Raw genomic sequence first — 57,671 nt, 5'->3', positions numbered from 1 at the left:
ATCGAAGATCAGACCCATGGGGGCCAGCACCCGCACCACCGTGTCCGCCATTCCGTCCGTCAGATCACAGACGAGGATTTCCTTGCGCGGCGTGAGGTAGATGTCGCGCTCGATGGCAGCAAGGAACTCGGCGATGCGCGCAGACAAGCGACCGTAAGGCACCACCGAACCCAACGAGATGAGGTCGTCGTCCTGCGCGAGCCACCCCACCAGCGGCTCCGACGGCGGGGCGGGAGGCGTATGCGGTCGAGTTCGGGGAAGACCTTCGAGCAATCCTGTGATCGTCGGCGACGCATCAAGGTCCTGTACTCGCCACTCGTCCGCACGGTCGGTGAGGAACGCGTGAGCCACATCGAGCATGGTCACGGCCGCGCGATCTGTTGTGACCTGCCGGCCGGTGGGGCTTCCGGCGACCACGAGGTCGAAATGCCCGCTGTCGACCGCCACGACGCCGACGTCGGGTGCCTCGGCCAGCACGTCGCCGCGCCCGTCGTCGACGCCGAAGAGGAAACGAGCCGGCAGTGCAGCCAACAGGTTGTCTCCGCGAAGGGCGACGTCGAGTCGGTCGAGGACCGGTCGGCCGTCGAGCAGCCCGCCGCGGCGACCACTCAACGCCGACAGTTGCAGATTGCGCACCCGTTCGTGACTCGGCGTCGGGATGAGATCCGCATCGACGATTAGGTCGCCCGCGCCCGCCACGTCCGCTATTCCGCGTAGCTGCAGGTTCCCGCGCGAGGTGAGTTCCATGTGCCCGTCCCCGAACTCGTCCGCCACCACGACCAGAGCCTGCAATTGGGCTGGGGTTATCAGGCCTCCGGGAAGACGAATACGCGCCAGATGACCGTCGGCTGCGGGATGCGCCGAGAACACTCCCGGACAACGATCGGCGGTACGGGACATGGGGACCACGGTACTGGCCGTGTGTGGGGTGATGCCGGATCGGCAGGTCACCGGCGGCCGGCCCATCGACGACCAGACGTGGTCACTTGACTACGGGCTTCTATAGGCTGAGCCCGACCCGCAACGGGGAAGCCGGTGGAAATCCGGCGCGGTCGCGCCACTGTGTCGGGGAGACCCGGAGTCAGACCCTCGTTGCCGTACCGCCACACCAACCCGCTGGGCGCGAGATCCCGGCAAGGAGGAACCCCCGTGATCCTGCTGCTGTCCACCTCGGACACCGATCTGCTGACGGCGAAGGCCAGTGGCGCGGACTTCCGTTTGGCCAACCCATCGCGACTACTGGTCAGCGAGGATCTGCCGGTCCTGCTCGACGGCGCCGATCTCGTCGTGGTCCGGATCCTCGGTGGCCGACGGATGTGGGAGGAAGGCCTCGACGCCGTTCTCGCCGCGGGGCTGCCCACCGTGGTGCTCTCGGGCGAGCAACTACCTGATCCTGACCTGATGTCGTTGTCGACGGTCGCCCCCGGTGTTGCCGCCGACGCGCACAACTACCTCGCCCAAGGCGGGCCGGACAACCTCGCCAACCTCCACGCGTTCCTGTCCGACACCGTCCTGTTGACCGGCCACGGCTTCCAGGGGCCCGTCGCGACCGCGCAATGGGGACTGCTCGAGCGTTCGGTGCCATCCGACACCGACGGCCGGCCGACCATCGCGGTGCTGTACTACCGGGCTCAGCACCTTGCGGGGAACACGGCGTACATCCATGCCCTGTGTGATGCCATCGAGGACAAGGGCGGCCGTGCCCTGCCCATCTTCTGCGCGTCGCTACGCACTGCTCCCGACGATCTGCTGGCACAACTGGCGGTTGCTGATGCGCTGGTGGTCACCGTCCTTGCGGCGGGAGGAGCCACACCGGCAACGGCGTCCGCAGGTGGCGACGACGACAATTGGAACATCGAGCAGCTCGCACGTCTCGACGTGCCGATCCTGCAGGGCCTGTGCCTGACCTCGTCTCGTGAAAGCTGGGCCGCCAACGACGACGGGATGTCACCGCTAGACGTGGCGACGCAGGTGGCCGTCCCGGAATTCGACGGTCGGATCATCACGGTCCCGTTCTCCTTCAAGGAGATCGGCGACGACGGACTGCCCTGGTACCGACCCGACGCCGAGCGTTGTGCGCGAGTTGCAGGAATCGCAGTGCGGCACGGACGGTTACGGCATATTCCTACCGCGCAACGACGTATCGCAGTGATGCTCTCGGCCTATCCCACCAAGCATGCCCGCATCGGCAATGCGGTCGGCCTGGACACGCCCCAGAGTCTGCTGCGGCTTCTCGAGGCCATGCGTGCCGCCGGGTACGACATCGGACCGGAAGTCGGCGACAGCGCCGTACCAGGTCTGGCAGAGAATGATTCGGACAAGCTGATCCACACGCTGATCGCGGCGGGGGGACAAGATCCCGATTGGCTCACCGAGGAAGCATTGGCGGCCAATCCCATTCGTCTGTCGGCGAGGGACTACCGCGAGTGGTTCGCGACGTTGCCCGCCGACCTGCAAGAATCGATGATCGAACACTGGGGGCCTGCTCCGGGCGAGTTGTTCGTCGACCGATCGGCCAATCCCGAAGGCGATATCGTCATCGCGGCAATGCAATTCGGAAACATCGTCCTGATGGTCCAACCGCCCCGCGGATTCGGCGAGAACCCAGTTGCCATCTATCACGACCCCGATCTGCCGCCGAGCCACCACTACCTGGCCTGCTATCGGTGGGTTGCCGCAGAGAACGGGTTCGGCGCCGACGCAGTGGTGCACGTCGGCAAACACGGCAACCTCGAGTGGCTGCCCGGCAAGACGCTCGGGATGTCAGCGTCATGTGGAACCGACGCGGCACTGGGCGACCTCCCGATGATCTACCCGTTCCTCGTGAACGACCCCGGCGAGGGCACCCAGGCCAAGCGTCGTGCCCATGCGACGCTGGTCGACCACCTGATCCCGCCGATGGCCCGAGCCGAGAGCTACGGAGACATCGCACGTCTGGAGCAGTTGCTGGACGAGCACGCCAACATCTCCGCGCTCGACCCTGGCAAGTTGCCTGCAATTCGACAGCAGATCTGGACGCTGCTGCAGGCGGCGAAGATGGATCACGACCTGGGGCTGTCCGAACGACCGGAGGAAGACGTCTTCGATGACATGCTGCTGCATGTCGATGGCTGGTTGTGCGAGATCAAGGACGTACAGATCCGCGATGGCCTCCACATACTCGGCCAGCCGCCGGCCGATGACGTCGAAGTGGATCTGGTGCTGGCGATGCTGCGCGCACGTCAGCTCTGGGGCGGGAAACAGAGCCTGCCCGGGCTACGGGAGGCACTCGGTCTTGTCGAGGACGGCACCGCAGGCCGCGGTGCCACCGACGACATCGAAGCCCAGGCACGCGAACTCGTGGCCGCATGCGCGAAGAGCAACTGGGACATGACAACCGTCGCGGAGGTGGCTGCCGGGCACCCCAGCGAGGTGGCCCAGATCCTCGAGTTCGCCGGAACGGAGATCGTTCCAAGGCTGCGCCAGACCGACCAGGAGATACCGCGGATACTGCACGCTCTCGACGGCGGTTTCATCCCCGCCGGGCCCAGTGGATCGCCGTTGCGCGGCTTGATCAACGTACTTCCCACCGGGCGCAACTTCTATTCCGTCGACCCCAAGGCTGTCCCGTCCAAGCTCGCGTGGGAGACGGGCCGCGCCATGGCCGACTCACTGCTCGAGCGCTACCTCAAAGACCATGGCGAGTACCCGAAGTCGGTCGGATTGTCGGTGTGGGGGACCAGCGCCATGCGCACATCGGGCGACGACATCGCCGAGGTACTCGCCCTTCTCGGGGTGATGCCGATCTGGGACGAGGCCTCGAGACGGGTCACCGCCCTCGACCTCATCGAGCCCGCCGAACTCGGCCGACCGCGTATCGACGTCACCGTGCGCATCTCCGGATTCTTCCGCGACGCCTTCCCCCATGTGGTGACCATTCTCGACGACGCGGTCCGGATGGTGGCCGCTCTTGATGAACCTGACGATGTGAACTTCGTTGCCGCACACGCCCGGGCCGACATCGCAGAACACGGTGACGTCGACCGGGCCACGACCCGGATCTTCGGCTCCAAGCCCGGTACCTATGGCGCGGGATTGCTGCAATTGATCGATTCCAAGGATTGGCGCACCGACCAGGACCTGGCGCAGGTGTACACGGCGTGGGGAGGCTACGCGTACGGGCGAGGTCGTGACGGTGTCGCCGCCGTCGAGGACATGCGGTCGGCGTATCGGCGAATTGCGGTGGCCGCCAAGAACACCGACACCCGCGAGCACGACATCGCCGATTCGGACGACTACTTCCAGTATCACGGCGGGATGGTCGCAACCGTTCGCGCTCTGACCGGTCGGGACCCGGAGGCGTACATCGGGGACAGCACCACGCCCGACAATGTGCGCACGCGCACTCTGTCCGAGGAGACGACACGAGTTTTTCGTGCAAGAGTCGTCAACCCACGGTGGATCGGTGCGATGCAGCGGCACGGGTACAAGGGCGCCTTCGAGATGGCCGCCACCGTGGACTATCTCTTCGGTTACGACGCCACCACCAACGTGATGGCCGACTGGATGTACGAGCAGCTCACGGAGTCCTATGTCCTCGACGAGGCCAACAAGGACTTCATGACCAAGTCCAACCCCTGGGCGCTGCACGGCATCGCCGAGCGACTGCTGGAAGCGGCCCAACGTCAGATGTGGTCTGCACCGCCGCCAGAGATGCTCGACGAGCTGCGCCGGGTGTACCTCGAAACCGAGGGTGACATCGAGGGCGCCTGATCTCAACGGCGCCGATTTTCGCTGGTGGGCACCGTTGAGATCGCTGATCCCACGGGTCGGGAGAAAATCGGGCATCTCGTTCGTTGTCCCCGTGTACGCACATGCCGATAGTCGGGACGGTTGACATCATGAAGTTCGCACTCTTCTTGCTCTATGTGGCGATCGAGATCGCCGCGTTCGTCGGACTCTGTTACGCCATCGGTTTCGGCTGGACACTGCTGCTGGTGGTCGCAACGGTCATCGGCGGGTTCTGGTTGCTGCGTCGTCAGGGCGCCAAGACCCTCGCCAATCTGCGCGACGCCGGACGCAATGCGGCAGGTGGCAGTCCCGTCGATCCGGCCGACTCAGCAGCACCCGTTGCCGACACCGCACTGCTGGCCGCGGCGACAATCCTCATGATCATCCCCGGCCTGGTGTCGAGTGCGGTCGGTATCCTCCTGCTCCTCAAGCCCATTCGCGTTCTGTCGCGGCCCATGGTCATCGCCGTCGGCACACGCAAGGTGGTCAGCGCCATGGAGAAGAACTACGCACGGTATGGACGCGGCATGGCAGGAGTCACCGTCGTGGACGGCCAGGTCATCGACACCTCCGGTGCGAATACCACGGGTACCAACGGCTTCGACCCGGCACGGCCCGAACTCCGCAAGCCTTACACCGAGCTCTGATCGGCTTGCCCATCGGAACGGATCCGGCCGCGGCGGCAGCTTGTTCACGGACCTGCAGCGACTGACGATCGGTTCGACAGGCAGACTGGACGCTCGTGGAGAGTCAATTGCTGATCGGTGGCCATATCTACACCCCGAGTGCCCCCGACGCGACAGCCATGGCAGTTGCGAACGGCACCATCGTCTGGGTGGGTTCAGATCACGTCGGCCGTACCCTGCACCCCCACGCGCAGGTGATCGATCTCGACGGCGCACTGGTGCGCCCGCCTTCGTCGACTCGCACGTGCACCTGACGTCGGCCGGTCTGGCTCTACGTGGCCTGGACCTCAGTGACGCCGTGAGCCGGGACGACTGTCTCGAACAGATCCGTCGATACGCTGCCGAACACACCGACACAGACCTGATCTGGGGCCTGGGTTGGGATGAATCGACGTGGCCGGATCTGACCTGCCCTTCAACTGCCGAAGTGGATGCCGTGGTCGGCAATCGACCGGTGTATCTGGCACGCATCGACGAACACTCGGCCGTGGTGTCCACTGCGCTGCGGGCTCGGGCCGACGGTCTGGTGGGAAGTCACGGCTACGACGAGCAGGGACCCCTGACCGCCGACGCCCACCACCGGGTCCGTGCCGCGGCACGGATGTTGTTGAGCGCCGATGGGCGACATCGTGCCCAGCGTGCTGCTCTCGACGATGCCGCCGCACACGGCATCGTGGCGGTCCACGAGAACGGCGGCCCGGACATCAGCGGCCGCGACGACTTCCTGTCACTGGCCCACCTCGACCACCCCGTCGAGATCCGTCGATACTGGGGCGAAGCCGTCACCGACTCCGAGCACGCCCGCGCTCTGCAGGCCGAGACGGCCGCGCACGGCCTCGGTGGCGACCTCTTCATCGACGGGGCCATCGGGTCGCACACCGCGCTGCTACGAGAGCCCTACAACGACGCCGACACCCACGGCGTCTGCTACCTCGACGAAGACACCGTCACCACTCATCTACGCGCCTGCACCGCTGCCGGTATCCAGTCGGGCTTCCATGTGATCGGCGACGGCGCGATGGACGTCGTGGTGAATGCGTTCCGCGAAGTGGCGGGGGAGTTCGGCGGTCCGGCGATGGCCCGATTGGGACACCGCATCGAGCACGCGGAGATGATCACCGGTGACCAGGCCACCACTCTTGCTGCCTGCGGTGTCATCGCCAGTATGCAGCCGTTGTTCGACGCCCTCTGGGGTGGCCCGGGCCAGTTGTACGAGCAGCGGCTCGGTCCCGACCGTGGCCGCTCACTCAACAACTTCGCCCAGTTGGCCAAGGCCGGCGTCGGCCTGGCCTTCAGCTCGGATGCACCGGTGACCTCGATGCGTCCGTGGGAGGCAATCGCTGCGGCCGCGCATCACAACAACCCGGCCAGCGCCATCTCCGTTCGAGCAGCTTTCGCAGCGGTCACGCGGGGGGCGTGGCGGGCCGGTGGTCACCGCGACGGTGTGGCCGGAACCCTCGTTCCCGGCGCGCCCGCCGACTACGCCGTCTGGGATGTGGACAACCTGGTTGTTGCCGGATCGGCTGATCCGGCAGTGGCCCGCTGGTCCACCGACCCGCGGTCGCGCGTATCTGCACTACCCGACCTCAGTGCAGGCAGCCGACTCCCGGAGTGCATTCGTACCGTGAGGGCAGGCGTGACGATCTACGACCGGGCGGGGCTGTGACTACGGCAATCGCGCCAGGGGAGTCCGAGGGCGGAACGATCGCCCGGCTCCGAGACGCGACGCAGCGGCCATGGGTGATTCGCACCGCGGTCAGTGCGCTCGGAGGCGTGCTCATGTGGGCCGCATTCCCGCCGCGCGATCTCTGGTTCCTGGGCATCCTGTCGCTGGCGTTGCTGGCAGCCGCGCTCAGAGACGTTGTTCGATTCCGCGAGGGATTCTGGTACGGATTCGTCTTCGGCCTCGGGTTCTTTCTCCCGCTGCTGCCGTGGATCGGGGTGTATGTGGGGCCGCTCCCGTGGGTTGCGCTGGCAGTGGTGATGTCGTTGTACACCGGGTTGTTCGGCGTGATCGCCTGCCGTACCACCACCTGGCCTGCGGCACTGTTGTGGTTCGCGATCATGTGGGTCACCGTCGAGTGGGCACGTTCATCATTCCCGTTCGGCGGGTTTCCCTGGGGTCGTACAGCTTTCGGCCAAGTCGGTGGGCCGATGCTGTCGCTCGCCTCGATCGGGGGCGCACCTCTGGTGTCGTTCTCGGTGGCCTTGACGGGGGCAGCGCTGACCGCAGTGATCGGGGCGGTGATCCGGCGGCCGGTCAGATGGCAGACCGTGGTGCCGGCCCTGGTGCTCGCGCTCATCACACCGATTGTCGCGGCCGCCCTGTGGCCCTCTGTGGACGGCAGAAACAGTTCCGACGACGAGATCACCGTTGCCGCGATCCAGGGCAACGTCCCCCGGCTGGGCCTCGACTTCAACGATCAGCGTCGGGCGGTCCTGGACAACCACGTACGCGAGACCTTACGTCTGGCTGCCGCGGTCGACGCCGGTGACACCGCCCGTCCCGACATCGTGGTGTGGCCCGAGAACGCCTCGGACATCGACCCCACCGCGAATGAGGATGCAGCCGAAGAGATCACGGCCGCCTCAGCAGCTGTCGGCGCCCCGATCCTGGTGGGCACGCTCGTCCGGAACGCTGACGGACGCCCGACGAACACCGTGCTGGTGTGGGACGGACGGCGCGATTCCGGAGACCAGATACGTGGCCGGTATGACAAGCAGATCATCCAGCCATTCGGCGAATACCTGCCGTGGCGAAGCTTCTTCACCCTCTTTTCCTCGTATGCCGACCAGGCAGGCAATTTCCGCGCGGGCACCGGCCCAGGTGTCGTCGCCGTCGAGACCACCGGTGGGCAGAACGTGACCGTGGGGGTGTCGACGTGTTGGGAGATCGCGTTCGACCGTTCGGCACGAAAGGCCGTGCAATCGGGGGCCCAGTTCCTCTCGGTACCCACGAACAACGCCACCTTCGGACGCACGCAGATGACCTACCAGCAATTGGCGATGTCACAGCTTCGGGCGGTCGAGCACGGGCGCGCCGTGGTGGTGGCAGCAACGAGCGGTGTGAGCGCGATCATCGCGCCCGACGGCCATACCAGCTCACGCAGCGGGTTCTTCGAACCCGCGACCCTGCAGGGCACGATTCCCTTGCACACAGGTGAGACCATCGCCACGAAAATCGGGCCGTGGCCCGAGCGATTGGCCGTACTCTTGGGCGTCTGCGCCTTTTTGTTCCTGCTGGCGCCAGGCATTAGGTTCAGGGGATGGTCAAAGGAGGAGCATGGTGACGGAGCCTGAGCACAACTCGCAGGCTGCGCGGCCGGTCGGGGCCGACGGGGCGGGCACCCTGGTGATCATCCCGACGTTCAACGAGATCGAGAATCTGCCGTTGATCGTCAAGCGTGTGCACGCAGCGCAGCCCGCGGTGCACATCCTGATCGTCGACGACAGCAGTCCCGACGGAACCGGCGAACTCGCCGACAAGCTGGCGGCAACCGACGGCGCCGACCGCATCCACGTGATGCACCGCACCGTGAAAGACGGTCTCGGCGCCGCATACATCGCCGGCTTCAAGTGGGGCCTGGCTCGCGACTACACCGTCTTGGTGGAGATGGATGCCGATGGCAGTCATGCTCCGGAGCAGTTGCATCGACTGCTCGACCGCCTCAACGAGGGTGCCGACCTGGTGATCGGGTCTCGGTACGTTCCGGGAGGAACAGTCGTCAATTGGCCGCGGCGGCGCGAGATCCTCTCGCGGGGTGGCAATGTCTACTCGAGGCTGGCGCTCGGGGTCAAGATCAAAGACATCACCGGAGGGTTCCGCGCGTATCGCCGCCATGTGCTGGAGACGCTCGACCTGTCGTCGATCGAATCGCACGGCTACTGCTTCCAGGTGGACCTCGGATGGCGGACGGTCCAGGCCGGGTTCGATGTGGCCGAAGTACCCATCACGTTCACCGAGCGCGAGCTGGGGGAGTCGAAGATGAGCGGGAGCATCGTCCGCGAGGCGGCCTTCAAGGTCCCTCGCTGGGGAGTGGCCCACCGGATGGCCAAGCTCCGCCGGAAATGACAAAACGCCGCGGCACCGTGAGGTGCCGCGGCGATGTCGTGAACTGACCGGATCTAGCTGGCGCCCCGGCGACGAGCTTTGAGCAGGTCCAGGCGCTCGGCGAGCAACACCTCGAGCTCCTCTTCGCTTCGACGTTCGAGCAGCATGTCCCAGTGGGTACGCGGCGGCTTGACCTTCTTCTCTTCCGGCTCGGCACCTTCCAGAATGGTGCCTTCCATACCGTTCTTGCACGGCCACGTCGACGGGATCTCGGCGTCATCCGCGAACGGGACGTCGAAGATCTCACCATTGTCGGTGCGGTACTGGACGATGCGCCGGGGAGCAAGGTCATGATCGCGATCGGTCTCGTAGCTCACCGCTCCGAGACGGCTGCCGCGTAGGACTCGATCTGCCATAACTACTGTCCTCTCGTTGGATTACCTATCCATCTTACGCGCGTTGCGGGACCACGTGCGAAATACGTCCTCGAGTCGCCGCGGTCGTTCCGCGAGTTCGGGTCTGCCGCCCGGTACCGTCATCGTCTATGGATCATTCGTCCACCACTGCTAGACGAAGCCGGACCCGCAATTCCTGCTCATGGTGCGGCCGCGAGGTCATCGAGTCGGAGATGGGCCGTCGTCGTAAGTACTGCAAGCAGTCGTGCCGCCAACGCGCATACGAGCAACGCAGTCTGGTCGCCGGTTCTTCCATCCCGGCCGATGCAGTGGTTCTGAGCGCGGGCGAAGCCGATGAACTGATCGAACGGTTGTTCCGGTTGAGGTGCGCCGCCGAGGACATCGCTACGGCGGTGGCCGAGGAGGCCGACAGATCCGAACTCGCCGAGCTGGGTGCCGAGTTGGTGGCTCTGGCCAAGGAGGCCGAGCGGTGGCGCTGACCGGCCCGACGGCTGGGTTTCGCTACAGCTGTCGCCGTGCCCCGGGCTGCGGCGCCGGGTCGGCGAGGCGTGCGACGATCTGACGCGCTTGCGGTGATTGTGGCTCAATCTGTTCGGGCCTCACCGACCATTGCAGACCCACCCACGGGTCGTGCGCCGTGGCGTCCGCGGACATCGGGAACATCAGCGTGCGGTCGGCGATCATGCTGACCAGCGGGTCGGCGTCATGCTCATCGACCGCGCCTGACAATACAAACGACCAGCCCAGCCGGCCGCCTCTGTCGATGATGCGCAACAACCGTGCCATCGTTGCCGCATCCCATCCGAACGGCAGGTCCGCGATGACAACAACCCTGTTATAGACGTCGGCGACGTCCCCGGCTTCCAGCGCCATCTGCGCCAGTTCCAGAGACGATTCCAGCGCGCCCAGACGATCGACCATCACGTCCGCAGATGTCACTGCCGCGGAGCCGAGCAGCGGCGTGAGTAGATCCGACAGCGGGGCAAGCGAACCGGTGAGGTCGAACACATCCACCGCCACGGACCTGGCCGCGGTAGTCGAGGAGCTCGGAACGGCCCGGGCAGCGACGACCAGTCGCAACACCAAGGACGTGACCGCCGACAGAGCCGGCAGGTCGCCGTCCAGCACCCAAATCGGGCGCGCGATGGGTGTCGGCACGCAGAAGGGCAGGCGTAGCTCGCCACGTTCGGGAGCTGCGAACTCGCCGATGCGCACACCACTCGCAGGTGGCCCGTTCAATCGTGTCCAGGCCGGCGATGTCCACGACGCCATTGCAGGCGGCAATTGGGGATCGAGGGCTGCCAGTTCTGCGATCAGGACCTGTGAATCGGCATCGAATCGCTGTCGTGCAGCGGCGATCAGCTCGTCGCAGCGACGTTGCGCCCGTTCGCGCTGGTGCGAGGCTGCGGGCGAATTACGTTGTGCCGGATCGGAGATCGCGTCGCTCAGCTCCTGGTCGAGACGATCCATCGCAAATGCCTCGGCCTGTACGTATCCCGCTGCCGACCGGGCCGCATCCTCGAAGACCACCTGCGAGCGGGCAATGGCTGCGGTGTAGTCCGATCCCAAGACCACGGATGCCGGATCCAGTTCGCCACGTGAATCGGGTTGTGCTGCAGCAGCACCGGGAATCTGTACTGGCGCAATCGATTCCGCTTCCCGCGGGTCGTCGACGTCCACGCCATGACTCGTGAGCAACTGGGCGAGCCCACCACTGTAACCCTGACCCAGAGCACGAACGCGCCAGCGCCCGGCGCGTTGGTAGAGCTCGAAACAGAGCAACGCCGTCTCGCCGTGCGCAGGCCGGACATCGAAGCCGAACAGGACCTCGCCGTGCGGTAGCCCGGTCAGTTCCGCATGCACCCCCGAGCCCGGGCCCGGCTCCGCGCTGACGGCGCACAGTACGGTTGCGCCGCTCCGGATGCCGTCCAGGTCGATTGTGAGCTGCGGGCCGTCCAGCCGGACCCCGCCTGTCGCCGGCTGGTTGTAGAACACCACATCACCGGAATCGAGGACCCGGAGGTCGGAATCCACGACAAGGCCCACCAGGTCGACGTCCGCACCGGTGGCCGCCACCCGAAAGCTGATGTGCGACAACTCGATGGGCGCATTTTGGCCGGCGACCAGCTTCTTCATCTCGCCTCGATCCTCGCGGGCTATCTCATGTAGTCGTTGGAGAGGAATCGCTGCAGCTGCGGAAGCGCTTCACCGGCATGCCGGGCGGTGATGCCCTCGCCGATCGCCTGCAGCTTCCACGTGCCACCCTCGCGGAACACCTTGGCCATCACCACACCGGTGTAAGGCATCCCACCGGCCAGCGTGTACCTGGCCAACTCGGCCTTGTTGGTCTGGTCGACCAGACGACAGAAGGCGTTCTGCACCTGCTCGAAGGTCTGCCCCTGGTAAGAGGTGACGATGAAGATCAAGGCGTTCACGTGGATCGGCACCCGCGTGAGATCCACCGTGATCACCTCGTCGTCGCCTTCGCCCTCGCCTGTGAGGTTGTCACCGAGGTGGCGGATCGAGCCGTCCTTGGATGTGAGCTGACCGTAGTAGGCGACGTCGGCCACCTGGGTATCGGCGAACATGACCACCGACGCGTCCAGATCGATGTCGGCGCTGCGATTGCCGAACATCTTCTTGACGGTCACCGGGTCCCAGCCCAGCCCCATCTGGATGTTCGTCAGTGCCACGCCGCCATCTTTGTTCAGCGACACTCGCTGGCCCTTGGCGAGACTGACCGGGCGGTCTTTGCTCAGACTCACCTCTGGCCTGCCGGCGGGCGCTGCCGGCGCTGCGGGTGCGGCATACCCAGGTTGCTGGTTGTATGCAGGCTGCTGCTGGGGGGCGGCCTGCTGGGGCGGTGGGAAGTTCTGTTGCGGCGGGCTCTGCGGGGCGGAGGCCGGTTGGCGGGTATAGCTCTGGGGTGCGGTGTTCTGAACCGGCTGAGAAGGCGGGGGAGGAGGCGGCGCTGCGGCGGGCGACGGGGCATCGTCGACCGACACACCGTGATCGGTCACGAGTGCGGCGAATCCTCCCGCGTATCCCTGTCCGACCGCGCGAACCTTCCAGTCGCCGCCGCGGCGGTACACCTCGAGCGCGATGACGATGGACTCACTCGACAAGCCGTCGATGCGGTATTCGTACAGCGACTGTCCACCCGCGGAAACCCGCGCGACCGGCGGCGCGACAGCGCCGAATGTGCCGTTCTCCAGCGTGATCACCGCCCGGACCTGGCTGATGTCGGCGGGCACTGCACCCAGCGAGATCGACAACGTGCCGACCCCAGTCCCCGGCTGCAAGGTGACACCCGGTCCTGCCGGCTGGTTGAAGAAGACGAAGTCGGCGTCTGTCCGGACTTTGCCGCTGTCGGTGACGAGCAGAGCGGACAGGTCGCCGGCGGTGGCAAGGTCGACCGTGATCTCCACCGTCGGTGCGGACAGCGGACCGTTTTGTCCTTTGACCAGAGTTGTTGTCATCGCCTGAGCCCTTCGTTGGGTGTGGATTGTTTCGCGATACCGGGGGCCGGGAGCGCGCTCGCGCGGATGTCCGATTCGCCAATGCCCCCCATTGTGCCTGTCTGCTCCAGCATCCAGACCAACATCTCTTCCGACGCGGCCAGACCGCGCCCTGCGGTGACGGCAACATTGGGATGAACCCAGCCGAGTTCTTCCAGTTCGCCGTGACGTGGGCGGATCGCCGCATCCGCTGCGACGAGCATCGGTTGATCGAGCACCCCGTCGCCCGCGGCGAACGTCACGTCAGGGGGCGAGTCGAGTCTCGTTCGAACCTCGTCGATGGCCAGTTGCTTGGTCACGGGGTCGGGCATCACGTACACCTTGCGGCCCTGGCGGGACACGTTCCAACCCAGTTCGGCAGCCCAGCCCGCCCATGCCGGAACAACATGCGGCGGAAGGAGATCGAGCTCCACCACCACATAACAGAACAGACCGTCGGCGATCCGCATGGTCCGCAGCCATGGGGCGTCGGCCGCATCCTGCGCGAGGCGGGCGTACACCTCGTCCACACCCACTGCGAGCCGGCCCAGCAGTGAGGCAACCCGCCTGCTCCATTCCGGGTCGGGGTGGCCTTCGACGAGGATGTTGCCGCCGTTACTGGTGATGGCGAAGCGGGGAACGCCGATCGGCAATCGAATGCGCCGATATTGCTCGATCGTGCGGGTGGTGGTCGGCACCACGTCCGAGACGGCGTGCAGGTCGCCGAGGAGGGTCATCGACATCGTCGACATGAACGACTGCGGACGGCCCTGGTACATCTCCACACACTGCGCTGCAGACAGCGCCGCATCGGCATCTTCCCCCGCGCCGGCACCCTCGGCGATCGCATGGGCCGAGTAGATCAGGGTGCGGTCGAGATCCAGCGTCACCAGAGCACGTCGAGACGCGGTGGTCGATGGCGTGGTGCTTGTGGATGTCACCGGAGTTCTTTCACCAATCCCATGCAGCTGTACGCGAGGTCAGGCACCACTTCGACGGGTACGTCGCGTGCGTCGGCGAGAACTCGGATGTGTTCGTGTTCGGGGTCGTCCGGGGTCCGGACGAGAACACGCCACGGTACCCGGCGGAGAAGGACCCTTGTTGTCTCACCCACCCCTGGTTTGACGAAGTTGACCGACGATATTCCGTAGTGCGCGCGTACGGCCTCCACCGATTGCCAGCCCGACCAGGTCGGGGTTCGATCGGAAGCCTCGATCGCCGCCCGACGGTTTGCCGCTTCGCCGGCGGCGGCATCGAACTCGCGGGAAACCGCGTCGAGCAGCACCTCTGAGACGTCCTGATCGGCGAGTTCGGCGTAGAACTTCGCCCCGTGGAAGTCGGCGGGACCGATGAGCTCGCCGTTCAGAACGGTGCGCGAAACCAGCCCGGAGACCGTGGAATTCAGGCACGCCGAGGCGATGAGGAAGTCGTCTCGCGTCCCGAAGGTGCGCACGCAGGAGCCGGGGTCGGCGAGTACGGCCAACTCGGGGTCGAACACAGGGCCACCATCGGCGGCCAACTGCGCGAGCGCGTCATCGAGTTCGCGTGCGATCGCCCCTTTCCCTGTCCACCCGTCGACGAACACCACGGACGCAGGGTCATGGTGGGTTGCCAGATATCTCATGGCGTTCGCGTCGATCCCCCGGTCGCGCACGATCGAGACCGCGTAGTGGGGGAGCTGCAGACCAAGGCGTTGCGCCCAGCGCCGCATGAGTATTCCCACCGGGGTTCCGGCTCGGGCCAACGACACCAGCACGATGTCAGAGCCTCGTTCGGCCAGCACGAGATCGGTCACCGCACCGACCGCTACCGCCAATCGTCGCGCGCTGCCGGCCAGGACTCGATGGAACAACTCCTGGTATGCCGCGTCCGGCTGGAACTCCACCGGGAGAGACTCCGCGTAGTGAGCCACGCCCGCTTGAATCCTCTTCTCGCGGAGCGCGACGTCGCCCTCGAGCGGAACGTGCGAGAGGTCTTTGAGCAGCCACCGAACCTCGTCGGCGGCGTAACTGCCGAAATCGGGCCCGACGAGGGGCTCTTGGTACGTCACCGCGCTCTGATCTGTCATCCGTTCGTCCTCGCCGCACGCAGCAACCGGTAGTCGGTCGCGGGGACGACGACGAGAAGCAGGTCGTCGCCGCGTGCGCTCGCCACATCCACCAGACCACCGGGCCCGCTCAATGCCGTCGTGTCCGCGGGAGAATCGACGATCATCACGACTCGGGCGCCGTCGTGGTCGTGAGTTGCGTTGTACAGGTACCTGTCTCGAGCGTCATCGGGCTCCGGAGCTTGGAAGTGGTACCCCCGACGGAGGGGGTAGGTGGGGTCGTCGATGACATGGGCCGGTGAACGGGTCGTGGTCTGACTCAAGACCGGGGCTTCGCTCCACGCCGACAACTCGGCCGCGATCCGCTGGGGGAGGTACATCAGCTCCTCATGCCCGATGACCACTGTCGGCCGGGTGGCGTCGAGGCGGCCGACAATTCGCTGCGCCACCTCCGTGACCGCGTGATCGAAGTGCGGCCAGTCGGACCTCGAGAACCCGTACCGTCCGCCGTCGGGAACGTGAGCTGGCCATGCCACGTCCAGTCGCTCGACGTGGCCCCTCTCGCGCGCAGCGGCCGGTGAAGGTGCCGGGAGTTGCAACACCCGATCGGTCAGGTCGGTCGGGATCTGCGTCGCCCCTTGCGCAAGGCTGACGAAGTGGACGGATGTCCCGAGCGAGTCGGCGCGCTGCTCACATCGCACGATGTCGTCACTCGTTCGCATGTCGACCAGCGATGCGACAACATACAGCGACCGCGGATGAATTTCTTGCATCGAACGGATCGCATCCAAAGCAGTTGCACCGGTGGAGATCTCGTCGTCGACGAGCACAACAGGCAGATCGGTGCAGAGAACCGCAGGATCGGTGGGGACGATGAGATGGTCGGTCGCGTGCGAGTGTCCTTCCTCGAAACGCGCGGCCACCGGCACATCGGCAGCGTCACGTCGCGTCGATTGCAGGTACATCGTCGCGTCGATTCGCCGAGCGACTGCGTGACCGAGCCCGGTGGCCGTCTCCGCGAATCCGAAGACGAGCCCGTCGCGCTGCCCTCGACCCGCCAGTGCCCGTGCGGCCAGATCGCCGAGATCGTCTGCCGCGGCGAAGATGTTCGACGGGGCTACCGGTATGTGCTTGCCGAGGACAGTGGACACCCAGAGGTGTGCCCGCCGGGGATTGCGCCGGAGGCCAGGGCGGATCAGATCCTCGACCCGCCACGATCGGTACCCGAACCCGTGAGTGGCGGCAAGGCCGAACCTGGTTGTGGCGTAGGGGGTTGCAACCGTTGTCGAGTTGTCGCCGATTGTCGGGACGTTCATCGGTCCACCACCGAGGTGAGCAGGTCCACGACACCGACCTCCGGTTGCAGGACCCCGAAGATCTGGGCTCTGATCAGGGTCTTGACCGCCCAGTTCCGATGGGGCCGCCGCTCGTTCATCTTGTTCCGATACGCAGACGGCTCGACCCCGCCCGCGTCATCGACGCCGAGTACCGCCACCGCATCGACGTACTCTTCGTGCGGCACCGCACTCATCGAGTGGACGACGTTCACATGCGATGGATGGATCACCGTCTTTCCCTGCAATCCGTTGGCCCGATCCAACACCAGCTCACGCAGCAGCCCGTCGAGGTCTCGGCTGACGAGGTGCGTGCGGAATCGGACTGCGTCGATCTGCTCGAAAGGCGTGTGGCGCAACAGCGGCCGGAACATCCTGTCGTGAGTGTTGTAGTACTCCCAGACCGGTCCGGTGATGGTGAACCCGGTGCCATCGGCTCGCCCGAGCACGTTCACGATCGAGCCGATGACCTCGGCGACCGGATGAACGTCGTAGATGGTGAGGTCCGGGTCACGCCGGATCCCGAGCGCACCACACATGTCGGTGCCACCGATCCTCACCGCGAGTACCTTGTCACGGTGCTGGGCCAGTACCTGACGGATCGTCTCCAGTGCGTATGCACGCGACTCGAGATGCAGGACCGAGGTCGACTCGATGATCGGCATCGCGTACAGCACACGTCCGATCCGTGTGCTCGCGGCACCGATCCGGTCCAGGTGGTCACCACCATCGGTTGCGGTGAACTTGGGCAGCACAAAACCGGAGAGCACACCGACTCCTGCAGAGAGTCTGCCGACGAGTTCATCGATCTGCTCGGCGCGGCGCACCCGGACGAACAGCATCGGTACCCGTTCGTCGCGAAGGGCCAGGTCGTCCAACACCGTTGCGAGATTGCTCATCGCGAGTTCCACGTCGTGGTCGGCGATCGCGTCCTCGAGATCGATCACCATGGACGTGGATCCACTTCGTGCCTGGCGGAGGATCAGCTCGGCCAGACGCTCCCGATTCGCCGGGATGTACAGGGTTGCACCAAGGGCCACGCTGAGGAGCTCGGGGGTCGCGTCCACATCGATTCGCTCGGGTAACCGATGAAACAGGCGTTCTCGCTCATTCGGGTCGAGATCGGAGAAATGCTCGATCTGTTTGATCGGCCCGGCCAGTGCCCCGTCACCACGGCTGCCGTCTGTCCCGTCGGTGAGTGTTCTCTCGGTCATGAACGCCGCGCCTCGTCCTTCATCTTGTTCACGACTCCGGTCACGAAGTCGGAGATGGCCCGCAGGTCCACCAGATAGCCCCAGTAGTCGGGGTGCCGCCCGGTCAGTGTGGCAACGGCCCGGTCCACGCGCAAGACCTGGGCGTCGAGGACCGAGCCCCACTGTTCGACCAGTCCGAGATTCACCGCCAGGAGTTGGGCGTCTCGGATCTGGAAGCGAACCCTACCGGCCGCAGCCGGCGGATCCTTCTGGACCACACGAAGTTCATTCAATCGATCGGTGACGCCGTCCACCAGTTGCTCGGCGTTTGCCAGAGCCGAACGGGCGCGGGTGATCGCCGCCAACGCAGCTTCCGGATCGGACTTCATTTCCTCTGCGGCGGTGCCGATTTCAGCTGCTGCCGCGTCGATGTCCCGAGCGCTGCGCAGGTCGTGGCCGATCAGGTCCTTCGAACACGCCGCACTGAACTCCCGCAGCAGTGCCGAGTACGCCTCGGGCATGCGTGCGCTGCGGTTTCGTACCGCAGACAACCTCGTCCGGACCGAGGCGAGCGCAGCGGTGGCCTCGCCGACCCTCGTCGGAGCACGGTCGACCGCCTGACCCAACTTCTCGGTGGCGGCGACCAGAGCGGCAGCCCTGTTCCTCAAGCCGGCCCGGTCACCGCCCCCTCCGGACACCTCGAGTTGAGCCGCTTCCAGCTGCAATCGAGCCTGATCGTGTTGTTCGCGAGCTGTTTTGACCGACGAATACGAGAGTTGGTCGGCGGGGAGCGTGCTCAGCCGGGCGAGCAATTGATCCGACTGTGTTCGGGCACTGGCAGCTTCATCGGGGACCGCTGCGTAGGAGATCCGGGCGTGTTCGATCTGGGTGGAGTTACGTTCGTAGAACCGGTCGAGGAGCTGGATCGCTTCGACGATCCGGGTCATCGTGCGCTGCACATCGCCGAGTGTGGTGGTGGCCGCATCCTGGCCGCTGACTGTCAGATAGTCGTTGATGGTCTCGTAACAGGCCTCGCGAACCGGAGCGAACGCCCGGACCAGTTCGGCCGACATGCCGAGTGCCGCCGCGGCTTCGACCCCGTCGGTGATGATGGACAAGCGCTGATCGAGCTGGAGAAACGCACTGACCATGTCGCTGCGCGCACGGTCGATGGCGTCAGTGGGCCTGCCACCGACGCTTCGGTCCTCTCGTCGAAACCAGCCCCGGGCCACAGCCGCATCCTACTGGGACCAGGGCCCGGTACCCGGTGAGCCGAACGCAATCCCCGGACAGTTGTGCTCACCGGCGTGTCATTCGAACGGCTCCGGTGAATGGTCCTCACACTCCCGCCGATGTCCACTTTCACGTACGGTTACTCACAAGGAGCGGCTCCGGAGGGACCCGCTCATCGTGGTCTGCTTCTACGAAGTTTTGGAACAACCTCACGAAAGGGTTACTGACATGGGCGTCAGCTTGAGCAAGGGTGGAAACGTCTCGTTGACCAAGGAGGCTCCGAACCTGACCGCAGTCGCGGTCGGACTCGGCTGGGACATCCGTTCCACCACCGGCACGGACTTCGACCTCGATGCCAGCGCCATCGGCGCCGGTGGCGACAAGAAGGTCGTCTCGGACCAGCACTTCGTGTTCTTCAACAACCTGCGCTCGCCCGACGGTGCGATCGAGCACACCGGGGACAACACCACCGGTGAGGGTGAGGGTGACGACGAGGTCATCAACGTCGATCTGGCTGCGATGCCCCCGAACATCGAGTCCGTGATCTTCCCCGTCTCCATCTACGATGCCGATGCCCGCTCGCAGTCCTTCGGTCAGGTTCGCAACGCCTACATCCGCGTTGTCGACCGTGCCAACGGAAACGAACTCGCCCGCTACGACCTTTCCGAGGACGCGTCCACCGAGACGGCCATGGTCTTCGGCGAGCTGTACCGCAACGGGGCCGAGTGGAAGTTCCGGGCAATCGGCCAGGGGTACGCCTCCGGTCTGGCCGGAATCGCACGCGACTACGGTGTCAACGTCTAGTTCGACTGGTCAGAACGACGCCAGAATCTGCACGCCAGCGCTATCGCGGAACCCCACGGGTCCGCGATAGCGCTGTTCATACGTAACAAAAGAAGGAGTCCGCGTGGTCATCCGCGTATTCGGGATCTCGATCGTGGTCACGCTCGTCTCGCTTGTCGTGGCGTTCCTGTACGGCGGCTGGACGGCGCTCGCACTGTGCGCGATCCTCGGCATCCTCGAGGTGTCGCTGTCCTTCGACAACGCGGTCATCAACGCCACCGTGCTGGAACGGATGAGCGAGTTCTGGCAGAAGATCTTCCTGACCATCGGCATCCTCATCGCCGTCTTCGGTATGCGCCTGGCATTCCCGCTCGTGATCGTCTGGGTCACGGCGGGGCTCAACCCCGTCGATGCATTCGATCTGGCGATGAACGTTCCCGAGGAGGGTTCGGGACAGCAGTCCTACGAGGAGATACTCACCGCCGCGCATCCTCAGATCGCAGCATTCGGCGGCATGTTCCTCTTCATGCTCTTCCTCAACTTCATCCTCGCTGACCGCGAGATCACGTGGCTGTCCTGGCTCGAGAAGCCGCTGGCCACACTGGGCAAGCTCGACCAACTGGCAGTTGTCATCGCTGGAGGCACCCTGGTCCTCGTTGCCGAGTTCCTCGCCGACGACGAGCACCGGTCCACGATCATGGTTGCCGGCGTGCTCGGCATGATCACCTACATCGCGGTCGACGGACTGGGATCGCTGTTCCACACCGAGCAGTTCGATGAGGAACATCAAGCGGCAGCAGACGGTGGCCCGTCGCAGCTGGTGAAGGCGACCGGCAAGGCCGGCTTCTTCCTGTTCCTCTACCTCGAGGTCCTCGACGCCTCGTTCTCGTTCGACGGTGTGATCGGTGCGTTCGCCATCACGGCGGATCCGATCATCATTGCCCTGGGCCTCGGTTTCATCGGCGCGATGTTCGTCCGTTCCATCACGGTCTACCTGGTGCGAGCGGGAACACTCTCCGAATACCGTTACCTCGAACACGGCGCTCACTGGGCAATCGGCGCGCTGGCGGTCATCCTGTTCGTCAGCATCGAGTACCACATCAATGAGGTCATCACCGGTCTCGTCGGTGTCGCATTCATCGGTGCGGCCGCCATCTCCAGCATTCTCGCGAACAGGCGTGAAGGCGGCGACGGAGGAGCGTCCACGAACGCAGCCGAAAAGAACGCAGTCACCACCACGTAGTCCCGTCTACGTAGTCCCGTCCACGGCCGTTTCGGATATCTACCCGGTATCCGAAACGGCCGTTTGCACGGTGTACATGTGTACACTCGAATCACATTGCACCGTCGCGGCCAATCTCGCTCTCAGCCTCCGCCACGACACCGTGCCTGCGAACGGAGTGCATGTGGATCTGCTGAAGTGGAGTAAGCGACCGGCGGCCGAGGTCGATGCAACCAAGCCTCAGGTGAACGTTTTGCGGGGGTTGGTGGCGCGCGCCACCACACCGCTGTTGCCCGACGACTACCTGCATCTGCTCAATCCGTTGTGGTCGGCTCGGGAACTGCGTGGTCGAATCGTGGCCGTTCGCAAGGAAACCGACGACACAGCCACCGTCGACATAGAGACCGGCTGGGGTTTCAGTCACCGATACAGCCCCGGACAGTACGTCGGCATCGGATTACAGGTCGAGGGCCGTTGGCACTGGCGTTCCTACTCTCTGACCTCGATCGCCGGTGACGCCAAGGTGATCTCGGTGACCATCAAGGCCAATCCTGATGGCTTCCTTTCCAGCCATCTGGTCGATGGTGTCTCGCCTGGCACCGTGATTCGCCTGGCAGCACCCAAAGGTGACTTCTCGCTACCCAATCCGCCGCCGCAGAAGATCCTGTTCGTCACCGCCGGCTCCGGCGTCACACCCGTAATGGCGATGTTGCGGGCGCTACAGCACAGAGGGGACATGCCGGACGTCGTCCACGTTCACTCGGCACCGGACCGCGAGAGTGTCATCTTCCACGACGAACTCGTTGCGCTGCAGGAGAATTCGCCTACCTACAAACTGACGATGCAGTTCACCAGGGAGAACGGCAAGGTTGACCTCGCCGACCTCACTCCGCTGGTTCCCGACTGGCGTGACCGCGAGGTCTGGGCCTGCGGTCCCGTTGCAATGCTCGACGTTGCCGAACAGGTCTGGGAGGAAGCCGGCCGCTCAGACCATCTCCACATCGAGCGTTTTGCGATCGCCCGCACCGACAAGGGCGGCGAGGGCGGTACGGTCACCTTCGCCAAATCCGGAAAGACCGCCGAAATCGACGGCGCGACAACTCTTCTCGAAGCCGGAGAAGGCCTGGACATCCAGATGCCGTTTGGCTGCCGAATGGGCATCTGCCAGTCGTGCGTGGTCCCGCTCAGTGGCGGCTACGTTCGGGATCTGCGCTCAGGAGATGAGCGTCGAGAAGGAGACCGGATCCAGACGTGCATCAGCACGGTCTCCGGTGAATGCACGCTCGACCTCTGACCTGCACATCCAGACCAACAGGAGGTATCCCACCAGTGGCGATCACCGATATCGACCGATATGCACACCTGACAGAAGCCGACGTCGACGCGCTGGGCGCGGAGTTGGACGCCATCCGGCGAGACATCGAGGAGTCTCGCGGGGAGGCCGACGCTCGGTACATCCGTCGCGCGATCGCCATCCAGCGAGGACTGGCCGTCGGTGGGCGGGCAATGCTCTTCGCGAGCAACAAGAAGCCGGCGTGGGCCGCGGGCACCGTGATGCTCGGTTTGGCGAAGATCATCGAGAACATGGAACTCGGGCACAACGTGATGCACGGGCAGTGGGACTGGATGAACGACCCGGAAATCCACTCGTCATCGTGGGAATGGGACACCACCTGCCCGAGCAGTCAATGGAAGCACTCACACAACTTCATCCATCACAAGTACACGAACATCGTGGGGATGGATGACGACGTGGGCTACGGGATCCTGCGGGTCACCCGTGACCAACCGTGGGAGTGGTGGAACATCGGAAACCCGGTGTACAACCTCGTTCTCGGCACATTCTTCGAATACGGTGTCGCGCTACACCATGTCGAGACCGAGAAGGTTCGCAAACGCGAGAAGAGCCTGCGCGAGGTGGGTCGTGACCTCCGGGTGATCGGACGCAAGGTCGGGAAACAAGCGGCCAAGGACTATCTGATCTTCCCGGCGTTGAGCGGACCGAACTGGAAACACACGATCGCGGCCAACGTCACCGCCAACTTCATCCGCAACTACTGGACCTATGCGGTCATCTTCTGTGGTCACTTCCCTGACGGGGCCGAGAAGTTCACCGTGCAGGAGTACGAAAACGAGGACCAGGCGCGGTGGTACCTGCGTCAGATGCTCGGGTCCGCCAACTTCAGGGCGGGAACATTGATGCGATTTATGAGTGGCAATCTCAGTCACCAGATCGAGCACCACCTGTTCCCCGACCTCCCCAGCAATCGGTACGAAGAGATCGGCGTCCGGGTCCGCGAGCTCTGCGACAAATACGACCTGCCGTACACCACCGGGACCTTGGGGCACCAGTACATGCTGACCTTCCGGACCATCGCGAAACTTGCGCTGCCCAATGCTCTGCTGTCTGCCAGCGCGGACGACGCACCGGAAACGGCCTCGGAACTTCGCTTCAACATCCGCGAAGGCATGCAGTCCGGGTTCGCCTCCGATGCCCAGACGGGCTCACGGCGCGGTCTGAGAACCGCTCTGCGTGAACTGCGTGAGTCAAAGGTGAAGGTGGCCTAGGACACCGGTGCACCTAGACTTCGAGCTGTGAGTAAGGCCAACCGCGGCAGCGACCGCCCTGAAGGGCAGCGACCCTCCTTGGGGCGGGTTGCTGACTTCTTGTCTCGCGCCGACAGCAACGACAACGTCCTCCGCGTCGCCCGTGCCGCACGCCGGGCGGTACCCGGCGCCAGCCCCGACGTGGACCCTGCTCGACTCAGGCACTCGGAACGAGTTGCCAGTCTGATCGCGCAGGCGCGAGGGGAGCGGGCCAGCGCAACCCGCGAGTTGGCACTGGCCGCCGTCGAGTCGTGGCAGGCGATCGTGACCCGCCGCCGCAGCGGGAAACCACGATCCGATGGCCCGGTCACCATCCTGTTCACCGATCTTGTCGGATTCTCGACGTGGGCGCTGGGTGCGGGTGACGATGCGGTGCTCGAACTCCTGCGTCAGGTCAACGACGCCAGCGCGACAGTCATCAAGCGGCGGGGCGGCATCGTCACAAAGCACCTCGGTGACGGTCTGATGGCGGTGTTCGCCGACGGTGCCGAGGCGATCGAAGCCGCACATGAGGCGGGCCTTGCCGTCAGCGCCATCACGTTGGACGGATACCGCCCGGCGTTGCGTGCCGGTCTGCACACCGGCGAGCCACGCCACGTCGGTGACGACTACTTGGGCGTCGACGTGAACATCGCCGCCCGCGTCGCCGACGCGGCGTCCGGCGGCGAGGTGCTCGCCACAGAGGCAACACTCGCAGCAACCGACCAATCCAAGTACATCAAGCGGCGCAGACGGTTTCGGGCAAAAGGAACACCAAAAGACTTGGTGGTGTACGAAGTCCTGCCCAGGTACGACGACTCGGCCGACCTGTCGCGTTGACCGCCTGACTACGTAACCGGCGAAAACATTGCGATTGCCCGGCAGCGCCATAGACTCCGAGGGTGCTCTCACCCAAAGACGCAAGGCGTACGGTGATCGCCCCCAGTTGGTCTGACACCGCTCTGCGACAGCTCACCCTGGCGGCCAACCACGGCAAGTTGTGGATGACCATCGCGGTGGTGATGTCGCTGATCGGAAAACGACAGAGGCGCGCAGGTCTGCGCGGCCTCGGCTCACTTGCCGGCGCCAGCCTGGTGTCCAACACCGTTCTCAAGCCGCTGATCGGGCGGCGTAGGCCGACGTTGGACCCCGCCCATCCGCATCCGCTGGTTCGGATGCCGTGGACGTCCTCGTTTCCCAGCGGACACAGCGCTTCGGCCGCAGCGTTCGCCGTCGGCGCAGCACTCGAGCGCCCCCGGACCGCTGCCGTGCTGTTCCCGCTGGCAGCCGCGGTCGGGTACTCACGTGTGCATGTCGGTGTTCACTACCCGAGTGACGTGATCGCCGGGGCGGCCATCGGCGGCGGTGTCGCCCTGGCCGGTCAGCGTTTGTGGCCGGCGGTCCCCACCACAGCTGCGCAGACGGGTCCCGGGTCGGCTCCTGCGCTGCCGCGAGGTGCGGGGCTGACCGTTGTCCTCAATTCGGAGTCCGGGTCATCGGCAGGCGCTGACACTCGCATCCTCGCTCTCTTACCCGATGCGAAGATCGTGCACTGGGATCCCGATTACCCACTTGACGAACAGATCTCAGACGACTCCCGGGCGCTGGGAGTGGCCGGGGGAGACGGAACGGCCGCCACCGTGGCGCAGATCGCCATCGACAGAGATCTCCCTCTCGCGGTGTTCCCTGCCGGCACCCTGAACCATTTTGCTCGCGCGCTGAGCCTCGAGACGTACGCCGATACCGCAAGGGCAGTGGTCGCCGGCTCGGCAGGCACAGTCGATGTCGGACGAATCAATGGCTGCCTGTTCTTGAACACCGCGGGCCTGGGCGGATATCCGGAGATGGTGCGGCTTCGTGAGCGGTTGGAGCGCCGGATCGGCAAATGGCCCGCCGCCGCCGTGGCCTTGTTTCGGGCATTACGCGGCCACAAACCGCTTGATCTCGTCATCAACGGCAAGCGCCGTTCGGTCTGGGCGATCTTCATCGGCAACGGGGAATACCGCCCCCGCGGACTCACCCCGTCGAATCGATCGAGCCTTGCCGACGGCGTCCTCGACGTCCAATACCTGCGGGCCGACCGCCGTCTCGGCCGGACGACTGCCATCGCCGCATCACTGTTCGGCACTGTCGAGCGGGCTCGCGTGCTCGGCGCGATCCAAGCCGATCATCTGGTGATCGAGTCCCACACGGGACCGATCCTCACCGCCCACGACGGCGAGGTCACCGGACCGGTCGACCACATCGATCTGGACCTGGATCCGCTGGCGCTCACCGTCTACCGCTGACCGGGCTCGACGTACGGACCCGACGGTCCGATCTGCCGTTCAGATGATCGTCGGACCCGGGGAAGGATCGGGATTCGGCGGCTGCGGCGAGGGAGACGGCACCGGGTCCGGCGTCGGAAGCGGGGGTTCTGGCGACGGCACCGGAGGTGTGGGCGGCTCGGTCCCCGGTTCGGGAATCGGTCGGTCCGGGGCGGGAATCGGTTGTCCCATGGTCGGACTCCTCAGGGTTGTTCGATCAGGTCGGACGAACACAACGTTGCTTCGCCCGTTTGTCTCACCCTTCCATCAATACCAGCCCGTCCATCGCCATCGGGGTATGCACCATTCGGGGAACCGGTACGGTCCGGTAGACATATCCCATGGAGGTACTCAGCGGTCGAGTCATCGTGCAGCCGTCCGACCCCGAAGCGGCTGTCCGATTCTACCGGGATCAGCTGGGTCTGGCGATCGCACGGGAGTACCCCGGCGGCGTTGTCTTCCACGCGGGTACCGCCCTCATCGAAGTCGCGGCACACATGGGCGGAGGCGACAAACCGCCACCGGGCTGCGTCCTGTGGTTGCAGGTCCGCGACATCGCCGGCACGAGGTCGGAGTTGGAAGGTCGGGGCGTCGCGATCCTCCGCGAAGCGCGCACCGAGCCGTGGGGACTGGTGGAGATGCACATCGCCGACCCGGACGGACTGAAGATCATCATCGTCGAGGTACCCGCAGACCACCCGTTGAGACGGGATACGCGCACCGACAAATGAGGTGGCCGGCGCCATTCGAGAACTGTTTATGCCCAGTTGCGCGTGGGTAGACCATCCCAATGGACGACCAGCCTCATCGTGCCATCATTCCTCCGACAACTCGCTCGAAACGATAACCCTGAACGTCAACGGCCGCGATCTTGACGTGCAATGCGATTCGCGCTCAACGCTTTTGGATGCACTACGCGACAACCTCGCCCTGACGGGCTCGAAGAAGGGTTGCGATCGTGGTCAATGCGGAGCCTGTACGGTTCTGATCGATGAGCGCCGGGTGGTGAGCTGCCTGATCTTTGCCGTGGCGGCGCAGAACCGTCGCATCACCACCATCGAGGGCATCGCCGACCTCGAGTCCGGAACCGATCTGCAGCAGGCGTTTGTCGACCACGACGGGTTCCAGTGCGGCTACTGCACTCCCGGGCAGATCTGCTCGGCCGTCGGCATGCTCGACGAAGCCAAACGCGGGTGGCCCAGCGCGGTGACACCGACGTCCGGAGCGGACGACGGTGTGCTCGACGACGACGAGATCCGCGAGCGGTTGAGCGGCAACATCTGCCGGTGTGGCGCCTACGTCAACATCCTGGCCGCTGTGCGCTCCGTCGCCGGAGACGTTCTCGCCGAGCAGGACGCATCATGAGAACCTTCGCGTACACAGCGCCTCAGAACACAGACGAGGCGATGCTGCGTCTCGGGTCCGATCCCGGCGCACGAATACTCGCCGGTGGCACCAACCTCGTCGACCTCATGAAACTGGGTGTTGTCGCGCCAACCACCCTGGTCGACATCGGGGGACTCTCACTCGACGACGTGACCATCACCGAGACCGGAGCACTCCGCATCGGCGCAAACGTTCCCAACAGTGATCTCGCTGCCCACCCGCTCGTACGGTCGCGGTATCCGGTGCTGTCGCAGGCGCTGCTGGCCGGCGCGTCGGGACAACTCCGCAACATGGCGACCACCGGGGGCAACCTGTTCCAGCGCACCCGGTGCCCCTATTTCATGGACCCGGGAAAGGCGTGTAACAAACGAGAACCGGGTACGGGCTGTTCGGCCGTCAACGGCCTCAACCGCGACATGGCGATCCTGGGTGCGTCCGACAAGTGCGTTGCGACGCATCCCTCGGACATGGCCGTGGCAATGGCGGTCCTGGAGCCGGATCTCGATGTACTCGGTCCGGCCGGACCGCGCTCGGTTGCCTTCGACGACCTCTACCGGCTGCCGGGCGAGCAGCCACAGCTGGACACGACCTTGGACCGAGACGACCTGGTCACCTCGCTGACCATCCCGGACAACCCGGCCGCGCAATTCTCGACTTATCGCAAAGTCCGCGATCGCGCCTCGTTCGCGTTCGCGCTCGTGTCGGTTGCCGCAATTCTCGACGTCGAGGACGGGGTTGTCACCGACGTGCGGATCGCGCTGGGCGGAGTGGCACACAAGCCCTGGCGCGCTCGGCGAGCGGAGGAGGAGCTGCGGGGGAAGGCCGTCGACCGCGCCGAGTTCGCCCGCGCTGTGGATGCCGAGCTCTCCGACGCGAAACCGTTGTCTTCCAACGGCTTCAAGATCCCGCTGGTGCGCTCTGTGGTGACCCAGGCCTTGATGGGTCTGGTCGATGAGCAGGAGGCATCGCGATGACCTCTCTCGGAACCGCGCGCGCTCGGATAGAAGCCCAGGACAAGGTGGGGGGCACGGCGCACTACACCGCCGACCGCGTGCCACCTGGTCAGCAGGTCGTCCACTGCGTGCACGTCGGCGCGCAGATCAACCTCGGCCGGGTGACAGGCGTGGACGACGGCGCCGCCATGCAGATGCCAGGGGTGTTGGGCGTGATGTGGCATGGGAACGCTCCGCGGCTGGGTGAATCGGAGGACGCCGAGCTCCACGTACTGCAGGGACCGGACGTGCACTACCGAGGGCAGATCGTGGCGGCAGTCATCGCGATTTCCGTCGAGCAGGCGCGCGCTGCCGCCGAGTCGCTCGACATCGACTACGAGCAGGCCGAGGGTTTCGACAACATCCTGCACGCCACCCACCCGGCGCGGTACACACCCGATGAGGTCAATGCGGGATTCCCTGCCGAGGCACGCCGCGGGGATCCCGAGGGAGCCATCGCAAATGCCGACCATGTGATCGACAACTGGTACTCCACCCCCGCGATGCACAACGCACCGATGGAGCCGCACGCCACCATTGCGAGCTGGGAACAGACCAACGACAGAGAGACCCTGACCGTCTGGGACTCGACGCAGGCGCCTTCGGGTGTGCAGGGCGACCTGGCGACCATGTTCGATGTCGAGTCCGACAACGTCCGCGTCATCGCCGAGCATGTCGGGGGAGGGTTCGGCGGCAAGGGGAGCACCAGGCCCAACGCCGTTCTCGCTGCCATGGCCGCCAGGTTCGTCGGCCGGCCGGTCCGGGTTGTGCTTCCCCGATCGGCAACGTTTGCCTTTGTCGGCTACCGGACGCCCACGTTCTCCCGGGTTGCCCTGGGCGCCGATGGGAAAGGCAACCTCGAGGTCGTCTGTCATGACACCGTGCAACAGACATCGAAGATCGTCGAGTTCGTCGAACAGACCGCCGAGGCTACGCGCCACATCTACGACACCGAGCACATCAGAACCACCCACGAAGTGGCAGCACTGGACGTGTCGACCCCGCGGTGGATGCGCGCACCCGGCGAATCTCCCGGTATCTACGCGCTCGAGTCGGCGGTGGACGAACTCGCTCATGAACTGGGGCTCGACCCGATCGACTTGCGTACCCGCAACGAACCCGACGTCGATCCGGCGACGGGGACCGCTTTCAGTTCCCGGAACGTGGTGTCGGTGTTACGACAAGGCGCGGACCAGTTCGGCTGGGAGCGGCGTGATCCCACACCCGGCAGCATTCGGCGGGGACGCACACTGGTGGGGATGGGTGTGGCACTGGCGTCATATCCGACGATGACCTCGCCGAGTACGGCACTGGCGGCCGCTCAACCCGATGGCAGTTTCGACGTGTCGGTGGCCGCGTCGGACATCGGGACCGGCGCTCGTACCGTGCTGACCCAGATCGCTGCAGACGCACTCCAAGTGCAGGGGGACAGGGTGCGACTTCACCTGGGGGACAGTGCACTCCCGAAGGCGCCGGGCGCCGGCGGGTCGGCGGGCACGTCGTCCTGGGGATTCGCTGTCCACAAGGCGTGTGAAGACCTGCGCGAGAACATCGGGAGCGGGCCGGTCGACCGCCCCGTCGAGCACTTCGCCGACACCACCGCCGACGTCGAAGCCGCCTCGGATCTCCATCGTGAGGCGTTCGGTGCGCACTTCGCGGAGGTCGCGGTCGACGTGGACACCGGCGAGGTGACGGTTGATCGCATGCTCGGCGTGTTCGCGGTCGGCAAGGTCCTGAACCCACGGCTGGCCCGCTCCCAACTCATCGGCGGAATGACCTTCGGTCTGGGGATGGCTCTGATGGAAGAAGGACATCCGGACGCGCAGTACGGCGGTTTCGGGAACGAGAACCTCGCGGACTACCACGTGCCGTCGCACGCAGATGTGCGAGACATCGAGGCCGTCTGGATCGAGGAGGTGGACGACAACATCAATCCCATGGGCAGCAAGGGCATCGGCGAGATCGGCAACGTCGGTTCGGCGGCCGCCATCGCCAACGCCGTCTTCAATGCAACAGGAGTACGCGTGCGGGACCTGCCCGTGCGCCCGGACAAGATTGTGGAGCAACTTGACCCGCGATACCGCGACTGAAGCGAACACCGTCGGCAGCGACCAGGACAAGACTGCTGAGGGCACGCCGGTGGGCGAGCGGGGACCTGTGAAACCTGGCAGCATCGGCGCGGTGGGTTACGCCGAGCAGTTGAGAACTCTGGCCGATCGTTGTGGCGTTGCCACGTCGTATGAGGGCTGGGACAAAGAACGCCGCGACGTCAGCGACGACACACTGCGGCATATCCTGACCGCCCTGGGTGTGGCGTCGGGCTCGGAGAGCGAGATCCGTCGATCCCTTGAGGATCTCGATGAAGCACCGTGGCGTCAGATCCTGCCGCCTGTAGTCGTCATGGTCGAAGACGAGGTTGTCCCTGTTCCCGTCCACGTGCCCCACGGAGACCCGGTCTCGGTGTGGGTGGTCACCGAGGATGGCGAGCGACTCGACGCTCCACAGCTGGACATCTGGGTGGATCCGAGGGAAATCGACGGCGAAATGATCGGTCGCGCAACGTTTGCCGTGCCGAATGGGTTGCCGACCGGGTGGCACACCCTGCACGCAGAGGTGGGCACCGGCACGCTGGCGCAGACCACGCTCGCGGTGACGCCCAAGCGTCTGACAACGGCCGAGAAGCTGGGAGCCCAGCAACGGTGGGGCCTGACGACGCAGCTGTACTCGGTGCGGTCCGAACGGTCGTGGGGAATCGGGGATCTGTCCGATTTGGCCGACATCGCTTACATCGCAGGTTCTGTGCACGGCGCGGACTTCGTCTTGGCCAATCCACTGCACGCCGCACAACCGCAGCCCCCGCTCGAGACGTCCCCGTATCTGCCGACAACCCGGCGGTTCGTCAATCCCATCTACATCAGGGTGGAGGACATCCCGGAAGCAGCGCGCCTCCCCGATGTCGAGTATCAAGCCATGCGGCAGTTCGCCGACAAGTACTCACGATGGAACCGAGACGCCGGCAAGATCCGCCGCAATTCTGTGTACCGATCCAAACTCGAAGTGCTGGAGACCATTCACGCGGTGCCGCTGAGCCCGCGCAGACGTGGCGAGTTCGACCGCTACCTCGAGGAGGAAGGCGAAGGCCTCCTCGGTTTCGCCACATGGTGCGCGCTCGTCGAGAAATACGGTGCCGACAGTCCGAAATGGGGTAAGTCGCTGAGGGATCCGGCACGGGTTGCCGAGCTCCGCGAGAAACTGGCCGACCGGATCGCCTTCTACAGTTGGCTGCAATGGATCTGTGACGAGCAACTCGCCACCGCACAGACGACGGCGGTCGCTGCCGGTATGGACATCGGCATCATCCACGACCTCGCGGTGGGAGTTCAGCACGGCGGCGCCGACGTCTGGGCACTCGGAGACGCTCTGACGCCTCGTGTGTCGGTTGGCGCCCCGCCTGACGCGTTCAATCAGCAGGGCCAGCTGTGGAACCAACCGCCTTGGCACCCATGGAAGTTGGCGGAACAAGGCTACCTCCCGTTCCGCGACATGCTCCGAACAGTCCTGCGGCGTGCCGGGGGTTTGCGCATCGACCACATCCTGGGTTTGTTCCGGCTGTGGTGGATTCCCGAAGGCGAGTCGCCGGCAGCAGGTGCGTACGTGCACTACGACTACGAGGCCCTCATCGGAGTTCTCGTTCTCGAAGCCGAACGGGCCGGAGCGGTGGTGATCGGCGAAGACCTCGGAGTGTTCGAACCGATCGTGCAGGACTACCTGAGTGAGCGTGGCGTCCTCGGCACATCCATTCTCTGGTTCGAACACGGTCCGGATGCACCCGTTCCCCCCGAGGAGTACCGGCGTCTGTGCCTGACCTCGGTCACCACACACGACCTGCCGCCGACCGCCGGCTATCTCGCAGCTGAACACATCAGGCTGCGGTCCGAACTCGGCCTGCTGGAGCAGGACGAGGCTACCGAGCGCGCGAACGACGCCCGCGACCGTGAGGCCATCCTCGACGTCGCCAGAGAGCGGGGGTTGCTGCCAACCGATGCAGATGAGGAGCAGACGGTGGCTGCCCTGCACTCGCTCATCACACGCAGCCCGTCTCTGCTGCTCGGTGTCGCACTCACCGATGCGGTCGGTGAGCGACGCATCCAGAACCAGCCGGGCACCGACTCGAGCCAGTACGCGAACTGGTCGGTTCCGCTGGCCGACGGGGACGGCAAGGCGGTGCTGGTGGATGACTTGGCAGAGCACCCGCGTTTCACCCGTCTCGTGCGGTCCCTGCGCCACACTGCCGCCGACTGAACAGGCGCCGGCCACCGACTCGTCGGTCGGTGGCCGGAGCCGTTGGCGCGTTACTTGATGACGGCGTCGATCGTCTTCTTGAGAGCCGAAGGCTGCGCCGGACTACGCGGTGCCTTCTTCTTGAGCTCGAGCAGATGCTCGCCCAGCTCCTGGAGTTCCTTGCGCCCCAATGCCTCTCGGACCTTGGGAAACCACTCTGATTCCTCTTCGTCGATGTGGTGCTCGACGTTCTCGATCAGTACGGTTGTCTTGGCATCGAACCGCTCGCTGTCGGGGCTCAGGGCGGCGAGTTCCATCACCAACACGTCCGCGACGTGGTGCTCCTCGTAGGACTCGAGGATGTCGTCTTCGACATCAGGCACGCGCTTGCGCACATCGGGGTACATGCCCTCGTTCTCGATGTACGTGTGAACGGTGAGGGCCTCGATGATCTTGTTGACGATGTCGCCCTTCTTCTTTGTCGCGCCCTCACCGGCGGCGCGGAATTCTCGGAAGAGCTTCTTGATGTCTTTGTGGTCCTGCTTGAGAATGACGATCGCATCTGTGGACATGATCACTCCAGTTGTTGGTCGACGTGGCACGCCGTCCTCGGGGCTGCGTGAACGACGTATCGATGAGCGCCCGAAAGCGCTTACTGCACTGGGTCTGCCACGGCACAGCCGAGTCTTCTTCCCGGTGTCCGCCGCCTGAGCTTAGCCGTCGCCGGGCACCGTTTGAGTGGTCTTCGCGATCACCCACCCGGCCAATCCACGCGGACGGAACAGGGCACTGCCCAAGCGCGGCAACAGCAATCGTGGCGGTTGTAGCGAATGTCAGCCACTCGGCTTCCTGGACCGCCGCGCGTATGAGGGTCAGTCGTCGTTGTCTTCGCCGTCGCGATGGACCAGTTCGGGAGTCACCTCGCGCGTTGCCATGCCGCCCGAGCCACCCTCGTCGACAGGCCCGGGTCGTCCACCCTTGGGCTCCTCGACTTTGCTTTCTTCCGGCTTCTTCTTGTTGTCGGTCATTGTTCGATCCTATGTGTGGGCGTCGGCTTCACTGCTTCGGCGGATGGTCTTTGTGGACCAGATCAGCTGCTAATCGGGCAAGGGGAGTGTTCGTGTCCTGCGACAATTTGCGGAGCAATTCGAAAGCTCGCACGGCATCGATGTCGAAACGCTCCATGATCATGCCCTTTGCCTGGCCGATGATGTCGCGACTGGCCAGAGCGCTCATGAACTGCGAACCCCGTTCGGTCGCGGCCCACGCCACCGCGGCATGTGCTGCATAGACCTGGCCGATTTCCTCGGATTCTTCGGTGAACGCGAGCGGGGCGCGCGAGTAGAGCGTCAACGAACCCAGCGTCTCGCTGTGTGTGTACAGCCGGAAAGACATGAGCGAACGAAAGGGAGTGAGCGCGACCGCGTCTGCCGCGTAGGCCGGCCAGCGAGTCTCAGAAGTGAGGTCGTTGACCCGGACGACGGGCTGGTCCCAGGCGGCGACCAGGCACGGCCCCTGTCCGTGCTTGATCTGAATATCGTTGTGCAGCTCGGCAATCGGGTCCGTCGCTACCTGAGTGGTCAAGGTATCCCGGTTGGTTGTGACAGTGATGCCGGCATACTCGGCACCGGGCACGTTCGACACCGCACCCTCGGCGACGTTTGCCAGCACGGCCTGCAGATCACGTTGTTCGCTGGCGTGAAGTTGCCGGGCCAACTCCGCAATGGCCGCATGGACACTCCGTGCGCCGTCAGTTTGGTTGGTCATGGTCGCCTCCTTGGGCCATCTGGCGGTCGAGCAGGTGTTTGTTGTACGTCGTCGATCTCTGTCGCCCCGCCGCAGACGGCCCGGTCTGCCGATTCGGCATCGAGCCGTCACCGGCCAAACCCCGGAGATTGCAGATGCTTAGTCGGAGTTGATGTTTCGCTCGAAGCAGGCATCCGCATCGTCTCCCGGGCACCACGCGCGGGCAAGCAACGCCAGGTTTAGACCATGCTCACGATCACTTCACCGTACCGCCGCCGACTCGAAGTAGTCGCATTCTCGGTGTCGGAGATCGGCTGGTTTGACTGCATCTGTAGCCGGGTACCGAGATTGCAGCGGTTGTTCATGTTCGGTTGCGCAGCAGACGGCCGCCAGGTGGTGTTCGACGCAACCCGGAGTCGAGAAACGAGCATGGCCGGGCATCGCCGCAAGGTCGGGTTCACCAGACGCCTCATGCGTTGTGTCGGGGTCGGTACTTCGGTATCGACCCGTGAGGCCTGTGCCTTGCAATCAGGAACCCCAGATTCCGATTGAAAGAGGACTCATGTTCAAACACACCGATTACCTGCAATTCGACGTCAAACCAGAGAAGCCGGACCCGGTCTACGCCCACAAACTGCAGGAACTCATCGGCGGCGCGTTCGGTGAGATGACAGTGACCATGCAGTATCTCTTCCAGGGCTGGAACTGTCGCATGGAGGGCAAGTACAAGGACCTCATCATGGACATCGCCACCGAGGAGATCGGTCACGTCGAGATGTTGGCGGTCATGGTCGCGCGCCTTCTCGAAGGCGCGCCGGCCACGGAGTCCAGCAAGGCCGCCGGGGGCGACCCCGTTGTTGCCGCGGTGATGGGCGGGATGGATCCGCAGCAGGCTATTGTCGCCGGCGGCGGAGCACTTCCCGCCGACAGTAACGGTTACCCCTGGAACGGTCGCTATGTCATTGCAAGCGGCAACCTGCTCGCCGACTTCCGCGCCAACGTCACCGCCGAATCACAGGGTCGTCTCCAGACGGCACGCCTCTACAACATGACCGACGACCCAGGCGTCAAAGCCATGCTGAAGTTCAATCTGGCTCGCGATACACATCATCAGAACCTCTGGCTGGCGGCGATCGAGGAATTGCAGGCAGATGGTCTGGCCAGTGTGGTCGCACCCGATGCCCTTCTCGATGAGGAGTACGCGGAGCACGCCACCGATTTGTGGCATCTGTCGGACGGAGAGTTCTCATCGACCGGAGGGTGGGCGAATCGCACTGCGCCGGATGGCATTCACCAGATGGGCTTCCTCGCCGACCCTCAACCGCTCGGCAACAAGGCGTCCACCCCGCCGCCGGATCCGAAGCTGTACGCGACGTACGACGGTTCGAAGGGCACTCCGCAGAACGCAGAGCTGGGCACCGAAAAAGGTGTCATGGGCAAGTTGAAGGACGCGATCCCGGACTGATCAGGGGATCGCCTGTCTCAGCAGCTGCCGGCCGGTCATCCGGTCGGCAGCTGCGTGCTCGGTGGGTGATGACGCAGAATTGCAGCGCGCACCACCGATCGATCATCGAAGGGTTGACTTCTCTCACCAGAGACGATGGTGGGGGAGTGACCACGCCCGGCCACCACCACGACGTCGCCTTTCTCTGCGAGGCCGATGGCAAGGTCGATTGCTGCGGCACGGCCGGGTTGCTCGACGACGTGGGCGGCACGAGCTGCCCGGGCTCCGGCGACCACGGGGGCGCGCAGCTCAGCAGGGTCTTCCGAATAGGAACTTTCGTCGGTGATCACCACGATGTCTGCCATGCCGCCGGCGGTGAAGCCGAGCGGAAACCGTTTGCCGGGATCTCGGTCACCGGTCGCCCCGATCACTGCGATGACCCGCCGCGACGTCAAGGACCTGAGGAATGGAAAAACGGTGCGCTGGCCTGCGGCGTTGTGCATGTAGTCGACGAACGCCAGGAACGGCTGTCCCGCATCGACGGGTTCGAGCCGACCCGGTATGCCGCTGAGTGCCTCGACTCCGCGAATCGCGGAGACGATGTTGTTCCCGGTGGCCGCGACCGCCGCGATCGCCGCCAACGCATTGTCCGCCTGTGCAGATCCCATCAGCTGGAGATTCACAGCGAAACGGCCGTAGGGGCTGTGCAGGGTGAAGGCGGTTCCGCGCGCGTGGGCTTGCACCTCCGCCGCGAAGAAGTCGGCTGCTGGATCGGCAGTGGACACACTGACCATATCGATAGCGATCTGGGCGGCGAGTCGACTGCCGTACGCGTCGTCGATGTTGATCACACCCAACCGGCACCGCTCGGCGCGAAAGAGTGAAGCCTTGACCCTGAAGTACTCGTCCATATTCGGATGGAAGTCGAGATGGTCCGGGGAGAGGTTGGTGAAGACGCCGGCACGCAGGTATGTGCCATCAACCCTGCCATACGCCAACCCGTGACTCGAGGCCTCGAACGCCACCGCGTCGACGCCTTGGTCACGAAACGATGCGAGCGTCTCCTGCAGTGACGGCGCTTCGGGGGTGGTTAGGAGCCCGGGATGGTTTGTCCGCGGACCTCGGACGACAACACCCGTGATGAGCCCGGTGGTGCGATGGCCCTCGGCAAGTGCGGCATCGAGCAGGTAGGCAACCGACGTCTTACCGTTCGTACCGGTTACGCCGTAGACGTCCATGTCGCGTGAGGGGTTTCCGTAGACAGCCGAGGCGAGTGGACCGAGCACCGCCCGCGGTCTGTCCACCACCAGCGCGGGCAAGATCGATGTGGGCACATCGCTGACCACGGCGACGGCCCCTCGCCTGGCGGCTTCGCCGACGAAGTCAATTCCGTGGAATCGGTCACCGGGCAACGCCACATAGATGTCGCCCGGCCGTACCTGCCTCGAATCGACACTGACGCCAGAGGCGAGAAGCTCTGGCGTCAGTGGGTCGTCTTCGATAGTCACGGGCACATGGAGGAATTCCGCCACGTCCCCGATCGTCATGTAGTTGTGCGTGTGCCGACCATTTCGGCCGGGTTCGGGCTCACGCGCCTTGATCATCTACTCGGTGACCTGCGCCGTGAGCCCGGGACCACACTCAGTTCTTGTTGTTGGCGCGCTCGGCCTGCCGCTTCGACTTCTCGACATCGGCCAGCTCCTCGACACGATCAGCCTTCGCACGCTTGCTCTCGGCGTCGTCGCGTTTGGACGCGGCGTCCTGGGCCTTTGCCTTCGCGGCTGCTGTCGCCTTGTCCTCATCAGCCTTGATCTTTGCCTGCTCGTCGCGCTTTGCGGCCTCGGCCGCTTGTGTGCGTTTGGCGGCCAGCTCGTCTGCCTGCTGCTTGGCCTTGGCGGTCCGTTCCTGAGCAGCCTTTTCCGCCGCCTGCTTGCGTTCAGCGGCTGATTGCTCTGCCTCTCGGATCTCGCGCTGCTTGTTCTCGCGAGCCTGCTTCTGTTCGTTGATGGCGTTGTCCCGCTTGGCCTTCAGCTCAGCGTCGGCCTGCTGACGCTTGCGCGTCGCCTCTTCGTCGAGCTGTGCCGCCTGGCCCAGCTTCTCGCTGCGCTCGGTCAACGCCGAACCCCGCCTCTCGAGGGTCGGATCACCGAGCAGACCGCCGACCGTGGAATCGAGCACTCCGAGTGAACGCTCGTAGAGCAGGCGTGCGGGTGCTTCGGAGTCGAGCCGTGAGAAGACCCGGTCCTCGATCAACTGCAACGGGAATCGGGCGATCTTGTACTGCACGCGTAGTACTGCGAACGGAACTTGGATGACGTTCATGGTTGTACTCCTGGGTCTGATGAGCGCGATGCTCTAAGAAAGGTCTGCCTGATCGGTGAGGCTGTCGGCCTGACGGCGGATTCGATCGGCCTCTGCCTGTGCGTCAGATGCCTCCTTGACCGACTCCTGATGCTCATCGGCCGCCTCGACCACATCATCGGCAGCATCAGCGAGCTCGGCGCGCTCCTCGGCCCTTGCCTGCTGCTCCTTGGCACGGGCGTCGAGCTCGGCCTGGGTCTGTTCGACCGCCACCTTCTTTTGCTCCTGCTGTTCTGCAGCACGCTTCTGAGACTGCTGCGCCTCTTGAGCAGCGCGCTCCGCTGCCGCCGTCTCCGCGCTCACCTCGATGCGCTCTTCGGCGCTCTCGGCCCGGGCTTTCTGGGCCTGAGCCCGCGCCTGCTCGGCCTCGGCATCCGCAACGGCCTCGACACTGTTGGCTTCTTTGCGTTCCTGAGCCTGGGTCTGCTCGAGTTGGCCTTCAGCAGTCAGCGAGTCGTTGCCCGTCACGGCACCGGCAACCTCTTTGGCCTTGCCCTTGACCGAGTCGAAGAGGCCCTTGCGGGCCTGGTCGGCCTTGCTGTCCTCATTCATCTGAAAAGACTCCTTCTGGTGACATCTAGTCGAGTACTCGGTGTGAGTCTCGGTGGGTGTCTGCGGACAAGTGGTTCCCCGCGCCGGGCTGTTTGAACCGGATATGGCCCGTCATTGTGACCGGGACCACAGAATGGTTTCGCTGGTCAGGGCTTCTCTTCGTGATGGCGCCGGCCGTGGGTGCGCCGACGCTGCTTCATCTCCGCCTCGAACACATGTCGGACACCGCCTTGGAGTTCATCCCTGATCTGTTGGTCGTGCTGTCGGAACGGCGACCAGTAGTTGTCGTCGAAGTCTTCAACGATCTGGAAGGTCCACCTGTCTTCGATCACATTCCGGCCGACCATGTCTTCCTGCAGTCGGTCGGCCTGCTCATGGTGGCCGGCGTCGCGTAGTGCTTCGACCGCCTCACCGAGCAGGAGGTCGGCGTGACCCATGAGCTGGTGGAAGGAGTAAAGGTGCCCACGCGCACGATCGGCGCATTCGAGAGCTTCGGACACTTTGCCGACGGCCGACACGGTTGCATCGGTGACCCCTTCGGGCCGGCGCTGATCAAGGGATGCGGATTCACTATTTTTGACACGTGCGATCTGTACCCAGGTGCGAACGAAATATCCCACGCCCAGCTGCCGCCGCAGGTGACCGGGCACACACTGATCTCAGGTCCCGCATCGGCTTGGTTCCTTCGACACCGAGGGGGCACCTGACGTTTCACCGTGGGTCACCCGGCCTCGCTAGTCTTCCGAGCGAGTCCAGGTAAGGGGGCGCAATGGATTTTCGACATCTCAAGTCATTCATCACCCTCGCTGAAGAATTGCATTTCGGCCGGGCCGCCGCACGTCTGCATCTGTCACAGCCGTCGCTCAGTGCACAACTGCAGAAGCTGGAGAAGTCACTGGGTGTCACGCTGGTGGTCCGCACCTCACACGAGGTCCAGTTGACGTCGTCGGGTGTCGAGTTCGCCAAGCAAGCCAGAGTGGTGGTCGCACAGATGGAAAAGGCTGTCGACGTCGCGAAGTCGACAGCCGCCGGCCAGGTCGGATCCCTGAATATCGGTTACAACTTCCCGGCGAGCAGACACGTCCTGCCCGCAGCGTTGACCAGGCTCAACGAGCGGCACCCCAGGATGGCGGTGTCTCTGTGGGAAAAGCGCACGGGACCACAACTCGGCGGGCTCCAGGACGGTTCGCTCGACGTCGCACTGGTCTATGGTCGGCCGCAGCTGCCGGGATTGCGGGCCAGGTTGCTGTTGTCCAAGGTTCCCATCGTGGCCGTGGTCGGCCGCTCGCATCCGTGGGCCGGCCGGTCCAGCGTGCAATGCGCGGAGCTGGCCGCCGAACGATGCGTGCTGTTCGCCCGCGAACAGTGCCCCGCGATGTATGACGTGATAGTCGCGGCGGCGACCGAGGCAGGGGTCTCACTGACGATCGCGCAGACCTCGGACGACCCGAGTGGGACGGCGCACATGGTGGCGGTGAAACCGTATGTCGCATTCGCATCGCTGTCGCGGGCGGCGGCAGTGGGTATGGGCACCGCGGGTGCGTCCTCCGTGGCGGTCAAACTCATCGACCCGATTCCCACCATCGACCTGTACATGGTGTGGTCGGCTTCCACGGTGAACAGCGCGGTGGATGCCTTCGTCGAATGCGTCGACGAGATATGTGACGAGGACGAAACAGCCAGGCGCGCAGCCGGATCCGCCACCTCAACACAGAAGACCACGACCTCGACTAGGTCGCAGATCGCGTTGTCACGCAACGTTTCGGCCGTGACTTATGCGAAGCCGCTACTCGAGCCGGGTCACCGATCCCGACAGCCAGCTGATTGACGTCCGAAAGCGTTTGCAGCACTGCAGCCTCGTATCAGACTCACTTGAGACCGCTTCGCACGAAGGCGTTGACGATGTGGCGCTGCAGGATGACATAGAGAACGAAGATCGGCAGGCAGGCCAGACCGGCCAGAGCCATCATCGGCCCCCACTGATCGCCTTCGGTGCCCATGAAACTCCGCAGGCCGAGTTGCAAGACGTCGTTGCTGGATTGGAGTACCACTGCGGGCCAGAAGTACTCGTTCCAGGAGTTGATGAACAACAAGATGGCCAGCGCCGCCAACGCCGGACGCAGGTTCGGAACCACGACTGTCCACAGGATCGACCACGAGGACCGTCCGTCCATCCGTGCCGCTTCGATCAGTTCCTTCGGGAACCCGGACATGTGCGTGCGCATCATCAGGACGGCGAGCGCTGAACTGAGAGTTGGGACAACCACCCCGGACAGCGTGTTGAGCAGCCCCAACTGATTCAGCAGAACGTAATTCGGCAGCATGGTGACCTGGTAAGGCACCAACCACGTGCCGACGAACGCCAGGTACAGCAGACCCTGGAACTTGAACCGGTAGACCGCAAACGCGTACGACGCGAGGATCGCGATGAGAAGCTGGCCGCAGGTAGATGCAAGCGCAACACCAAAAGTGTTGAGCATCAACCTCGTCACATCGACTTTGTCGGCAGCGTCGAAGTAGTTCTCGACCGACAGCGGCCACGGCAGTGGCGTCAAAGAGCTGACGTCGCCGGGCCGTCGGAGCGACGTCGCGACCAGCCAGTAGATCGGGAACATACACGCGAGTGCGATGACCGCCAGTGTGAGGTGTCCCCAGATGCGCGCGAGCACACCACGTCCCGCGCCCGCGGTCGAGGCGGGCATTGTCGGCAGGGGAGGACGGACAGGCTCCGCCGTGTCCTCTGCCTTCAACATGCTGTCAGTTGTCATGGAAGGTGATCCGTTCCGACAGCCAGACCAAGAAGCCGGCGACAACGCCGAATCCGAGGAACAGGACGATGCCTGCCGCCGCGCTCAGGCCGGCATTGAATGAGTGGAATCCGTAGTCCCAGAGGAGGTAATAGATGTTTGTGGTCGCACCGGCCGGCCCACCCTGGGTCAGGGTGTCGATCAGCGGGAAACTCCACTGGGCGCTGAGCAGGATGGTCATGAGAGTGAGGAACACGAGAGTCGGAGATAGCAGTGGCAGGGTGATCCGCCGGCCGATCTGGAGCCGGGTTGCTCCGTCGAGCTGTGCGGCCTCGTCGTAGTCCGAGCTGATGCCGGCGAGACCGGCGGCCACTGCCAGCACCGCGAATCCGATCAGGTGCCATCCGGTGATGACGATGATCGCCAGTTGCGCCGTGTTCTTGTCGTAGATCCAGTTGTGGTCGGTTCCCAAGACCCTGTTGACGATTCCGCCACTGGGATCGAGCAACCAGCGCCACACCGCTGCCCCTGCTACCGGCGCCACCAGGAAGGGCGCGAAGATGAACCCCTGGTAGATCCGCGAGCTTCGTACCGAGACACCCCGCATCGCGAATCCGATCACCACCGGAACCACCACGGTGAACGGCAGCAGACCGATGATGAGTACAACCGTCAGCCACACGGCATCACCGAGTGCCGGCAGTTCGAACAACTGCTCGTAGTTGTCGGTGCCCACCGACCTCATGGGACTTGCCGGAAGAAGGTTCCATGACACGGTGGACAACTGCACCGCTTGGACAAGCGGACGGTAGGTCCACACCACCAAGAGGATCAACGCCGGGGTGAGGTACAGATAGGGCACGACGCCCCGCGTGAGCCGCGACCACCGCCGGGACCGCACAGGCGGTACCGGGGTGGTCGTCGAACTGTTTACGGGGGTCGGTGTCTCGACACGAACGAACATCGTGGATCAGTTCGCGTTCGGGGTGAGCGACCACAGTCGTTCGAGTGCCACCGACTGCGGTTCGCTGTACACATCCTCCACGCCGACGACGTCGACGGACGTGGCAACCGCAGATTCACCGAACAGATCGATCCGGCTGAACCCGAAACCGACACCCGCCCGGTGCCTTCCCTGCGGCGGTACCGGATCGGTACGGTACGACAGCGGCGGCCCGATCCAGACCGGGATGCCCGATATCGCCGAGGCGCCCGTGTAGTGCGCGTGGCCGCAGAGGATCATTCGCACATCGGAGCCGGCGATGACCGACTCGAGCGCGCTCGGATCCGTCAGCCGGAGAAAGTCGACCGTGGCGACCGGCGACCGAACCGGTGGATGGTGCATCACCAGCAGCGTTCCGCGCGGAGCCCTGTCCTCCAATACCTTTGCCAGCCAGTCCAGCTGGACATCCTCGAGACTGCCGTCATGACGCCCCGGCGTGGTGCTGTCGAGTACCACAATGCGCAGTCCACCGATGTGATGGACCGCATCGTACGGCGCGCCGAGGTCGGTCGACCCATTGCGACTCAGGTCCAGGCCGATGCGGAACCCGGCGCGGTCATCGTGATTTCCCATCGCGTAACAGAGCGTTGCGCCGAGCCTCGCCGCGGTGGGCTCCAACATCTTTCGCAGCGTTCGGTAAGCCTCGGGGGACCCTGCGTCGGCGAGATCGCCGGACACGATGATTGCGTCCACCGACCTTCCCACGCGTCCAGGTGGTCGAGAACCTTACGCAGATTCCGTGTTGTGTCCATCATCCCGTGCATCAGATCGCCGCCGCCGCTCAAGTGCGTGTCGGTGAGCTGGATGACGGTGTGGTCGGGCCCGGTCATGACACCGGCAGAAGCGTGTTCGCCTGCTCCTGCGCGGCCGTCAAGGCAGTCGCCGGATCGGCACCCTGGAATACCGCGGACTCCACGGCAGACATCATGCCGTCGCGAATCTGCAGATATTCATTGCCGGGCATCGAGATCCACGGTTCCATCGACTTCAGCTGCTCCAGGTTCGGCTCGAGGAGCGGGTTCTGGGCCGCCCACTCCTGCAGTCCGGCCGGGTCGTCCATCAAACCGGTGCGCAGCGGGAGATAGCCGATGCCACTGGAGATCTTGACGTAGGCCTGTTCGCTGGTGAGGAACTTGATCAGCTCCCACGAAGCACGCTGTTTGGCGGGGTCCTGCGAGAAGATGAACAGCGAGGCACCGGAGTTGGTCGGCACGACGGGCTTGTCGCCGAAGCTCGGCATCGTCGTGGATCGCAGGTCCCATTTGTCTTTGGCGCCCTTGACGAACTGGTCCTGAATGGCGCTCGTCTCCAAGAGCATTCCCATCTCGCCGCGAGCGAATGCTTCATAGCCCTGCTTTTGTGTCAGCTTCGGAGTGGCTCCCGAGTTGACCATCTGCTGTGCCATGCTGACCACCTCGACCGCCGCCGGATCGGCGAACGTCAGCGTGTCCCGGTTCTCGGAGATCACCCGGCCACCATTCGAGCGCACCAGGCTCTGGAAGCACCAGTCCTTTGCGGTCTTGGTCAGGCAGTCGATGTAGGCGCCGCCCTTGCCCGTCTTGTCCGCAATGGTCTTGGCAGCGACCGCAACTTCGTCCCAGGTACGCGGCGGGTTGTTCGGGTCCAGGCCGGCTTGTTGGAAAAGTGTTGCGTTGTAGTAGAACACCGGCGTCGAGAAGACGAACGGAACGCCGTATGTCTGGCCGTCCCAGTCGCTCAACGTTCGGGCAGTCGGAGCGAACGGATGCGTGGTGCCCTCGAAGTTCTTGTCCACTGCCTCTTCGCCGACCAATTGATCCAGCGACTTTGCCTGGAGTTGATTCACCGTGAAGTCGAGATCGGAGAATCCCAGCTGTGCAACGTCAGGGGGATTGCCGGCGGTCATCTGATTGCGGATGCTGGAAATGGTGTCGGTGGCCGGGTTGGGACTGTTTCCAGCCGGCTTCTGCGGGGTGACGGTGATGTTCGGATGCTCTTTCGAGAAGTCTGCGAGCAAGCTGTTGAACGTGTCCGTCCACGCACCCGCCAGTCCATAGTTGTAGCTCTCGAAGACGATCGAGACCTTTTGGTCGTCCGCCAATTCGGGAATGGCTGAGGTTTCTGTTTCGTCCGTGGTACTCGACAAACAGCCGGTGAGCGTCAACAGTGACGCGATCAACGGCACGGCGATCTTGAGTCTGGCCTTCACGGCAGTGCTCCTACGTAAAAGAGAGTTGAGGATGGACGGGTCGTGCCGCCGGGTGCTGCCACTGCAGCCGCCGGCCGTTTTCGGGATCGAAGAGATGAAGATCGGAGCTGTCCGCGACGAGAGTGATCTCCGATCCGATGGTGATGTCGCGGACACCGCCGACCCGGGACACCCGGGCGCACAACGCGACCGAGTCGACCGAGCAGTGCAGCAGGACATCGCCACCGAGGTTTTCGGTGAGCGTCACCACGGCAGGAAGCCGCACCACGTTGCTGGTCGGGTCCTGGACGCGTTCCTCGAAGCGGTCGTCCAGTCGGAGACGCTCGGGCCGGACACCGAGGGTCAAGCGAGCGGTGTTCACCTCTGCCTGAGTGGCCTCGATGCCGAGGGGTACAACCGAGTTCCCGACATGTGCGACCAATCGACCGGCTTGGACCACGATGTCGACGTCTATGAGGTTCATCGGTGGGGCGCCGAGAAAGGCCGCGACGAACACCGACTGGGGGGTGTCGTACAGCTCCTCCGGAGTACCGACCTGCTCGACGCGCCCCTTGTTCAGCAGCGCAATTCGGTCAGCCATCGTCATTGCCTCGACCTGGTCATGGGTGACGTACAGGAAGGTCTTGTTGACGCGCTTGTGCAGTTCGATCAGCTCGGTGCGGGTGACCGCACGCAGTCGTGCGTCCAGATTCGACAGTGGTTCATCCATCAGGAACGCGCCGGGATCGCGAACCATGGCCCGAGCCAGTGCGACACGCTGTCGCTGACCGCCCGACAACTGTCCCGGTCGCCGGTCGAGTAGTTCCGTCAGGCCCAGCGATGCGGCCACACGTTCGACCGTCTGTTTTGCCTCTTGCCTGGCCACTTTCGCGGTACGCAAGGGGAAAGCAATGTTCTTTGCCACCGTCAGATGTGGGTACAGCGCGTAACTCTGGAACACCATCGCCAGATTGCGCTCTCGGGGTGGTACTTCCGTGACATCGGTGCCATCGATCACCACGCTTCCCTCGGTCGGTGTCTCCAGACCGGCGATGATGCGCAGCAGAGTCGATTTGCCGCACCCGCTCGGTCCCAGGAGCACCATGAACTCGCCGCTCGGTACGGTCAGATCAATCGACTCGAGTACCGTCGTCCCGTCGAATCGCTTGGTCACCCCATCGAGGAACAGTTCGCTCATTCGACGGGCCCGGGTGTGGCGAGCTCGCCGGTCTCGATCCACTGTCGCACCTCGGGCGCCAGCAGTCGCGAATCGGCCAGCCAATCGACGTGACCGCGATGGGTGATCGAAGAGTCGCCTTCGATGTGCCAGCGAGTTACTTTGGCAGAAGACAGCTTCCGCACCAGGAAGTCGACGTTCGATTTCGGCCCGAGGGTGTCGTCGTCCAGCGAGATGGCCAGCACCGGGAGGTCGAGCTTGCTGATGAGCTCGTCATAGTTCAGCTTGGTGCCCTTCGGCCTGTAACGGGCGGTCAACGAATGCCGCGACCGGTCGATCATCACTCCGCCGGCCATCGGACCAGGTATCAGGATCCCGCCCGGCCAGGATCCCTTGACTCGAGCCACCAGCCCGATCCACTGGATGGTCGACAGCGCCTCGATCCAGCGTCGAGGCCCGAATGCGCGCCAGAAGACGGTGCCGGTCCCGATGATCGTGACAGAGGCGACCGGGCCCTGCGTGCCTTGTGCGGCGGTTCGCAGCAGAGCCAGCTGGCCACCGAGGCTGTGTCCGAAGAGGTGTATCCGGGTCGCCTCAAATCGTTGACAGACAGCGTCGATGATCGCGGGGAGATCTTCTTCGAGCATCTCTCGGTAACCGAAGTCGGGACAGTCCGCGAGTGCCGGCCGCGCTTCACCTTGCGCACGGAGATCGCAGGTGGCCACCTGCACGCCAGATTTGTTGAGTGCTTTGATCAAGGGCGCATAGTGCTTGGCCTTCATCGCCATCGCGGGGAGGATCAGGACAACGGGTGCCTGGGCGTCGGTCGTGGGCCAGACACGCACGGTGATCGTGATGCCCGGTGCCGACTCGACGACGATCGACTCTTGCTGTTTGAACGCGTCCGGCCGCCCGGTTGTCTGCGTCATCAGACGACCTCTCCGTGCACCACATCGCACACGTACTCGAACGTGAACTTCGCAACGGTGACGTCGTCGGCGTTCAAGACCACCGCTTTGGCCGAGATCTCGTGACGGCCGGTGCTGACCGACGACGTGATGACCCTGAGTTCGCGCTCGTCGACCGTCGCGACGGTTCGCAGGACACCCATCGCAGGCTTGCGGTACGACGCCGTGGCGGACTTGAGCACGAGACGTTCGATTGTGTTCAGCTTGGTCGCCGCGGCGCCGACAAATGCGGCCGCGCCTGCGATATCCGCCGCCGTGTAGATCGCGCCCGCATGCACGGTACCCATGTGGTTCAAACCCGATGCCTCGCCACCTATTTCGACTACGGCGTGTTCTGGGGTCAGTACGGTGATCGTGGTGCCCACATGCTTGCCGAAGGGCACGATCTCGTCAGAGCGTGATCGGAGCGCTTCGAAGTCGGGATCGGCGTAGCCGATGTTGCCGAAAGCCGCGCCGAAGCTGCCGACAGGAACTGTGGTGCTGGTTGACATGATTCTCCTGGAGTTGATGTTGGTCAGTTGGGTAGCCGGCGTAGGGCACGCCGGGCAATCGACCAGCGCAGCACCTCCGTCGGCCCCTCGTAGATCCGAAATGCCCTGGCCTCCACCAGAAACCTGGCCACGAGATGGTCCTCGCAGACGCCGAGCCCGCCGTGCAGCTGGACAGCACGATCGAGGATCCGCCACACAGCCTCTGCCACAAACGCTTTGGCCACCGACGCGGCATGGCGTGCGTCAGAGGCAGCGGGCCCCTGAGCATCGATCACTTCCGCCGCCCGCCGGATCAGCCCCTGGCTCGCCGCAATGTCGATTTCGGTGTCCGCGATCATTGCCTGTGCAAAGCCGCTGTCGGCAATCGGTGATCCGAATGAGGTCCTTGTGGTCACATGCCGGCAGGCCAGGTGATGGGCCCGGATCGCGACGCCCAGCCAATTGACGCAGAAGATGACACGGGAGGGAGCAAGACGGGCCTGCGCGTAGACCATCGCGCTGCCCACTTCACCGAGGCGCGCATCATCACCGACCTCGCAGTCGGCGAACCGAACGATGCAGTGTCCGCCGGGTACACATCGGTCGAGCGTGGTCATCCGTTCCACGACCTCGACACCGGGGTTGTCGGCATCGACGATGAACATCGTGGCGCCGTGCGCAGTGTCGGCAATACAGATGAAAAACGCCGCACCATCGGCTCCGGTGGTGAAGTGCTTGTCTCCGTTGATGATCCATCCGGTCGGCGTCTGTAGCGCAGAAGTCATGAGCATCGACGGATCAGAGCCTGCGCCGGGCGCAGGTTCTGTCATCGCAATCGACGATCGAACCGTGCCGGACGCCAGGGGAGCGAGGTACCGCTCCTTCTGCTCCGGTGTTCCGGCGTGCTCCAAGAGATGGATGTTGCCGTCGTCCGGTGCCGAGCAGTTCACCGAGATCGGACCGAGGAGGCTGGTGCCCGCCACCTCCATCACGTCGATCAGTTCAGTCAAACTCAGATCCAACCCACCATGTTCACGCGACGACAGCGGGCCGAAAACTCCTGCAGCTCGCGCTTTTTCCTGGAGGTCGAGACGCATGTCGTCGGTTACCCGCAGGTTGTTGCGGATGACGTCGATCTCGACCGGGATCACTTCGTCCGTGATGAACGTCTGCATCCGCGCCTTCAGTGACGCTGGTGCCTGTGGTGGCGTCGTGGTGGCGGTCATCGAAGCACTCCGTCCTTCGGAACGGGCCAGAACTGTCAGGACCCGCTCGTGGCTGCCTCGTACCGAGGCGGTCTGGAGTCAGTTTCTCCGAGCAGACGAGCCGGAGCGATGGCGATAGGGAGCGTCGATTGCGCGAGTGAGACGTACCGGCCGCGAGTACACCGGCCCGGGTCGTGCCGCGCTTTTAGAAGCGGTGAGGGCGCGCCTCACGTTCAGCTCTAAGAACGGCAGTGTCTACCACCGTGCCGCCGCATGGTCGGCGGTCAGCCGGTTCGCCGCCGGCATCGGTGGACGTTCCGCGGGCTAGTCTGCCCGCGTGCGAAAACTCTGGCTATCTGCTGTCTCGAGGTGCAGTGACTGGGAGTCTGGAGGTCTAAGTCACGCAGGCTGGAACAGCTCAACCAGATTGCCTGAGGGGTCAGAGACAAGAATTTGCTGGCCTCCTGGGCCGCTCACGATGTCACTGCGAAATGGGACGTCGGCAGCTCGAAGTCTGTCGATTTCCGCGGCCAAATCTTCGACGATCAGATGGATCCGGTTCCAGCCGCCCGCGGTAGGCACTGCACCGTCCGGCTGGGTGCGCGCGCCGGAGCTCGTCGGTCCGGAGAGCAACAGACGCAGTGGACCTCGAACCACATCGGCGAATGCAGGAGCTGCGCTGTAACGCAGAGTGAAGCCGAAGTGTTCTGTATAGAAGGCGATCGCAGCATCCACGTCAGTGACGATGTATCGCACATTTGCGAGACTCGGATCGATAGATGTCATCACAACGCCTCTCCGGTAGAACGGGTCTTCCGCCATCGGGATTTTAGCGGACGTGCACCGTCGATTTGCCGGCCCATCGGTCATGTCGCCTGAGGACCACCGGCCGATGACCTGAAAACCTGACGTTGACCCCACTGCCATCCCCGGTGCGGCGGTTATGCGTGGGGTTTGCGCAGACCGACCGCACAGTCAGCACTGACCGTTACTGTGGCCGAATGCACTGTGTGGTGGTGGGCGGCGGACTGGCGGGGCTGGCTTCGACGGTGTGGTTCGTCGAGGCGGGTCACCAAGTCACGTTGCTGGAGCGGCGCGGATCTCTTGGTGGACGGACTATCGCGATTCCGGTCGCCGCGGTCGACGATGTGCCCGACAACGGGCAACACGTGTTCGCCAGTGGCTATCAGCATCTGATGCGTTACCTCGACAGTGTGGGGACGCGGGACCACGTCGAGTTCCCGGGCCACATGACGATACGGATGCCAGGCGGCGGGAGCCGCGTGTCTGCGTTCGGCGGGTTGCCCGGACTTCGCGCTGCGCTGGGCGACCTGCCGGGCGTCACCGGGTTGGATCGGCTTCGCACCGCACGGGCTCAGGTGACACTGATTCGCCAAGCCCTGCGGCAGCCGACCTGGCTGGACGACAGCACAGCAGACGAGTGGTTTCGTCGGATCGGTATGCCACAGAAGGCCCGTGACGCCCTCTGGGATGGCATCGTGATCGGTCTGACCGGCGACAAGCCCGAGATCTCGTCGGCGAAGGTGCCCGCTGATCTACTCGTGACCGGCTTCAGGCGTGCGCGTGAATCGAAGACACCGATCTCCATCGGCTATCCCACAGTCGATCTCGACACATTGTTCGTTGACGGAGCGGAGAAGATCTTCGCCGACAAAGGGGTGCAGGTCCGGCATCGAGCCGTGGTGGCTGCCGTTGATGTGTCCGACGGCGTTGTCGTCGGCGTGACGCTTGCCGATGGCGAGCGCATCGCTGCGGACGCAGTCATCTGCGCGGTACCTGTGTGGAGCGTGAAGGGGTTGCTCGATCAGGTTCCCGGTCACCAGAAAATCTACGAAGCAATCGAACGGTTGACGCCCGTACCGATCGTCAGCGTCAATCTCTACTTGGACCGATCCATCGGCATGACCGACTGGGGCGAGATCCTTTACGGCGGAACAGGTGTGCTCGAGCAGGTCTGGGATCGACAGCGGATGCATGAGCGCGACCCATCACGTCACCACCTGTACTCGACAACCGTCTCAGCGGCTTACGAGCTCATCAAGAAATCGAACGCCGAGATCACCCGGATACAGATGGACATGCTCCGTAGGTTTTACCCCGAGGCCAGGGAGGCTCAGGTGGTCCACAGTCACGTGGTGCGAATGCCGCGGTCGACGTTCGCCCAGCGGCCAGGCACGGCCGGCATGCGGCCCGACCAGCGAACCAGTGTTCGTGGGTTGGCACTCGCGGGGGACTGGACTCGGACGGACTGGACAACCACCATGGAGGGCGCCTGCCAGAGCGCAGCCCGTGCAGTTCGCGTCATCTTGGACGACGCGGGGCAAGGGTTCGCTACCGAGCTGCCGGCCCGTTGAGGAACACCGCACTCGTGACGTTTTCCGGAGCGGGACCCCGCTCGATCACCATGGTCGCGTTATTCGCACACATGTGCGAATATGGTCACGATGAACGCACGCGGAAAGACCGGACTGAGTACCGATGACCTGGCATCGCTGACCACGGCGCTGGATGCCGGCAAGCGGGCCACCGTTTATCTCCGTGATCCGATGCCGTCGCTTGATCTGCCCGCGGGAGCATCAGCGCGTGTGATATCCGTCGATGGGTCAACGGTGACAGTGCGGCCGAAAGGTGTCGACGACCAATTGCCGTTCGAGGCCGACGAACTACTGAAGACCCGGACGGCAGCAACACCAACACCAGCGCGCCAGCGGCCGGTCAAGGCGACGCCCGCGCCATCCGCACCATCAGGCGCTTCGTCCGCACCGAAACCCATTGCGCCGGAAACAAAGCCGACATCTGAATCTGCGAAACCAACATCGGTGCAACCGAACCCCGCGCCGCCAAAACCGGTGCGACGCCCCAAACCTGCCACCGCAGTAAGCGTCACCATCACGTCGGTTGGCGACACCGCGTGGACGGTGTCGTTGTCACACGGAACCAAGAAGCAGGGCAAGGCCGCCGAGGTCACCTCAGACCGGGTGGCGCGAGCGATGCAGATGCTCGGTGACGACGCCGCAATCCAAGCCGTCCATGCTGTGATCGAGTCGGCACGGGCAGCGGCCCAGAAAAGGATTGACGAGTTGAGCCAGGAGCTCGAGGCAGCAAAAGCGATGCTTGCACATCTTGAAGTACAAGCCGAGGGCTCTGACGACGACTGGCACGCCCCGTCGCGCCCTAGTGTTTCGTCACATGTGACGAAATGAGTAAGGGCGGTGTCAGCCCGGTGTCCGCGGGACCATGCCGCCTAGGCGAGCACACACGCGTTGTCGAGTTCGAACGCGAAGCCAGGTCGTAGGCGCGCCGTGGCGCACAGGTTCGTGCGTGCAGCAAACCGACGTCACGATCGGTCTGAAGCGGTCTTACACCAACGCCGATAAGAAACATTATGTCAACTAGACTCAACACGGCGCAGTTAGAGCCAACGGCAACGGTCTACTCCGTCGTCAAATATGCGGGTGCCGCATACCTTGTAGCCCTCGGTCTCCACACGCTGTGGCACTCGATGGCGGGCCCACCTTTGAGCCCGTCATCGGGCAGCGCCCCGGGCGGCGCGCTGTCAATGGCGAGTGCTCTGCGACAGGGGCTTCTGGGTAGCCTTCTCAATCCCAAATCCGCTGTCTTGTACACAGCGCTCCTGCCCCAGTTCATCCCTGACGGTGCGCCTTTGCTGCCGAATCTGCTGGTTCTCGCCGCGATCAACACAGCCTTGGCCTTGACCAGGTTTTGCCTCTGCGTTTTCGCACCGGACTGGCTGCAACGCCGCCTCGGTGCGGCGATGCAATGGATCGAGCGAGCATCAGGCGTCTTACTCGTCGCACTCGGTATGCGAGTGGCCGCCACGCAATAACACCGGAACTAAGACAGCCAGCCTCTAGCCTGAGGTCCAACAGTTTTCCGTCATTGGATACGAAAAGTATTGAACCGCAACAGGCTAAGCCGACAAGATACCTTATGTCAAGTAAACTTGACATGCCGCAGGTAGGGACACATCGCGGACTGCGGCCGCGTCTGGCAGGCTTGACCCATTGCCAATTTTGGGTTGGCTTGACGGCCACTGGAGTCTCTTCGATTAGTGAATCCGCTGCCAGGTCGGCATCGGTGAGGTCGACGCTCGCACGACACGAACTCGAGAGCGAGGATAGTTTCAATGGATCAGCATTCCGCCCCGGTTGGAACCGACGACCTGTACGCGGCTCTGCCAAGGGCGTTGGAACTGGCGACCGAATACCTGCAGGGACTGCCACACCGGCCGGTCGATGCGAGTACGACCTATGACGAGGTCATCGACGCACTGAGCGGGCCGTTGCCCGACCAAGGTACGAACGCGGTCGCGGTAGTCGAGCGATTGGCCGCCACTCTCGGTCCGGCAACCATTGCGTGCGCCGGCCCTCGCTACTTCGGCCTCGTCGTCGGAGGAACGCTACCCGCGGCCCTGGCTGCCGACTGGCTGGTATCGACCTGGGACCAGACCGCGCACAGCCGGATGTCGTCGCCGGCCGGCGCTGCGATCGATGCCGTCACCGAGCGCTGGGTTCTCGACGCTCTTGGGTTGCCCACGCGCGCGGCGGTCGGGTTCGTCACCGGAGCCACGGCGGGAAACGTCGTTGGGTTGCTTTCCGCACGGCACGTTCTCTTGGCGCGGCAAGGTTGGGACGTTGAGGCCGATGGGCTCGCCCAGGCGCCCCGTGTTCGCGTACTCGTGGGCGACGAGGTCCATCCCTCCGTACTGCAGGCGTTGCAGATGATCGGTCTTGGATCGCGCCGCGTCGAGCGCGTGGCGGTCGACGCACAAGGAGCGATGAGAGCCGACGCGCTCGCCGCCGCGCTCGCCGCCGACTCCGACCCCGCCATCGTGTGCGCGCAGGTCGGCAACGTGAACTCCGGAGCGTGCGACCCAATGTCAGAGATCGTCGCGGCGACCCACAAGCACGGCGGCTGGGTTCACGTCGACGGCGCATTCGGACTTTGGGCTAGCGCATCGCCGCGACTGTCGCCACTCGTCCGAGGTGTCGAGTTGGCCGATTCGTGGTCGACCGACGCACACAAGTGGCTCAACGTCCCCTACGACTGCGGCCTGGCCATTGTCGCCGACCCCCAAGCTGCTCGCTCCGCACTAGGTGCCAACACCAGCTATCTGCCCACGAGTAGCGAGCGCGAGCCCGGCGTCCTGGTGCCCGAGATGTCCCGGCGTGCACGCGCGGTACCTGTCTACGCAGCGCTCGCCTCGCTAGGCAGGCTGGGGTTGCGACAACTGATCGAACGCTGCTGCGAGCATGCCCGCCGCCTGGCCGAGACGATGCAAGCCACCGACGGCTTCTCCGTATGCAACGACGTGGTGCTCAACCAGGTCCTGATCCGTGCTGACGACAGCGACGAGCGCACTTGGCGTGTGGCAGAACTCGTGCGCCGCAGCGGAGAGGCGTGGGTCGCGGGAACCGAATGGCACGGTCGAGCGGCGATACGCGTGTCCTTCTCCAATTGGACGACAGCGGATAACGACCTCGACCGTCTCGCTGAAGCGCTGCGGCAATCGCTGGCGGCGGCGCGTAAGGCTCAACAGGCGTAAGGCCGAGGCTGCGGCTCAGCGGCGCCGCCAGCAGGGGACGGCATTCCTGGACGTTTGCGCAGAGAAGCGCCAAGTCTGAACTTGATCGTGTTTTCTCCGGCGCTGCCGGCCATCGGCGCTATTGTCGCGGTGGTCGTCGGTCTCTTTTGTTGAAAGTTGAGACCAACAGATCGCCAGTCGGCGGAGTGGCTTGCGGTCGCACTCCCTGCCGGCATTGCCGGGGCCGCTGTTGCGGCCACCGCGATCTTGCTGACGCACACCGACCAACCTGCCGTTCTTGTACGCAGCGAGCAAGGCAGCTCCTCCGCGCCGTTGACAACTGATCTGATTGCGGGCGGCCCGTGGACGTACGAATTGGCGCCGCCCCCTGTGTGGTTTCCGGCGATTGGGGTTGCGAGCGCGGTGATGCTTTCGATCGGTCTTTACTCTCCACACCGCGCAGTTAGGCGGTACCGCCGAACATCCCGGCCGTCCTGATCACCGTGGCTCGTAGCGTTGCTGGATGTTTGTTCACTCCAACTGCACGTGCTCTCATCGGTCACAACCCGGCGTTATTGGCTTGGCTGACCAACACCACGAGTGGTTAGTGAGCAAACTTGTGGTCACGCCTGCGCGGCCGACACCGTGAGTAGTAGGCCAGATTCCACACCCTCGTCGTAGCTGATTGCGAGTTGGTCACCACCGGGTGCGGACGCCAGGAACACTTGTCTGGGGCGTTCGAGGTTGGGCCTGCGTACCTCTGCCCGAATCGGGCCGTTGTTGATACTGACCAGCGATCGGTCGAGCTCCTCGCTCACGCCTGACCGTTCGAGCAAGGCCTTACGCGTAGCGTGCGATGCGGTGCGCACCATGATGGTTCCGGAGGAGTCCGGGAAGCTCGAATGCCATTGGCAGGAGCCGACATGCTCGTCAGCGGAAAGGCGCAGTCCAAGCTCGGCTGCGAGTGGGATAGCGGAATCGCAGGGATCGGTTATCGAGCACGTGAGTGAGGGTCACGACACTTGCGATGGCGAGCCCCACCACCAGCAGTCCACTGACGAGCCACCACAACGGTCTACCAACGCGAGCCCGCCGAGTCTTGACCCCATCGCGCATCTGACGCATCTTACGGATAGGCATGGGGGGCAGAGCTGCCGGATACGTTCGCTCTCGGGTTCAAGCCATTGCTGGCCGCGTCGATACAGTGCCGGGATGAGTGTGACGTCGCGGTGGGGTTCATTGAAGGCAGTGTTGGAGCAGGTTGCGCCGGCGACCGCGGCATCGTTTCGGCCTGGTGCATCGCAAAAAGAAATCGATGCGGCTGAGGCGGCGACAGGGTGCCGGTGGCCTGCTGAGCTGCGGGAGTGGTTTTCTGTCCAGAACGGTCAAGTCGACGGCCCTGAATTACTCGGCGGGGAACTATTGTCGATGCAGCAGTTCTTTTCACTTAATCAGGTTGTCGCTGAGCGTTTGGAACTGCTCGCGCTCAGTGAGCAGATGGCCGACGCCAATCCTGATGTGTACGAAGGTGGGCTCGCGGCCATCGCTTACCGCGAACCTGAGGCGGGGTCTGTCACAGAGTTGTTCCTGCCTACCTATGTCCCGATCAGCGGGCAGGAGAGCCTTGACAACTTCTGCGACACCCGAGACGGCGATCTCCATGGATGCGTGAGCTTTTGGGCGTATGACGCCGGTGATACCGGTCCACCCTTGTGGTCGTCGATCACTGAGATGCTCACGGCGATCGAGCACCACATCACCGATCAACCGCCCGCGGGCTGGGTCATGGTTGTGGAGGACGGCGTGATGCATTGGGAGCCTGACCCTGAGGGATGAATCAGCAGCCGACGCAGCTGTACTTTGATCCCGGGTTTGACGAAAATCCGAACTATGTGGTGACCCCTGCCTGGCCGGAGATCCCGTTCAATCTGCCCGACACGGCATCGAAAGTCATTCGCTCCCACCATGTGCCGCGTGACAACAGCGTTGATCTGATAGCCGCTCAGTATGCGGTCATTGAGGACGCGGCCCGCAGATACCGCCCGGGCCGGATTACCGCGATCGGGTTACACGGTTTCTATGGAGGCTTCTCACTCCCACGCGTACCGGGCCAGCAACTGAGGGTGCGGGTGGCTGTGGAGGGACGAGACAAGTGGTACACGGTCACCGCCACAGACACCGACGGCGGATTTCGCATCGATCCCCTACCGACGGACTGAAAAACCGCACCGCCGCATGTCGCGCACTCGAGTGCTGGATAAGGGAACCTGTGTGCTGTCAACGTCTTTCTGCAGGGATACCCTCCCTAAGTGACGCTGACGAGGCAGACTATGTGCAACTCATCGCCGACCTCCGGCGGGAGTTTTCCCCAAGTTAGCGCCTGCCGATCAGTACGGACGCTGGATTGGACGCACCGTCGACGACATCCCCAGCGGGTGAAGACTGGTATGCCAGATCGCTTGACGGACTGGACCGTACTATTGCTCGCCTTGACGCCACGATCTAGTCGACCGGGCGGTACGTCTTGAGAACGAGAGCTGGTCTGAGGCTACAAATCGTTCTCGTTTAATGTTGCGTCGATCGAACGCGCGTTGTTGGATGGGCGTTGGTGGGCTCGCGCCCGATCGCTTCGTCTGTCGGTTCTCCTAGTGCGCGAGATGTTGCGCAGTGCATTTACGCAGTATCGAAGCCAGCTATTTCGACAGCTTGATCCGAGACGCTGACCTGTCCCCTTTCGAAGCGGACAGCCTGCGGCGGCTGACGCCGACTCATCGAGATGCCTTTGACAGTCTGCTGTTCACAACGACCCGGGTGGCTTTCGACGAAGGCAACTGGGAGCAATTCTGTTACGCCGTGAGCTCGTACACGACCGTCATCCGGGGACCCGCAGTTCGTCCACCCGAACTGATTCCCCCGGCCACGGCCACGGCCGTCTGCGACATCCTCGCGCAATACCGGACAGAGCGTCAGCCCGGCGAGCCGATGTACACGGGGTCACATCGTTTGACCGTGCACAACCAGCAGCTCGCCGAACAGCTGATGGCGACTCTTGGCGGTGGCCTCGATGACGGCATTCACATCGCCGGCAAACGGACCTTTAGCCGCATGATCTCCGCGCGGATCAGCGACGGGTTCATCCACCCGGCCTTGGGCGCCCGCCTGTGGGCTGAGTACCCATCCGGGCAAAGTCATCTGATCACCGGCGGTAGATGACGGCGCTCATTGAAATTCCCCAGTAACGCTCACTGAAATTCCCCACCCGTGTGGCACCGCCAACGAGGGCGGGTCTCCCTCGATGCTGATGGTCTCTGACCACTCATCAGCTACTCGAAGGAGACCCGCTTTCTCATGCTTACATGGGAGGACGATATGGAAGTACACGCCCTGCACAAACGAGGGTTGACGATCTCGGCGATCGCCCGCCACACCGGCCGAGACCGCAAAACGGTCCGCGCCTATCTCAACGGCACCCGCTCGCCCGG

General features: G+C 64.2%; 51 protein-coding genes, 2 pseudogenes and 1 riboswitch (1 of these 54 running past the window's edge). Of the genes and pseudogenes, 27 read left to right on the top strand and 26 right to left on the bottom strand.

Annotation, left to right across the window (positions count from 1 at the left end; translation table 11 throughout):
* Positions 1 to 900 carry the 5' portion of a precorrin-3B synthase gene (cobG, locus tag W823_RS45360; RefSeq protein ID WP_031332522.1) on the bottom strand. The gene continues 225 nt to the left of window position 1, outside the view, so only the first 900 of its 1,125 coding nucleotides appear in the window; it begins with the start codon at positions 898 to 900; its stop codon lies off the left edge, out of view.
* A 75-nt stretch (positions 901 to 975) separates the two neighbouring features.
* Positions 976 to 1,110, top strand: a riboswitch (cobalamin riboswitch).
* 39 nt (positions 1,111 to 1,149) lie between these two features.
* On the opposite strand from cobG, the gene cobN reads away from it, so the two are divergent.
* The 5 genes and pseudogenes from cobN to W823_RS45335 all read left to right on the top strand — a co-directional run bounded on the left by cobN (position 1,150) and on the right by W823_RS45335 (position 9,528).
* Entirely contained in the window at positions 1,150 to 4,752 is a 3,603-nt protein-coding gene (gene cobN / locus W823_RS45355) for a cobaltochelatase subunit CobN (protein ID WP_023959195.1), read from the top strand.
* Positions 4,753 to 4,880: 128 nt separating this feature from the next.
* Positions 4,881 to 5,417 carry an FxsA family protein gene (locus tag W823_RS45350; RefSeq protein WP_031332521.1) on the top strand — a complete coding sequence of 179 codons (537 nt, stop codon included), beginning with the start codon at positions 4,881 to 4,883 and terminating at the stop codon, positions 5,415 to 5,417.
* A 95-nt stretch (positions 5,418 to 5,512) separates the two neighbouring features.
* Positions 5,513 to 7,122: pseudogene (locus W823_RS45345) on the top strand (amidohydrolase).
* On the top strand, positions 7,119 to 8,756 hold the full coding sequence (lnt, locus tag W823_RS45340; protein WP_369792626.1) for an apolipoprotein N-acyltransferase: 1,638 nt from the start codon (positions 7,119 to 7,121) through the stop codon (positions 8,754 to 8,756). The pseudogene W823_RS45345 and the gene lnt overlap by 4 nt, the downstream one beginning before the upstream one ends.
* Positions 8,740 to 9,528 carry a polyprenol monophosphomannose synthase gene (locus W823_RS45335; RefSeq protein ID WP_023959189.1) on the top strand — a complete coding sequence of 263 codons (789 nt, stop codon included), beginning with the start codon at positions 8,740 to 8,742 and terminating at the stop codon, positions 9,526 to 9,528. Before lnt ends, W823_RS45335 begins: the two co-directional genes overlap by 17 nt.
* A 53-nt stretch (positions 9,529 to 9,581) precedes the next feature.
* Here W823_RS45335 and W823_RS45330 read toward each other — a convergent pair whose 3' ends face one another.
* A complete protein-coding gene (locus tag W823_RS45330) occupies positions 9,582 to 9,923 on the bottom strand; it encodes an RNA polymerase-binding protein RbpA (protein WP_023959187.1) in 342 nt (113 codons plus the stop codon).
* Positions 9,924 to 10,051: 128 nt separating this feature from the next.
* Here W823_RS45330 and W823_RS0129545 point away from each other — a divergent pair, with 128 nt between their 5' ends.
* Complete coding sequence (locus tag W823_RS0129545) at positions 10,052 to 10,402, top strand: hypothetical protein (RefSeq protein WP_023959185.1); 351 nt, start codon at positions 10,052 to 10,054, stop codon at positions 10,400 to 10,402.
* Between the two features lie 22 nt (positions 10,403 to 10,424).
* On the opposite strand, the gene W823_RS45325 is transcribed toward W823_RS0129545, so the two are convergent.
* The 7 genes from W823_RS45325 to W823_RS45305 are packed head-to-tail and all read right to left on the bottom strand — an operon-like array spanning position 10,425 to position 19,226.
* The gene (locus W823_RS45325) at positions 10,425 to 12,059 is read right to left on the bottom strand and encodes a TerD family protein (RefSeq protein WP_023959183.1); all 1,635 of its coding nucleotides are present in this window, start codon (positions 12,057 to 12,059) and stop codon (positions 10,425 to 10,427) included.
* 20 nt (positions 12,060 to 12,079) lie between these two features.
* Positions 12,080 to 13,402 carry a TerD family protein gene (locus W823_RS45320; RefSeq protein ID WP_023959181.1) on the bottom strand — a complete coding sequence of 441 codons (1,323 nt, stop codon included), beginning with the start codon at positions 13,400 to 13,402 and terminating at the stop codon, positions 12,080 to 12,082.
* On the bottom strand, positions 13,399 to 14,361 hold the full coding sequence (locus tag W823_RS45315) for a hypothetical protein (RefSeq protein WP_023959179.1): 963 nt from the start codon (positions 14,359 to 14,361) through the stop codon (positions 13,399 to 13,401). The genes W823_RS45320 and W823_RS45315 overlap by 4 nt, the downstream gene beginning before the upstream one ends.
* Positions 14,358 to 15,488 (bottom strand): cysteine protease StiP family protein, encoded by a 1,131-nt coding sequence (locus W823_RS0129540; protein ID WP_031332514.1) that lies wholly within the window; start codon positions 15,486 to 15,488, stop codon positions 14,358 to 14,360. Before W823_RS0129540 ends, W823_RS45315 begins: the two co-directional genes overlap by 4 nt.
* On the bottom strand, positions 15,485 to 16,783 hold the full coding sequence (locus tag W823_RS0129535; protein ID WP_038253512.1) for a phosphoribosyltransferase family protein: 1,299 nt from the start codon (positions 16,781 to 16,783) through the stop codon (positions 15,485 to 15,487). The genes W823_RS0129540 and W823_RS0129535 overlap by 4 nt, the downstream gene beginning before the upstream one ends.
* Positions 16,780 to 18,015: an HpcH/HpaI aldolase/citrate lyase family protein gene (locus tag W823_RS45310; protein ID WP_023959177.1), complete on the bottom strand. Its 1,236-nt coding sequence runs from the start codon at positions 18,013 to 18,015 to the stop codon at positions 16,780 to 16,782. Before W823_RS45310 ends, W823_RS0129535 begins: the two co-directional genes overlap by 4 nt.
* Positions 18,012 to 19,226, bottom strand: a complete 1,215-nt coding sequence (locus tag W823_RS45305; RefSeq protein WP_152538087.1) for a hypothetical protein — start codon at positions 19,224 to 19,226, stop codon at positions 18,012 to 18,014. Before W823_RS45305 ends, W823_RS45310 begins: the two co-directional genes overlap by 4 nt.
* Positions 19,227 to 19,455: 229 nt before the next feature.
* On the opposite strand from W823_RS45305, the gene W823_RS45300 reads away from it, so the two are divergent.
* From W823_RS45300 to malQ, 11 genes are all read left to right on the top strand, one after another.
* The gene (locus tag W823_RS45300; RefSeq protein WP_023959173.1) at positions 19,456 to 20,031 is read left to right on the top strand and encodes a TerD family protein; all 576 of its coding nucleotides are present in this window, start codon (positions 19,456 to 19,458) and stop codon (positions 20,029 to 20,031) included.
* A 103-nt stretch (positions 20,032 to 20,134) separates the two neighbouring features.
* Complete coding sequence (locus W823_RS45295; protein ID WP_023959171.1) at positions 20,135 to 21,253, top strand: DUF475 domain-containing protein; 1,119 nt, start codon at positions 20,135 to 20,137, stop codon at positions 21,251 to 21,253.
* A gap of 163 nt (positions 21,254 to 21,416) precedes the next feature.
* Entirely contained in the window at positions 21,417 to 22,526 is a 1,110-nt protein-coding gene (locus W823_RS45290; RefSeq protein WP_031332510.1) for a ferredoxin reductase, read from the top strand.
* 35 nt (positions 22,527 to 22,561) lie between these two features.
* Positions 22,562 to 23,800 (top strand): acyl-CoA desaturase, encoded by a 1,239-nt coding sequence (locus W823_RS45285; RefSeq protein ID WP_023959167.1) that lies wholly within the window; start codon positions 22,562 to 22,564, stop codon positions 23,798 to 23,800.
* Between the two features lie 27 nt (positions 23,801 to 23,827).
* Positions 23,828 to 24,658 carry an adenylate/guanylate cyclase domain-containing protein gene (locus tag W823_RS45280; RefSeq protein ID WP_051406555.1) on the top strand — a complete coding sequence of 277 codons (831 nt, stop codon included), beginning with the start codon at positions 23,828 to 23,830 and terminating at the stop codon, positions 24,656 to 24,658.
* A 62-nt stretch (positions 24,659 to 24,720) separates the two neighbouring features.
* Positions 24,721 to 26,106, top strand: coding sequence for a bifunctional phosphatase PAP2/diacylglycerol kinase family protein (locus W823_RS45275; RefSeq protein ID WP_235189569.1), 1,386 nt, complete (start codon positions 24,721 to 24,723; stop codon positions 26,104 to 26,106).
* 359 nt (positions 26,107 to 26,465) lie between these two features.
* A complete protein-coding gene (locus W823_RS45270; RefSeq protein WP_023959162.1) occupies positions 26,466 to 26,855 on the top strand; it encodes a VOC family protein in 390 nt (129 codons plus the stop codon).
* Between the two features lie 28 nt (positions 26,856 to 26,883).
* Positions 26,884 to 27,489 (top strand): (2Fe-2S)-binding protein, encoded by a 606-nt coding sequence (locus tag W823_RS45265; RefSeq protein ID WP_023959160.1) that lies wholly within the window; start codon positions 26,884 to 26,886, stop codon positions 27,487 to 27,489.
* Positions 27,486 to 28,484 carry a xanthine dehydrogenase family protein subunit M gene (locus tag W823_RS45260; RefSeq protein WP_023959157.1) on the top strand — a complete coding sequence of 333 codons (999 nt, stop codon included), beginning with the start codon at positions 27,486 to 27,488 and terminating at the stop codon, positions 28,482 to 28,484. The genes W823_RS45265 and W823_RS45260 overlap by 4 nt, the downstream gene beginning before the upstream one ends.
* Positions 28,481 to 30,592 carry a xanthine dehydrogenase family protein molybdopterin-binding subunit gene (locus W823_RS45255; RefSeq protein WP_023959155.1) on the top strand — a complete coding sequence of 704 codons (2,112 nt, stop codon included), beginning with the start codon at positions 28,481 to 28,483 and terminating at the stop codon, positions 30,590 to 30,592. The genes W823_RS45260 and W823_RS45255 overlap by 4 nt, the downstream gene beginning before the upstream one ends.
* A gap of 91 nt (positions 30,593 to 30,683) precedes the next feature.
* Positions 30,684 to 32,804 (top strand): 4-alpha-glucanotransferase, encoded by a 2,121-nt coding sequence (gene malQ / locus W823_RS45250; protein WP_031332507.1) that lies wholly within the window; start codon positions 30,684 to 30,686, stop codon positions 32,802 to 32,804.
* Positions 32,805 to 32,854: 50 nt separating this feature from the next.
* Here the strand turns inward: malQ and W823_RS45245 are convergent, their stop codons facing one another.
* The 3 genes from W823_RS45245 to W823_RS45240 all read right to left on the bottom strand — a co-directional run bounded on the left by W823_RS45245 (position 32,855) and on the right by W823_RS45240 (position 34,550).
* Complete coding sequence (locus tag W823_RS45245; RefSeq protein WP_030162860.1) at positions 32,855 to 33,355, bottom strand: hemerythrin domain-containing protein; 501 nt, start codon at positions 33,353 to 33,355, stop codon at positions 32,855 to 32,857.
* 300 nt (positions 33,356 to 33,655) lie between these two features.
* Positions 33,656 to 33,811, bottom strand: a complete 156-nt coding sequence (locus tag W823_RS58445; RefSeq protein ID WP_023959149.1) for a hypothetical protein — start codon at positions 33,809 to 33,811, stop codon at positions 33,656 to 33,658.
* Positions 33,812 to 33,839: 28 nt separating this feature from the next.
* Entirely contained in the window at positions 33,840 to 34,550 is a 711-nt protein-coding gene (locus W823_RS45240) for a GAF and ANTAR domain-containing protein (RefSeq protein WP_023959147.1), read from the bottom strand.
* Positions 34,551 to 35,091: 541 nt separating this feature from the next.
* Between W823_RS45240 and W823_RS45230 the strand changes: the two genes are divergently transcribed.
* Positions 35,092 to 35,994 (top strand): manganese catalase family protein, encoded by a 903-nt coding sequence (locus tag W823_RS45230; protein ID WP_023959143.1) that lies wholly within the window; start codon positions 35,092 to 35,094, stop codon positions 35,992 to 35,994.
* A gap of 35 nt (positions 35,995 to 36,029) precedes the next feature.
* Here the strand turns inward: W823_RS45230 and W823_RS45225 are convergent, their stop codons facing one another.
* From W823_RS45225 to W823_RS45210, 4 genes are all read right to left on the bottom strand, one after another.
* Positions 36,030 to 37,520, bottom strand: coding sequence for a Mur ligase family protein (locus W823_RS45225; protein ID WP_031332505.1), 1,491 nt, complete (start codon positions 37,518 to 37,520; stop codon positions 36,030 to 36,032).
* Positions 37,521 to 37,614: 94 nt separating this feature from the next.
* Positions 37,615 to 38,295 carry an IF2 family translation initiation factor gene (locus W823_RS45220; protein WP_023959139.1) on the bottom strand — a complete coding sequence of 227 codons (681 nt, stop codon included), beginning with the start codon at positions 38,293 to 38,295 and terminating at the stop codon, positions 37,615 to 37,617.
* A 33-nt stretch (positions 38,296 to 38,328) separates the two neighbouring features.
* Positions 38,329 to 38,886 (bottom strand): CsbD family protein, encoded by a 558-nt coding sequence (locus W823_RS45215; RefSeq protein ID WP_023959137.1) that lies wholly within the window; start codon positions 38,884 to 38,886, stop codon positions 38,329 to 38,331.
* Positions 38,887 to 39,032: 146 nt separating this feature from the next.
* On the bottom strand, positions 39,033 to 39,476 hold the full coding sequence (locus tag W823_RS45210) for a hypothetical protein (protein WP_031332504.1): 444 nt from the start codon (positions 39,474 to 39,476) through the stop codon (positions 39,033 to 39,035).
* Positions 39,477 to 39,655: 179 nt separating this feature from the next.
* On the opposite strand from W823_RS45210, the gene W823_RS45205 reads away from it, so the two are divergent.
* On the top strand, positions 39,656 to 40,714 hold the full coding sequence (locus W823_RS45205; protein ID WP_023959133.1) for a LysR family transcriptional regulator: 1,059 nt from the start codon (positions 39,656 to 39,658) through the stop codon (positions 40,712 to 40,714).
* A gap of 40 nt (positions 40,715 to 40,754) precedes the next feature.
* Here W823_RS45205 and W823_RS45200 read toward each other — a convergent pair whose 3' ends face one another.
* From W823_RS45200 to W823_RS45160, 9 genes are all read right to left on the bottom strand, one after another.
* The gene (locus W823_RS45200; protein ID WP_023959131.1) at positions 40,755 to 41,588 is read right to left on the bottom strand and encodes a carbohydrate ABC transporter permease; all 834 of its coding nucleotides are present in this window, start codon (positions 41,586 to 41,588) and stop codon (positions 40,755 to 40,757) included.
* Positions 41,589 to 41,643: 55 nt separating this feature from the next.
* Positions 41,644 to 42,597: a carbohydrate ABC transporter permease gene (locus W823_RS45195; RefSeq protein ID WP_023959129.1), complete on the bottom strand. Its 954-nt coding sequence runs from the start codon at positions 42,595 to 42,597 to the stop codon at positions 41,644 to 41,646.
* 6 nt (positions 42,598 to 42,603) lie between these two features.
* Positions 42,604 to 43,329 carry a metallophosphoesterase gene (locus W823_RS45190; protein WP_235189568.1) on the bottom strand — a complete coding sequence of 242 codons (726 nt, stop codon included), beginning with the start codon at positions 43,327 to 43,329 and terminating at the stop codon, positions 42,604 to 42,606.
* Positions 43,330 to 43,462: 133 nt separating this feature from the next.
* Positions 43,463 to 44,824, bottom strand: a complete 1,362-nt coding sequence (locus tag W823_RS45185) for an ABC transporter substrate-binding protein (protein ID WP_023959127.1) — start codon at positions 44,822 to 44,824, stop codon at positions 43,463 to 43,465.
* Between the two features lie 10 nt (positions 44,825 to 44,834).
* Positions 44,835 to 46,001, bottom strand: coding sequence for an ABC transporter ATP-binding protein (locus W823_RS45180; RefSeq protein WP_023959124.1), 1,167 nt, complete (start codon positions 45,999 to 46,001; stop codon positions 44,835 to 44,837).
* The gene (locus W823_RS45175) at positions 45,998 to 46,909 is read right to left on the bottom strand and encodes an alpha/beta fold hydrolase (protein WP_023959122.1); all 912 of its coding nucleotides are present in this window, start codon (positions 46,907 to 46,909) and stop codon (positions 45,998 to 46,000) included. The genes W823_RS45180 and W823_RS45175 overlap by 4 nt, the downstream gene beginning before the upstream one ends.
* A complete protein-coding gene (locus W823_RS45170; RefSeq protein ID WP_023959120.1) occupies positions 46,909 to 47,439 on the bottom strand; it encodes a YiiD C-terminal domain-containing protein in 531 nt (176 codons plus the stop codon). The genes W823_RS45175 and W823_RS45170 overlap by 1 nt, the downstream gene beginning before the upstream one ends.
* A 23-nt stretch (positions 47,440 to 47,462) precedes the next feature.
* Positions 47,463 to 48,644 carry an acyl-CoA dehydrogenase family protein gene (locus tag W823_RS45165; RefSeq protein ID WP_023959118.1) on the bottom strand — a complete coding sequence of 394 codons (1,182 nt, stop codon included), beginning with the start codon at positions 48,642 to 48,644 and terminating at the stop codon, positions 47,463 to 47,465.
* A 378-nt stretch (positions 48,645 to 49,022) separates the two neighbouring features.
* Positions 49,023 to 49,409 (bottom strand): VOC family protein, encoded by a 387-nt coding sequence (locus W823_RS45160; RefSeq protein WP_023959116.1) that lies wholly within the window; start codon positions 49,407 to 49,409, stop codon positions 49,023 to 49,025.
* A gap of 215 nt (positions 49,410 to 49,624) precedes the next feature.
* Between W823_RS45160 and W823_RS45155 the strand changes: the two genes are divergently transcribed.
* From W823_RS45155 to W823_RS45145, 4 genes are all read left to right on the top strand, one after another.
* Positions 49,625 to 50,998 carry an FAD-dependent oxidoreductase gene (locus W823_RS45155; protein ID WP_023959114.1) on the top strand — a complete coding sequence of 458 codons (1,374 nt, stop codon included), beginning with the start codon at positions 49,625 to 49,627 and terminating at the stop codon, positions 50,996 to 50,998.
* 81 nt (positions 50,999 to 51,079) lie between these two features.
* Positions 51,080 to 51,847, top strand: a complete 768-nt coding sequence (locus W823_RS45150; protein WP_023959112.1) for a DUF6319 family protein — start codon at positions 51,080 to 51,082, stop codon at positions 51,845 to 51,847.
* Positions 51,848 to 52,029: 182 nt separating this feature from the next.
* A complete protein-coding gene (locus W823_RS57340; protein ID WP_081729795.1) occupies positions 52,030 to 52,491 on the top strand; it encodes a LysE family translocator in 462 nt (153 codons plus the stop codon).
* A 300-nt stretch (positions 52,492 to 52,791) separates the two neighbouring features.
* Complete coding sequence (locus W823_RS45145) at positions 52,792 to 54,210, top strand: aminotransferase class V-fold PLP-dependent enzyme (RefSeq protein ID WP_023959110.1); 1,419 nt, start codon at positions 52,792 to 52,794, stop codon at positions 54,208 to 54,210.
* Between the two features lie 602 nt (positions 54,211 to 54,812).
* On the opposite strand, the gene W823_RS58920 is transcribed toward W823_RS45145, so the two are convergent.
* Positions 54,813 to 55,061 (bottom strand): hypothetical protein, encoded by a 249-nt coding sequence (locus W823_RS58920; protein WP_235189567.1) that lies wholly within the window; start codon positions 55,059 to 55,061, stop codon positions 54,813 to 54,815.
* 340 nt (positions 55,062 to 55,401) lie between these two features.
* On the opposite strand from W823_RS58920, the gene W823_RS45135 reads away from it, so the two are divergent.
* The 4 genes and pseudogenes from W823_RS45135 to W823_RS57810 form a co-directional block, all read left to right on the top strand.
* Positions 55,402 to 56,025, top strand: coding sequence for an SMI1/KNR4 family protein (locus W823_RS45135; RefSeq protein WP_081729794.1), 624 nt, complete (start codon positions 55,402 to 55,404; stop codon positions 56,023 to 56,025).
* Complete coding sequence (locus W823_RS45130; RefSeq protein ID WP_023959106.1) at positions 56,022 to 56,408, top strand: hypothetical protein; 387 nt, start codon at positions 56,022 to 56,024, stop codon at positions 56,406 to 56,408. The genes W823_RS45135 and W823_RS45130 overlap by 4 nt, the downstream gene beginning before the upstream one ends.
* Positions 56,409 to 57,000: 592 nt before the next feature.
* Positions 57,001 to 57,402, top strand: a complete 402-nt coding sequence (locus tag W823_RS45125) for a hypothetical protein (protein ID WP_152538086.1) — start codon at positions 57,001 to 57,003, stop codon at positions 57,400 to 57,402.
* Between the two features lie 135 nt (positions 57,403 to 57,537).
* Positions 57,538 to 57,671: pseudogene (locus W823_RS57810) on the top strand (helix-turn-helix domain-containing protein); the annotation flags it as partial.

The sequence above is a fragment of the Williamsia sp. D3 genome, assembly GCF_000506245.1.
GTDB lineage: Bacteria > Actinomycetota > Actinomycetes > Mycobacteriales > Mycobacteriaceae > Williamsia > Williamsia muralis.
This window is presented reverse-complemented; position numbering and strand designations above follow the sequence as displayed.

What these genes read in the sequence shown, in the direction of transcription:
- W823_RS45350 (WP_031332521.1), top strand. Translation starts at nt 4,881, where the DNA reads ATGAAGTTCGCACTCTTCTTGCTCTATGTGGCGATCGAGATCGCCGCG.
- W823_RS45335 (WP_023959189.1), top strand. Translation starts at nt 8,740, where the DNA reads ATGGTGACGGAGCCTGAGCACAACTCGCAGGCTGCGCGGCCGGTCGGG.
- W823_RS45330 (WP_023959187.1), bottom strand. Translation starts at nt 9,923, where the DNA reads ATGGCAGATCGAGTCCTACGCGGCAGCCGTCTCGGAGCGGTGAGCTAC.
- W823_RS0129545 (WP_023959185.1), top strand. Translation starts at nt 10,052, where the DNA reads ATGGATCATTCGTCCACCACTGCTAGACGAAGCCGGACCCGCAATTCC.
- W823_RS45325 (WP_023959183.1), bottom strand. Translation starts at nt 12,059, where the DNA reads ATGAAGAAGCTGGTCGCCGGCCAAAATGCGCCCATCGAGTTGTCGCAC.
- W823_RS45320 (WP_023959181.1), bottom strand. Translation starts at nt 13,402, where the DNA reads ATGACAACAACTCTGGTCAAAGGACAAAACGGTCCGCTGTCCGCACCG.
- W823_RS0129540 (WP_031332514.1), bottom strand. Translation starts at nt 15,488, where the DNA reads ATGACAGATCAGAGCGCGGTGACGTACCAAGAGCCCCTCGTCGGGCCC.
- W823_RS0129535 (WP_038253512.1), bottom strand. Translation starts at nt 16,783, where the DNA reads ATGAACGTCCCGACAATCGGCGACAACTCGACAACGGTTGCAACCCCC.
- W823_RS45310 (WP_023959177.1), bottom strand. Translation starts at nt 18,015, where the DNA reads ATGACCGAGAGAACACTCACCGACGGGACAGACGGCAGCCGTGGTGAC.
- W823_RS45300 (WP_023959173.1), top strand. Translation starts at nt 19,456, where the DNA reads ATGGGCGTCAGCTTGAGCAAGGGTGGAAACGTCTCGTTGACCAAGGAG.
- W823_RS45270 (WP_023959162.1), top strand. Translation starts at nt 26,466, where the DNA reads ATGGAGGTACTCAGCGGTCGAGTCATCGTGCAGCCGTCCGACCCCGAA.
- W823_RS45265 (WP_023959160.1), top strand. Translation starts at nt 26,884, where the DNA reads ATGCCCAGTTGCGCGTGGGTAGACCATCCCAATGGACGACCAGCCTCA.
- W823_RS45260 (WP_023959157.1), top strand. Translation starts at nt 27,486, where the DNA reads ATGAGAACCTTCGCGTACACAGCGCCTCAGAACACAGACGAGGCGATG.
- W823_RS45255 (WP_023959155.1), top strand. Translation starts at nt 28,481, where the DNA reads ATGACCTCTCTCGGAACCGCGCGCGCTCGGATAGAAGCCCAGGACAAG.
- W823_RS45245 (WP_030162860.1), bottom strand. Translation starts at nt 33,355, where the DNA reads ATGTCCACAGATGCGATCGTCATTCTCAAGCAGGACCACAAAGACATC.
- W823_RS58445 (WP_023959149.1), bottom strand. Translation starts at nt 33,811, where the DNA reads ATGACCGACAACAAGAAGAAGCCGGAAGAAAGCAAAGTCGAGGAGCCC.
- W823_RS45240 (WP_023959147.1), bottom strand. Translation starts at nt 34,550, where the DNA reads ATGACCAACCAAACTGACGGCGCACGGAGTGTCCATGCGGCCATTGCG.
- W823_RS45230 (WP_023959143.1), top strand. Translation starts at nt 35,092, where the DNA reads ATGTTCAAACACACCGATTACCTGCAATTCGACGTCAAACCAGAGAAG.
- W823_RS45225 (WP_031332505.1), bottom strand. Translation starts at nt 37,520, where the DNA reads ATGACGATCGGGGACGTGGCGGAATTCCTCCATGTGCCCGTGACTATC.
- W823_RS45220 (WP_023959139.1), bottom strand. Translation starts at nt 38,295, where the DNA reads ATGAACGTCATCCAAGTTCCGTTCGCAGTACTACGCGTGCAGTACAAG.
- W823_RS45215 (WP_023959137.1), bottom strand. Translation starts at nt 38,886, where the DNA reads ATGAATGAGGACAGCAAGGCCGACCAGGCCCGCAAGGGCCTCTTCGAC.
- W823_RS45205 (WP_023959133.1), top strand. Translation starts at nt 39,656, where the DNA reads ATGGATTTTCGACATCTCAAGTCATTCATCACCCTCGCTGAAGAATTG.
- W823_RS45200 (WP_023959131.1), bottom strand. Translation starts at nt 41,588, where the DNA reads ATGCCCGCCTCGACCGCGGGCGCGGGACGTGGTGTGCTCGCGCGCATC.
- W823_RS45195 (WP_023959129.1), bottom strand. Translation starts at nt 42,597, where the DNA reads ATGTTCGTTCGTGTCGAGACACCGACCCCCGTAAACAGTTCGACGACC.
- W823_RS45180 (WP_023959124.1), bottom strand. Translation starts at nt 46,001, where the DNA reads ATGAGCGAACTGTTCCTCGATGGGGTGACCAAGCGATTCGACGGGACG.
- W823_RS45175 (WP_023959122.1), bottom strand. Translation starts at nt 46,909, where the DNA reads ATGACGCAGACAACCGGGCGGCCGGACGCGTTCAAACAGCAAGAGTCG.
- W823_RS45170 (WP_023959120.1), bottom strand. Translation starts at nt 47,439, where the DNA reads ATGTCAACCAGCACCACAGTTCCTGTCGGCAGCTTCGGCGCGGCTTTC.
- W823_RS45165 (WP_023959118.1), bottom strand. Translation starts at nt 48,644, where the DNA reads ATGACCGCCACCACGACGCCACCACAGGCACCAGCGTCACTGAAGGCG.
- W823_RS45160 (WP_023959116.1), bottom strand. Translation starts at nt 49,409, where the DNA reads ATGACATCTATCGATCCGAGTCTCGCAAATGTGCGATACATCGTCACT.
- W823_RS45155 (WP_023959114.1), top strand. Translation starts at nt 49,625, where the DNA reads ATGCACTGTGTGGTGGTGGGCGGCGGACTGGCGGGGCTGGCTTCGACG.
- W823_RS45150 (WP_023959112.1), top strand. Translation starts at nt 51,080, where the DNA reads ATGGTCACGATGAACGCACGCGGAAAGACCGGACTGAGTACCGATGAC.
- W823_RS57340 (WP_081729795.1), top strand. Translation starts at nt 52,030, where the DNA reads ATGTCAACTAGACTCAACACGGCGCAGTTAGAGCCAACGGCAACGGTC.
- W823_RS45145 (WP_023959110.1), top strand. Translation starts at nt 52,792, where the DNA reads ATGGATCAGCATTCCGCCCCGGTTGGAACCGACGACCTGTACGCGGCT.
- W823_RS58920 (WP_235189567.1), bottom strand. Translation starts at nt 55,061, where the DNA reads ATGGTGCGCACCGCATCGCACGCTACGCGTAAGGCCTTGCTCGAACGG.
- W823_RS45135 (WP_081729794.1), top strand. Translation starts at nt 55,402, where the DNA reads ATGAGTGTGACGTCGCGGTGGGGTTCATTGAAGGCAGTGTTGGAGCAG.
- W823_RS45130 (WP_023959106.1), top strand. Translation starts at nt 56,022, where the DNA reads ATGAATCAGCAGCCGACGCAGCTGTACTTTGATCCCGGGTTTGACGAA.